Source organism: Shinella curvata, assembly GCF_022899935.1.
Classification (GTDB): domain Bacteria; phylum Pseudomonadota; class Alphaproteobacteria; order Rhizobiales; family Rhizobiaceae; genus Shinella; species Shinella curvata.
In genome coordinates this window covers 173,015-230,003 of sequence record NZ_JALJCJ010000008.1, presented here as the reverse complement: position 1 = coordinate 230,003, position 56,989 = coordinate 173,015, and the positions used below count along the sequence as shown (strand labels likewise).

General features: G+C 60.9%; 52 protein-coding genes and 2 pseudogenes (2 of these 54 cut by a window edge). 21 read left to right on the top strand and 33 right to left on the bottom strand.

All coding sequences use genetic code 11. The features are described from left to right. The 6 genes from MUU55_RS25975 to MUU55_RS25950 all read right to left on the bottom strand — a co-directional run. Positions 1–505, bottom strand: partial view of an ABC transporter permease gene (locus MUU55_RS25975; protein WP_244763680.1) — the 5' portion only. The gene continues 470 nt to the left of window position 1, outside the view; only the first 505 of its 975 coding nucleotides appear in the window; its start codon is at positions 503–505; the stop codon falls past the left edge of the window. Positions 506–508: 3 nt separating this feature from the next. Then, positions 509–1,558: an ABC transporter permease gene (locus MUU55_RS25970; RefSeq protein ID WP_244763728.1), complete on the bottom strand. Its 1,050-nt coding sequence runs from the start codon at positions 1,556–1,558 to the stop codon at positions 509–511. Between the two features lie 53 nt (positions 1,559–1,611). After that, entirely contained in the window at positions 1,612–3,153 is a 1,542-nt protein-coding gene (locus MUU55_RS25965; RefSeq protein ID WP_244763679.1) for an ABC transporter ATP-binding protein, read from the bottom strand. 59 nt (positions 3,154–3,212) lie between these two features. Beyond that, complete coding sequence (locus tag MUU55_RS25960) at positions 3,213–4,202, bottom strand: BMP family lipoprotein (protein WP_244763678.1); 990 nt, start codon at positions 4,200–4,202, stop codon at positions 3,213–3,215. A 348-nt stretch (positions 4,203–4,550) separates the two neighbouring features. Next, complete coding sequence (locus tag MUU55_RS25955; RefSeq protein WP_244763677.1) at positions 4,551–5,546, bottom strand: LacI family DNA-binding transcriptional regulator; 996 nt, start codon at positions 5,544–5,546, stop codon at positions 4,551–4,553. 375 nt (positions 5,547–5,921) lie between these two features. Next, entirely contained in the window at positions 5,922–6,671 is a 750-nt protein-coding gene (locus MUU55_RS25950) for an SDR family oxidoreductase (RefSeq protein WP_244763676.1), read from the bottom strand. A 160-nt stretch (positions 6,672–6,831) separates the two neighbouring features. Between MUU55_RS25950 and MUU55_RS25945 the strand changes: the two genes are divergently transcribed. Continuing rightward, the gene (locus MUU55_RS25945; protein WP_244763675.1) at positions 6,832–7,758 is read left to right on the top strand and encodes a LysR family transcriptional regulator; all 927 of its coding nucleotides are present in this window, start codon (positions 6,832–6,834) and stop codon (positions 7,756–7,758) included. A 160-nt stretch (positions 7,759–7,918) separates the two neighbouring features. Next, positions 7,919–8,118 (top strand): annotated as a pseudogene (locus tag MUU55_RS25940) (carboxymuconolactone decarboxylase family protein); the annotation flags it as partial. Between the two features lie 221 nt (positions 8,119–8,339). Here the strand turns inward: MUU55_RS25940 and MUU55_RS25935 are convergent. The 3 genes from MUU55_RS25935 to MUU55_RS25925 are packed head-to-tail and all read right to left on the bottom strand — an operon-like array spanning position 8,340 to position 11,149. Further along, positions 8,340–9,314 carry a zinc-binding dehydrogenase gene (locus tag MUU55_RS25935; RefSeq protein WP_244763674.1) on the bottom strand — a complete coding sequence of 325 codons (975 nt, stop codon included), beginning with the start codon at positions 9,312–9,314 and terminating at the stop codon, positions 8,340–8,342. Positions 9,315–9,326: 12 nt separating this feature from the next. Beyond that, positions 9,327–10,022, bottom strand: a complete 696-nt coding sequence (locus MUU55_RS25930) for an SDR family NAD(P)-dependent oxidoreductase (protein WP_244763673.1) — start codon at positions 10,020–10,022, stop codon at positions 9,327–9,329. Beyond that, positions 10,019–11,149 (bottom strand): iron-containing alcohol dehydrogenase, encoded by a 1,131-nt coding sequence (locus tag MUU55_RS25925; RefSeq protein ID WP_244763672.1) that lies wholly within the window; start codon positions 11,147–11,149, stop codon positions 10,019–10,021. The genes MUU55_RS25930 and MUU55_RS25925 overlap by 4 nt, the downstream gene beginning before the upstream one ends. A gap of 83 nt (positions 11,150–11,232) precedes the next feature. On the opposite strand from MUU55_RS25925, the gene MUU55_RS25920 reads away from it, so the two are divergent. Beyond that, positions 11,233–12,039 (top strand): shikimate dehydrogenase family protein, encoded by an 807-nt coding sequence (locus tag MUU55_RS25920; protein ID WP_244763671.1) that lies wholly within the window; start codon positions 11,233–11,235, stop codon positions 12,037–12,039. A gap of 15 nt (positions 12,040–12,054) precedes the next feature. On the opposite strand, the gene MUU55_RS25915 is transcribed toward MUU55_RS25920, so the two are convergent. The 5 genes from MUU55_RS25915 to MUU55_RS25895 form a co-directional block, all read right to left on the bottom strand. Then, complete coding sequence (locus tag MUU55_RS25915) at positions 12,055–13,041, bottom strand: ABC transporter permease (protein WP_244763670.1); 987 nt, start codon at positions 13,039–13,041, stop codon at positions 12,055–12,057. Positions 13,042–13,046: 5 nt separating this feature from the next. Continuing rightward, the gene (locus MUU55_RS25910; protein ID WP_244763669.1) at positions 13,047–14,534 is read right to left on the bottom strand and encodes a sugar ABC transporter ATP-binding protein; all 1,488 of its coding nucleotides are present in this window, start codon (positions 14,532–14,534) and stop codon (positions 13,047–13,049) included. Positions 14,535–14,587: 53 nt separating this feature from the next. Next, a complete protein-coding gene (locus MUU55_RS25905) occupies positions 14,588–15,826 on the bottom strand; it encodes a sugar ABC transporter substrate-binding protein (RefSeq protein WP_244763668.1) in 1,239 nt (412 codons plus the stop codon). Between the two features lie 104 nt (positions 15,827–15,930). Continuing rightward, positions 15,931–16,920, bottom strand: a complete 990-nt coding sequence (locus tag MUU55_RS25900; protein WP_244763667.1) for a transketolase family protein — start codon at positions 16,918–16,920, stop codon at positions 15,931–15,933. Between the two features lies 1 nt (position 16,921). Continuing rightward, positions 16,922–17,785, bottom strand: coding sequence for a transketolase (locus tag MUU55_RS25895; RefSeq protein ID WP_244763666.1), 864 nt, complete (start codon positions 17,783–17,785; stop codon positions 16,922–16,924). Positions 17,786–17,893: 108 nt separating this feature from the next. Here MUU55_RS25895 and MUU55_RS25890 point away from each other — a divergent pair, with 108 nt between their 5' ends. Together MUU55_RS25890 and MUU55_RS25885 are read left to right on the top strand one after the other, a co-directional pair. Further along, complete coding sequence (locus MUU55_RS25890) at positions 17,894–19,390, top strand: aldehyde dehydrogenase (protein WP_244763665.1); 1,497 nt, start codon at positions 17,894–17,896, stop codon at positions 19,388–19,390. A 50-nt stretch (positions 19,391–19,440) separates the two neighbouring features. Continuing rightward, complete coding sequence (locus MUU55_RS25885; RefSeq protein ID WP_244763664.1) at positions 19,441–20,619, top strand: iron-containing alcohol dehydrogenase family protein; 1,179 nt, start codon at positions 19,441–19,443, stop codon at positions 20,617–20,619. 15 nt (positions 20,620–20,634) lie between these two features. On the opposite strand, the gene MUU55_RS25880 is transcribed toward MUU55_RS25885, so the two are convergent. The 10 genes from MUU55_RS25880 to MUU55_RS25835 form a co-directional block, all read right to left on the bottom strand. Next, positions 20,635–21,306, bottom strand: a complete 672-nt coding sequence (locus MUU55_RS25880) for a GntR family transcriptional regulator (RefSeq protein ID WP_244763663.1) — start codon at positions 21,304–21,306, stop codon at positions 20,635–20,637. 26 nt (positions 21,307–21,332) lie between these two features. Further along, entirely contained in the window at positions 21,333–22,925 is a 1,593-nt protein-coding gene (locus MUU55_RS25875; protein WP_280519132.1) for a GMC family oxidoreductase, read from the bottom strand. A gap of 63 nt (positions 22,926–22,988) precedes the next feature. Then, positions 22,989–24,440, bottom strand: coding sequence for an NADP-dependent succinate-semialdehyde dehydrogenase (gene gabD, locus MUU55_RS25870; RefSeq protein WP_244763661.1), 1,452 nt, complete (start codon positions 24,438–24,440; stop codon positions 22,989–22,991). A gap of 649 nt (positions 24,441–25,089) precedes the next feature. Further along, the gene (locus tag MUU55_RS25865) at positions 25,090–25,893 is read right to left on the bottom strand and encodes an SDR family NAD(P)-dependent oxidoreductase (RefSeq protein WP_342346075.1); all 804 of its coding nucleotides are present in this window, start codon (positions 25,891–25,893) and stop codon (positions 25,090–25,092) included. 12 nt (positions 25,894–25,905) lie between these two features. After that, positions 25,906–26,766, bottom strand: a complete 861-nt coding sequence (locus MUU55_RS25860) for an NAD-dependent epimerase/dehydratase family protein (protein ID WP_244763659.1) — start codon at positions 26,764–26,766, stop codon at positions 25,906–25,908. Beyond that, positions 26,763–27,863, bottom strand: coding sequence for a Gfo/Idh/MocA family protein (locus MUU55_RS25855; RefSeq protein ID WP_244763658.1), 1,101 nt, complete (start codon positions 27,861–27,863; stop codon positions 26,763–26,765). The genes MUU55_RS25860 and MUU55_RS25855 overlap by 4 nt, the downstream gene beginning before the upstream one ends. A gap of 22 nt (positions 27,864–27,885) precedes the next feature. Further along, positions 27,886–28,794, bottom strand: coding sequence for a carbohydrate ABC transporter permease (locus tag MUU55_RS25850; protein WP_244763657.1), 909 nt, complete (start codon positions 28,792–28,794; stop codon positions 27,886–27,888). Then, entirely contained in the window at positions 28,794–29,699 is a 906-nt protein-coding gene (locus MUU55_RS25845) for a carbohydrate ABC transporter permease (protein WP_244763656.1), read from the bottom strand. Before MUU55_RS25845 ends, MUU55_RS25850 begins: the two co-directional genes overlap by 1 nt. A gap of 11 nt (positions 29,700–29,710) precedes the next feature. Continuing rightward, on the bottom strand, positions 29,711–30,634 hold the full coding sequence (locus tag MUU55_RS25840; RefSeq protein WP_244763655.1) for a sugar phosphate isomerase/epimerase family protein: 924 nt from the start codon (positions 30,632–30,634) through the stop codon (positions 29,711–29,713). A 114-nt stretch (positions 30,635–30,748) separates the two neighbouring features. Beyond that, positions 30,749–32,113 (bottom strand): extracellular solute-binding protein, encoded by a 1,365-nt coding sequence (locus tag MUU55_RS25835; protein ID WP_244763654.1) that lies wholly within the window; start codon positions 32,111–32,113, stop codon positions 30,749–30,751. Positions 32,114–32,387: 274 nt separating this feature from the next. Between MUU55_RS25835 and MUU55_RS25830 the strand changes: the two genes are divergently transcribed. From MUU55_RS25830 to MUU55_RS25820, 3 genes are all read left to right on the top strand, one after another. After that, entirely contained in the window at positions 32,388–33,029 is a 642-nt protein-coding gene (locus MUU55_RS25830; RefSeq protein WP_244763653.1) for a cysteine hydrolase family protein, read from the top strand. Between the two features lie 16 nt (positions 33,030–33,045). After that, positions 33,046–33,588 (top strand): MarR family winged helix-turn-helix transcriptional regulator, encoded by a 543-nt coding sequence (locus MUU55_RS25825; protein ID WP_244763652.1) that lies wholly within the window; start codon positions 33,046–33,048, stop codon positions 33,586–33,588. Positions 33,589–33,660: 72 nt separating this feature from the next. Then, a complete protein-coding gene (locus tag MUU55_RS25820) occupies positions 33,661–34,851 on the top strand; it encodes an amidohydrolase family protein (protein WP_244763651.1) in 1,191 nt (396 codons plus the stop codon). 75 nt (positions 34,852–34,926) lie between these two features. Here the strand turns inward: MUU55_RS25820 and MUU55_RS25815 are convergent, their stop codons facing one another. Both MUU55_RS25815 and MUU55_RS25810 read right to left on the bottom strand, forming a co-directional pair. Next, positions 34,927–35,523 carry an amino acid synthesis family protein gene (locus MUU55_RS25815; protein ID WP_244763650.1) on the bottom strand — a complete coding sequence of 199 codons (597 nt, stop codon included), beginning with the start codon at positions 35,521–35,523 and terminating at the stop codon, positions 34,927–34,929. Next, the gene (locus MUU55_RS25810; RefSeq protein WP_117372149.1) at positions 35,520–36,104 is read right to left on the bottom strand and encodes an amino acid synthesis family protein; all 585 of its coding nucleotides are present in this window, start codon (positions 36,102–36,104) and stop codon (positions 35,520–35,522) included. The genes MUU55_RS25815 and MUU55_RS25810 overlap by 4 nt, the downstream gene beginning before the upstream one ends. A 273-nt stretch (positions 36,105–36,377) precedes the next feature. On the opposite strand from MUU55_RS25810, the gene MUU55_RS25805 reads away from it, so the two are divergent. From MUU55_RS25805 to lhgO, 8 genes are all read left to right on the top strand, one after another. Beyond that, positions 36,378–37,379, top strand: a complete 1,002-nt coding sequence (locus MUU55_RS25805) for a BMP family lipoprotein (protein ID WP_244763649.1) — start codon at positions 36,378–36,380, stop codon at positions 37,377–37,379. Between the two features lie 132 nt (positions 37,380–37,511). Next, a complete protein-coding gene (locus MUU55_RS25800) occupies positions 37,512–39,041 on the top strand; it encodes an ABC transporter ATP-binding protein (protein WP_244763648.1) in 1,530 nt (509 codons plus the stop codon). Next, positions 39,038–40,093 (top strand): ABC transporter permease, encoded by a 1,056-nt coding sequence (locus MUU55_RS25795; protein WP_244763647.1) that lies wholly within the window; start codon positions 39,038–39,040, stop codon positions 40,091–40,093. Before MUU55_RS25800 ends, MUU55_RS25795 begins: the two co-directional genes overlap by 4 nt. Next, positions 40,081–41,076 carry an ABC transporter permease gene (locus tag MUU55_RS25790; protein WP_244763646.1) on the top strand — a complete coding sequence of 332 codons (996 nt, stop codon included), beginning with the start codon at positions 40,081–40,083 and terminating at the stop codon, positions 41,074–41,076. The genes MUU55_RS25795 and MUU55_RS25790 overlap by 13 nt, the downstream gene beginning before the upstream one ends. 25 nt (positions 41,077–41,101) lie before the next feature. Further along, entirely contained in the window at positions 41,102–42,121 is a 1,020-nt protein-coding gene (locus tag MUU55_RS25785) for a nucleoside hydrolase (RefSeq protein ID WP_244763645.1), read from the top strand. 12 nt (positions 42,122–42,133) lie between these two features. Beyond that, positions 42,134–43,057, top strand: a complete 924-nt coding sequence (locus MUU55_RS25780) for a nucleoside hydrolase (RefSeq protein ID WP_244763644.1) — start codon at positions 42,134–42,136, stop codon at positions 43,055–43,057. Positions 43,058–43,089: 32 nt separating this feature from the next. Next, complete coding sequence (locus MUU55_RS25775) at positions 43,090–44,187, top strand: ABC transporter ATP-binding protein (RefSeq protein ID WP_244763643.1); 1,098 nt, start codon at positions 43,090–43,092, stop codon at positions 44,185–44,187. A 78-nt stretch (positions 44,188–44,265) separates the two neighbouring features. Further along, positions 44,266–45,453: an L-2-hydroxyglutarate oxidase gene (gene lhgO, locus MUU55_RS25770; RefSeq protein ID WP_244763727.1), complete on the top strand. Its 1,188-nt coding sequence runs from the start codon at positions 44,266–44,268 to the stop codon at positions 45,451–45,453. 308 nt (positions 45,454–45,761) lie between these two features. On the opposite strand, the gene MUU55_RS25765 is transcribed toward lhgO, so the two are convergent. Beyond that, entirely contained in the window at positions 45,762–46,526 is a 765-nt protein-coding gene (locus MUU55_RS25765) for an SDR family oxidoreductase (RefSeq protein ID WP_244763642.1), read from the bottom strand. 72 nt (positions 46,527–46,598) lie between these two features. Further along, positions 46,599–47,552: an alpha/beta hydrolase family protein gene (locus tag MUU55_RS25760; RefSeq protein WP_244763641.1), complete on the bottom strand. Its 954-nt coding sequence runs from the start codon at positions 47,550–47,552 to the stop codon at positions 46,599–46,601. Positions 47,553–47,612: 60 nt separating this feature from the next. Between MUU55_RS25760 and MUU55_RS25755 the strand changes: the two genes are divergently transcribed. The 4 genes from MUU55_RS25755 to MUU55_RS25740 all read left to right on the top strand — a co-directional run bounded on the left by MUU55_RS25755 (position 47,613) and on the right by MUU55_RS25740 (position 52,012). Next, positions 47,613–48,221, top strand: coding sequence for a TetR/AcrR family transcriptional regulator (locus MUU55_RS25755; RefSeq protein WP_244763640.1), 609 nt, complete (start codon positions 47,613–47,615; stop codon positions 48,219–48,221). Between the two features lie 336 nt (positions 48,222–48,557). Beyond that, positions 48,558–49,667: a PspA/IM30 family protein gene (locus tag MUU55_RS25750; protein ID WP_244763639.1), complete on the top strand. Its 1,110-nt coding sequence runs from the start codon at positions 48,558–48,560 to the stop codon at positions 49,665–49,667. After that, entirely contained in the window at positions 49,664–50,323 is a 660-nt protein-coding gene (locus MUU55_RS25745; RefSeq protein ID WP_244763638.1) for an OB-fold-containig protein, read from the top strand. Before MUU55_RS25750 ends, MUU55_RS25745 begins: the two co-directional genes overlap by 4 nt. Positions 50,324–50,329: 6 nt before the next feature. Further along, positions 50,330–52,012 carry a flotillin family protein gene (locus MUU55_RS25740; RefSeq protein WP_244763637.1) on the top strand — a complete coding sequence of 561 codons (1,683 nt, stop codon included), beginning with the start codon at positions 50,330–50,332 and terminating at the stop codon, positions 52,010–52,012. A 240-nt stretch (positions 52,013–52,252) separates the two neighbouring features. Here MUU55_RS25740 and MUU55_RS25735 read toward each other — a convergent pair. The 3 genes and pseudogenes from MUU55_RS25735 to MUU55_RS25725 all read right to left on the bottom strand — a co-directional run. Continuing rightward, positions 52,253–52,410, bottom strand: a pseudogene (locus tag MUU55_RS25735) (bifunctional methylenetetrahydrofolate dehydrogenase/methenyltetrahydrofolate cyclohydrolase); the annotation flags it as partial. Between the two features lie 25 nt (positions 52,411–52,435). Then, positions 52,436–53,905 carry an EAL domain-containing protein gene (locus MUU55_RS25730; RefSeq protein WP_244763636.1) on the bottom strand — a complete coding sequence of 490 codons (1,470 nt, stop codon included), beginning with the start codon at positions 53,903–53,905 and terminating at the stop codon, positions 52,436–52,438. A gap of 266 nt (positions 53,906–54,171) precedes the next feature. Beyond that, a complete protein-coding gene (locus MUU55_RS25725; RefSeq protein ID WP_244763635.1) occupies positions 54,172–55,278 on the bottom strand; it encodes a Fic family protein in 1,107 nt (368 codons plus the stop codon). A gap of 359 nt (positions 55,279–55,637) precedes the next feature. On the opposite strand from MUU55_RS25725, the gene MUU55_RS25720 reads away from it, so the two are divergent. Continuing rightward, positions 55,638–56,264, top strand: a complete 627-nt coding sequence (locus MUU55_RS25720) for a hypothetical protein (RefSeq protein ID WP_244763634.1) — start codon at positions 55,638–55,640, stop codon at positions 56,262–56,264. Between the two features lie 378 nt (positions 56,265–56,642). On the opposite strand, the gene MUU55_RS25715 is transcribed toward MUU55_RS25720, so the two are convergent. Together MUU55_RS25715 and MUU55_RS25710 are read right to left on the bottom strand one after the other, a co-directional pair. Continuing rightward, complete coding sequence (locus MUU55_RS25715) at positions 56,643–56,789, bottom strand: hypothetical protein (protein WP_244763633.1); 147 nt, start codon at positions 56,787–56,789, stop codon at positions 56,643–56,645. Between the two features lie 84 nt (positions 56,790–56,873). Beyond that, positions 56,874–56,989, bottom strand: partial view of a transcriptional regulator gene (locus MUU55_RS25710; protein WP_244763632.1) — the 3' end only. It continues 673 nt past the right edge of the window; 116 of the gene's 789 nt are visible here — the last part of the coding sequence; its start codon lies off the right edge, out of view; it ends in the stop codon at positions 56,874–56,876.

The following is a 56,989-nucleotide window of genomic DNA, read 5'->3' as shown; positions in this document are numbered from 1 at the left end:
CGGCCGCGAAGGCGACATAGACGAGGATATTGTAGCCTGAGATCAGGTCGGCATAGATCGCGCCGACGACGGGGACCGAGCGCATCTCCTCGGCAAAGGGCAGCACCACGGTGGGAAAGCGCGCCGCCGGCTGGAGTTGCGGCGTCCTGCCGCCGAGCGCAAACCAACCTACCGCAAGGAGAACCGTCAAGCCGGACGAGATGAAGTTGATTGCCACACCTGAGATGATCTGATTGCCCTGGTGCGTCACCGACGCGAAGCCATGGACGAGGCTGAGAAGGACGGCGACGAGGATCGCAAAGACTAGGCCGATCCAGGCGGAATCGAACTGATAGGCGGCTGCCGCCGCAGCGAAGGCTGCAAACAGCATCTTGCCCTCGAGCCCGATATCCCAAACGCCCGAACGTTCGGAAAAGAGACCAGCCAGTCCGCACAGGACAAGGGGCACCGACAGGCGGAGCGTCGAGCTCAGGAGAAGAACAATGGTGGTGAGGAATTCCTGCATCGCTCAGGCCTCCCGTTTCGAAAAGCGGAAGAGATCGACCAGTGAATAGACCGAGCTTCGGAACATCAGGCTCAACGCACCGGCAAAGAGAATGACCAGCCCCTGGATCAGCATGATCAGTTCCCGCGTGACGTTGGGCATCCAGAAGGAGATTTCGGCGCCGCCCTGATAGAGGACGCCGAAAAGGACTGAGGCGACGGCGATGCCGACTGGATGGCCGCGCCCCATGAGAGCGACCGCAACGCCAACCAGACCGATGCCGGCGGGAAAATCGAGCTGCAACTTGCCGAGGTCTCCCATCAGTATGTTCACGCCGGCAAGGCCTGCTAGCGCGCCTGAGATCAACATGCAGACGATGGTGATCTTGACATAACTGATGCCAGCATTGCGCGCCGCCGCCGGGTTGGCGCCGGTCGCGCGGATCTCGAAGCCGAGCTTGGTCTTCCAGATGAGGACCCAGACGAAGATAGCGGCCATGATGGCGATGAACAGGCTTACATTGAGCGGCGCGGTGCCGATATTGACGGGCAGTATCTCACCCAGCTTCGGCACGAGGCCGCCGGCATCGAAAAGGCGCGTCTGCGGCGCCATGCTGCCCGGTTCCTTGATCAGGTTGACCAGTACATAGATCATGACCGACGAGGCGATGAAGTTGAACATGATCGTCGTGATGACGAGATGGCTGCCGCGCCTTGCCTGCAGATAGGCCGGGATGAAGGCCCAGGCCGCGCCGAACAGCATACCGGCTGCCGCTGCAGGCACGAGCGTCACGTACCAGGGAACGAATTTGTCGAGTGCCAGGCATACCAGCGCGATGCCGAGCCCGCCGAGATAGGCCTGCCCTTCCGCGCCGATCGTGAAGAGGCCTGCATGGGAGGCTACCGCGACTGCCAGCCCTGTGAACATGAAGCTGGTGGCGAAGTAGAGCGTAAAGCCGATCCCCTCGCCCGAGCCCAGCGCCCCGCTGACGAGATAGCCCACTGCCTCCAGCGGGTTCTGACCGACGAAGAGAACCACAAGCCCCGAAATAAGCAGTGCGACGGCGACATTCATGAGCGGCAGGATCGCGAAATCGACGATCTGCCTTATGTTGAGAAAGCTGGGCACTAGCCTCTCCCTTGATCTTCTTGGGTGACACCGGCCATGAGCAGACCAAGCTCACGTTCCGAGGCATCCGGGCTCGCCTCGCCAACGATCGCACCGTCAAACATGACGAGGATGCGATCGGAGAGCGCCCTAATTTCGTCGAGTTCCACCGAAACGAGGAGGATCGCCTTGTTCTGGTCGCGCAGTTCGATCAGGCGTCGATGGATGAATTCGATGGCGCCGATATCGACGCCACGCGTCGGCTGGCCAACGAGCAGCATTTCAGGATCATGCTCGATCTCGCGTGCCAGCACGATCTTCTGCTGGTTGCCGCCCGAAAAGAGCGAGGTGCGCAGATCGGGATTGGGCGGACGGATGTCGTAGTCGGAAATATAGTCCTGCGCATAGTGCTGGAGCTGGGAGCGCTTCAGCAGAGGACTCGTGCCGAATTCCGGTCGGCGGTGATAGCCGAGGCTGGCGTTTTCCCGCAGTGGGAACGACAGGATGAGGCCGATTGCGTGCCGGTCCTCCGGCACATGGGCAACGCCCGCCGCCCGGCGCCTGAACGGATCGGCGGCGATCTCCTCGCCGTTGAGCAGAACCGTGCCGGATTCCGGCACACGGTTTCCGGCCAGCGCCTCGAGAAGCTCGGTCTGTCCATTGCCGGCCACGCCGGCGATGCCGACGATCTCGCCGGCGCGAACAGAAAGCGAGACGTCCTTGACCATGCGCACGCCGCGCTGGTCGCGCACGTTCAGCCCTTTTACGTCGAAGACGACCTCGCCTGGCGTCGACGGCGACTTGTCGACACGCAGCAGCACCCGGCGGCCGACCATCAGCTCGGCAAGGCTTTCCTTCGTCATCGATGCCGTCGGGGCGGTGGCGATCAGTTCGCCCCGCCGCATGACCGATACCGTGTCCGTCGCATCCATGATCTCACGCAGCTTGTGTGTGATGAGGATGACGCTCTTGCCCTCGTCGCGCAGGCGCCTGAGAATGCGGAACAGGTGATCGGCCTCACTCGGCGTCAGCACGCCCGTTGGCTCATCGAGGATGAGGATGCGCGCCTGACGATAGAGCGCCTTGAGGATTTCCACGCGCTGCTGGACGCCGACCGGCAGGTCTTCCGTGACCGCTTCCAAATCGACCTGCAGTTCGTACTCCTTCGCAAGTCGCTGAAGCTCAAGCCGCGCCTTGCGCCGGCTGGAGGAGAGAAATGCGCCCTCTTCCGCGCCGAGGATGATGTTTTCCAGAACGGTGAAGTTTTCGACCAGCTTGAAGTGCTGATGAACCATGCCGATGCCATGGGCGATCGCAGCACGGCTGTCGGGAATGCCGACCTCCTTGCCGTCGACGCGGATCGAGCCGGAATCGGCCTGATAGAAACCATAGAGAATGGACATCAGGGTCGATTTTCCGGCGCCGTTCTCTCCCACGATCCCGTGGATGCTGCCGGCCTTTACGGAGAGGTTTACATCCTTGTTGGCGACGACGGGGCCAAAACTCTTATTGATGCCGGAAAGCTCCAGCACTAGCCGCACGGAACCGATTTCTGCTTCCATGGCCTCCTCCAGACTATGCTTTGGATGGGCAGACGCAGAAACGCCTGCCCAACCATTTCTCAGAGAGGGCACTTGTCGTCCGACATGTAGTCGTGGACCTTGAGGGTGCCGGCGGCGATCTCGTCCTTCGCTTTCTTGGCGGCCGCCTCGACTTCCGGCGTGATCAGGCTGCGGTTATGCTCGTCCAACGCCCAATCGACGCCGTTTTCAGCAAGACCGAGCGATTGCACGCCGCCGGTGAACTGGCCTTCCTTGGCATCCTTCAATGCATTGTAGACGGCAACGTCGACGCGCTTGACCATCGAGGTCAGCATGACGCCGGGGTGCATATAGTTCTGGTTGGAATCGACCCCGATCGCAAATTTACCGGAATCGGCAACCTTCTGGAGAACGCCGATGCCCGTACCGCCGGCAGCGGCGAAGATGACGTCCGCGCCCTGCCCCATCTGGGACGCAGCAATCTCACCACCCTTGACCGGGTCGTTGAAGGCAGCGTTCGTCGTACCGGTCATGTTGCGGATGATATTGGTTGCACCGCCGGCCGACGCGCCCTGCGCATAGCCGCAACCGAACTTGCGGATAATCGGGATATCCATGCCGCCGATGAAGCCAACGGCCTTGCTCTTGGAGGAGAGGGCCGCGATCAGGCCAACCACGTAGGAGCCCTGTTCTTCCTTGAATGTAACCGACCGGACATTGGGAAGGTCGACCACGTCATCGAGCATCACGAAGTCGATATCGGGAAATTCCTTGGCAACTTTGGCGAGCTGGTCCTTGTAACCGAAATTCGTGACGATAACCGGGCTGAAGCCTCGGCTTGCAAAGTTGCGAATGCCTTGTTCCGCCTGGGAATCGGCCTGCGCCTCGAAGTCTCGGTAGCTGGAACCGGTATCCGCCTTGAATTTTTCCGCGCCGGTATAGGCCATCTCGTTGAACGACTTGTCGAACTTACCGCTCGTTCCATAGACGATTGCCGGGTTGAAATCGGCAGCAGCCGCGCCCGCCGTCATCGCCGCCAAGGCAACCGTCACCATAAGATGTTTCAGCATTGTCATTTCCCTCCCTGGAAGCCGAAGCGTGTCGCCCGGCGAGACCGATCCTAATGTCTATACAAATTACAGCTGGACTGTTCGCTGTCAAGAGCAATCCCGCCGATTTGAGGTCAGTTAAACGTGTACCTAAACGCAGGTAAACGTGTACTTTGGCGACACCAAAGGCGTCAAGGTCTCTCGTAGCGTGAGCTAAAATAACGTCGACGTCATGAGGAATCCGGCCCATTTCAGCGGAAGCGAAATAAGTTGAGCCAGCACAAGAACTAGCGTCCGCCGGGAGTGATCGACGCACCTGAATAGGAAGGTGCCATATGCAGGCCGGCACGGCCTGAATATCGATCGCTCCTAAGTCGTGGTGCGGCTGACGACCGTGGGCATGATCGTGATGGCTTCGACCTTGCGGTTCGGATCATCGAGGAAATCGATGAGGGCAGTCGTCGCGACACGGGCCGAATGAGCAATGCGCCGGTCCACGGTCGAGAGCGGATGCTCCAGCAGCGGAGAAAGATAGATATTGTCGAAGCCGATAACGGCACAGTCTTCCGGCACGCGCCGGCCACGCTCGCGCAGGGCCACCATCGCGCCGATCGCCAGCATGTCGTTCATGCAGCAGATTGCCGTGAAATCGGTTCGCTTCAGCAGGTCCAGCGTCGCCTGATGACCGAACCGGTGCTGGAACTCCTTGCAACGGATCAGCTCGGGATCGAAGGCAATGCCGGCTTGCGCGAGTGCATCCTTATATCCCGAAAGGCGGATTTGCGTATTCGACCGGTGCGGCGCACCGCTAAGGAAGGCAATGCGGGTGTGGCCCTTTTCGATCAGGTGGCGGGTCGCCTGAAACGCGCCGCTGCGATAATCCGTATCGACCGTCGTAACGAGCCGCGCCACCGGCCCGATCTCCCGATCCATGCAGACGACGGGTATACACAAGGCGTCCAGAAGCTCCGTATCGGGTATGACGTCACTGGCCGCGAGCAGGATGCCATCGACGCGGTGTCCCCCGAAGGAGGCCAGATGCGCCGTCTCGATCTCCGCTATGCCCTCGGAATTACAGACGAGCGTCGTATAGCCACGCAGGCGCGCCGCATCGTCGCACGCCCGCACCAGCTCGGTGAAATAGGGATTGAGGATATCGGGAACGATGATGCCGATGACATGCGACTTACGCGTCACAAGCGAGCGGGCCAGCGAATTCGGCGTATAGTTCAACTCGCGGGCCAGCGACAGGACCTTCTGACGCGTCTCCTCCCCAATCACCGAATCCTTCCGGTTCAGCACCTTCGACACTGTCGCAGTCGAGACCCCGGCGAGCCTTGCAATGTCTTTGATCGTTACCGCCACTATTCCCACCGCCGCAAACCGAGCCAAATATCGGCCGATCCAGAGATTCGTCTATCTCGCCAGCAGATAGAATGTCCATACATTGACCACCAAGTCTCTTTGCGTAGTGCTCCGCGCGCGGATTGGCAGGTCATCAGCCAGCTGCAAATCCGGCGCGCGCCTCTCGCCACGAGGAGGGTAATGTAGGGCGACCAACGTGATCCGCGCTTCACAAGTCACGACATCTACCGGAGGTTATGGCTTGAGAGGCTGTTAAGCTCTTGATAGGATGTGAGCCCGCGTATAGCGGAATGGAACAGCTGGAAAGCTTTGATGATGAGCGCGAGAAGCCCAGAAAGGCGTTCACCAGGCTTCCAGATTCGCGTGCCAAACCAATCAAAGCGTACCCATACCACCGTCGATCTGCAACTCGGCGCCGACGGTGAAACTTGCTTCATCGGACGCTAGGAAAACCACTGCCTTGGCGACTTCAGAGGGGGCACCGAAACGGGCGGCGGGGACCTGTGCCAACACACCGGCAGCCATCGCATTGAGCCCTTCTTCCGAAAGGCCGAGCTTGCCGTAAAGCGGCGTGGCTATCGGGCCGGGGCTGACGGCATTGACGCGGATACCACGGCCGATCAACTCGCCGGAGAGTGTGCGTGCCATTGAGAGCAGTGCTGCCTTGCTGGCACCATAGACGCTCGAGGTCGGCATGCCGACATGGGCATTGACTGAAGTGTTCAGCACGATCGAGGCCGGGTTACTGAGGATCGGCAGCAGCGCCTGGACGAGGAAGAACGGCCCCTTGACGTTGATATCGAAGGTGCGGTCGAAACCGGCTTCGTCCCAGTTTTCGATGGGCCGGAGATCGGCAACACCGGCGTTGATGAAGACGATATCAAGCTTGCCGAAGGTCGTTTCTATCTCGGCGGCGACCGTGTTCTGTGCGTTCACGTCACTGGCATCGGCACGGATGATCATGACATCGTTACCCAGTTCCGCGCGAGCGGCCTCGATGGTTTTGGGGTTGGTGCCGGTGATGGCAACGCGGGCGCCTTCAGCCAGGAACTGTTTGGCGGTTTCGAGGCCAATGCCGCTGGTGCCACCGGTAATCAGGGCGGTTTTGTTTGCGAGACGCATCATGGCGGTAATCCTTTTCAGATCAATGAGTTATTTGGTAGGGCAAGACCGGTCGGCGTATCTTCTGTCTTCGTCAGGCCGTTTGCTTGAAGGAAACATGGTTTTTTTCTCGCGTTCTGATTAGCTTGCAGATATCGGTTTTATTTTCCGGAATTTCCGAACGATGATGAAACTTGAAGGCATTGCCGCATTCGTTGCCATCAGCGAAGCGGGCTCGATCAGCGAGGCCGCACGGCGGCTGCGGCAGTCAAAATCCGTCGTAAGTGAAAGGCTGGCAGAGCTGGAGCGGGCGCTTGACGCAAAGCTGGTTCACCGGACGACACGACGGCTGACGCTCACAGAAGATGGCGGTGCGTTTCTGGAGCGCGCCCGGCGAATTATCGGCGATGTGGAGAGTGCTGCAGCAGATATGGCCGAACGGCGCGGCGCCATGGTTGGCCCCTTACGTATCTCCGCGCCGGTAACCTTCGGGCGGATGCATCTGGGACCGGCACTCTATCCGTTTCTGGCCGCGCATCCGCATATCGAATTGACACTCGATCTTGACGACCGCCGGGTGGATGCAAGCTCGGGCGGGTTCGATGCCGTCATCCGCAATGGCCCTCTCATCGACTCGAGGCTGATGGCCTGGAAGCTGGCGCCCAGTCGCCGCGTTCTATGCGCCTCACCCGACTACATTGCCGAGCATGGCGCGCCGCGTTCGATCGATGAGCTTGCCGGCCACAAGGGCATTTTCTATACCAATCGCGGCGTTGCCGACTGGCGCTTTCCACGAACCGCCGTAGGCAGTCCAGGATCGGATGCCATCGTTGTGCATGGGCGGTTGGGACTAGGGCTCAACAATGGCGACATGATCCGCGACGCGGCAATTGCCGGTCTCGGTATTGCCCTGCTGCCGATGTTCATCGCCGGACCGGCGATAAAGGATGGCAATCTTTTGCCCATCGAAATCGGCATGCACCCCGAAGATGAGTTCATCTACATGGCACACCCCGAAGGCCGAAATCCTTCGGCCAAATTGCGGGCACTGGCCGATCACCTGCGCACTGCTTTCGGCAGTCCGCCTTATTGGGATCTTTCGGAACGATAACACTCGAATGTAGCACGGGGCCTAGTCTTTGGCTCTTGAACAGATACGAATGCGCAGGAGCGACAACGAGCATCACCGGCACATTGATCAGGAAGACCGAGCCCCAGCAGAAATGCTCGAGCAATACGCCCCCGATCATCGGACCGACGGCAGCATCCACGAGATCATCGCTCTGGCTGTGGCGGTCACCACCGTTGCAACGGCTGCATCGCCGTCCACGCAAAGAAGGCCGTTGAACTCGGTGCGACTGAAGGCGAGATCGCGGAGGCGCTGGGTGTCGCCGTTGCGCTGAACGAAGGAGCGGCATTGAGGTACTCGGCTCGTCTCTTCGATGCGATCGCGAGCCGTCCGCAGAAATGATGAAGATTATGAGCGCGCCTGTTAGGTAGGCGCGCTCATAAACGAGCTAAATTATCTGTTGAAGGGAATCGGATTGTTGGCGCCCATCATCAATTTATGTGGAGCATCACCTTTCCAGTGTTCTTCTATACCTCCGCCTGGATGGTGCATAGATCCAATCTCGCGTTGATAGACCTGCAATAGATCCCGATTTATAGCAGGGGTAGCAATCTCACGCGTCGCTATACGACGACAACCCGATTGCCGGGATTGGGCCCTGTTTTCAGCCGGTCGAGCGCTTCCGGCAACGCCTGGAAGGCGGCGGCCTCGATGATCTGCGGATCGAATCGACCATCGACAATGTCCTTGGCGATGGCAGCACCGGCAGCGACGAGATTGCCCCATTGCCGGTCATCCGCATGGCTGTGCATGGCGTTGAGACCGACCTCGTGCAGCGAGATCGTCGTCGTGAAGGCCGGTAGTGGCGCCTGTTCCTGCCGGTCCTGGATGCAGACGAGATGGCCATTTGCCGTCAACAGCGGCGCAAGCGACGTGGCGTGAGTGCCACTCACCATATCGAAGACCGCCTGCAGTGGCTGGACACGCGTCTTTTCCTGGATTTCCTCACGCCAGGCCGAACGGTTATAATCCGTCGCGGTCGCGGCACCGAGGCGCCGCACTCTCTCAGCTTGTGCTGCGGATGAGACGGCATGGACGATCCAGCCGCGAGCGCGGGCAAGCTGCAGCAGCGCGCCGCCGACAGCACCGGAGGCCCCGGTCACCAGGACATGCGCGCCGGGGCCGAGCGGAACCTTGGAGATCGCCTGGAAGGCCGTTAGCGCCGGGCACGGGATGGTGGCCGCAGCGACGAAGGGCAGTGCTGCCGGCAGCGGAATCAACGCTCGCGCCGGCACGACTGTATATTCGGCAAAGGAACCGGGCCGCACGAGATCGTTGTGATAGGCGACCCGAGCACCGGACGCGATATGCTGCACTCCCTCGCCCAGCTCCTCCACCTCACCGGCGCCGTCGACGCCCGGAATGTGCGGCCATTCCCAGGCCGGATGACCCCACTCGATGAACTTCCAGTCGACAGGATTGAGGCCAATGGCGCGGTTGCGCACCAGCGCCTCTCCTTTGCCTGGCTTTGGCCGCGGTCGCTCTTCCAGCCGCAGAACGCCAGGCGCGCCGGTTTCGTGATGGACCCAAGCTTTCATTGCATTCTCCTTTCAGCAAACAGAATAGCCGCCATCGATCGGCAGCATGGTGCCCGTGACATAGGCTGCATCAGGCGACAGCAAGAAGCGGATGACCGAGGCGACCTCGGACGGCTGCGCCCAGCGACCCATCGGGATGCGGCCGTTGATGCGCTGGGCGCGCTCGCTGTCCGATCGCGCCCGCGCCGACATGCGAGTCTCCACCCAACCCGGCGCCACGGAATTCACCCGGATCCCCTTCGGTGCCCAGGCAACGGCCATCGAGCGCGCAAGAGCGGCGACCGCGCCTTTGCTCGCCGTATAGGCCGGCGCACCGGCGGAGCCGAATATCGCCCACATCGAGGCGAGCATGACGATCGCGCCACCCACTGTTTCCAGCCGCGGCAGGAGGGCATTTGCGAGCGCAAAGCCGGCGCTGACATTGACCTGCATCACCGCATCGAAATCGGCGGTCTGCCATTCCCGCTCATGACGCAGAATACCCGCGCAATGGACAAAGCCGTGCAAATCCGTCTCACCGGCCAGCGCGGGAAGGATGGCGGCCGTATCGGTGACATCGGCCCGATGAAAGCGGATAGCCGGCGGCAGATCGTCGTCGCAGTCTAAACCGACGGCAATGACCCTCCAACCTTCCGAAAGGAGACGTTCGGCCGTAGCGCGGCCGATACCGGTGCCACCACCGGTGATGAGCGCAAGCGGGGCGGTCATGCGCAGGCACTCCGCGCCGGGGCCTTCTCTTCCACACGGAGGATGGCGTCGATCAGTGCTTCGGCATCGAGGATTAACGGCAGATTTTTGATGTGCCGTACGGCGAGCGTCGCCTCGGCGACGGCCGCGAGTTGCGCACGCGACGGCACAGCGACACCCATTTCCTGCAACGACAGCGGCAGGCCGACGACGTTGTAGAGGCGTACCAGCTCTGGCGGCGGCTCGAAACCCAGCGCCTCGAAATGCACGATCAGTGCCCAGGCCACCTGGATGCCGTGCAACACGTCGCCGCCACCGGGCAGAAGCGGAATGCCGCGCGTCAGCGCATGGGGCAGCGAGAGGCCGCCACTTTCGAAGCCAAGCCCGGCCATAAGGATCATTGCCTCCACGGCTGCATCGAAATCCTCGGTGACGTTTCCCGTTCCGACCACCGCCCAGGCGCCGGCGCCGTGGCGCATCAGCGTCTCGTAGCAGGTGTCTGCGATTTGATGGGCAAGGCGCGTCGAACGCGCCAGGAACATCGTTCCCCCACCGCTGTTGAAGCACGCTTCCGCCTCGAATTTCTTGGCGAGCGCATCGCCCATTCCAGCGCGGAACAGTGCCTTGGGCGCCTTGGAAAGGATATCAGTATCGACGATGACGAAATCCGGGTTGCGCATGAGATGGCGCACTTCGAGCATCCGGTGCCCATCCTCGTAGAGCACAAAGTTCTTCGAGGTCGGCGCGTCGTTGGAAGCGACTGTCGGCAGGGTAATGAGACCGGAGCCGAGTTGTTCGGCCAGCGCCTTGCCAGCATCGATCGCCCGGCCACCACCGGCCGCGAGCACCGCAGCGACCGCGCCGTCGAGCTGCGCCTGCAATTCCGCGCCGGTGGCCGCGCCGAGATGTCCGGCAAAGGACAGGATTTGAAGCTCGACACCGGCGGCTGCACAGCTTTCCTCCAGCTGCCCGGCCAACATGTCGCGGATCGTCGCGTCGATGACGAGCACGGCGCGCGCGCCGAGCGTCGCGGCGCAATCCCCCACCAATCGCCAGGCGCCCTGGCCCTGGATATAACGTCCCGGTGCACCGAAGACGGTGACGCCCGTATCGAACATCTCCATGATGGGTTTGTGTTGCAACGGCATTTGGTTCCCTCCGCGTATTCAAGTTTACATGATATATGATATATTTTAAGACAGATGCTGCACTCACTCGGAGGAGATCATCAATGGATCGACGTATTACCGGCACGACCCGCGTCATCGTGCACCTCGCCTACCCGTCCCACCACCTGCGCACCCCGAAGCATTTCAATGCGTATTGCGCGCAAACCGGCCTCGACGCGGTTCTCGTGCCCTGGCAGGTCGCGCCGGAAAACCTCAGCGCAGCCTTCGACGGATTGCGCCGTATCGAAAGCCTTGCGGGCGTCATCGTCACCATCCCGCACAAGACAAGCGTCGCCGGCCTCTGCGACAGCCTTTCCGAAACGGCCGGTTTTCTCGGCGTCGCCAATGTCGCGCGGCGATTGCCGGATGGCCGCTTCCACGGCGAGATGTTCGACGGTGCCGGGTTCGTTCAGGGCCTTATGCGTGAAGGCCACGTCATTCAGGGTCGCAAGGCCTTGCTGGTCGGTGCCGGCGGCGCGGCGACCGGCATTGCCGAGGCGCTGGTGCGCGGCGGCGTCACCCGCCTTGCCATCGCAAACCGATCCGCTGAAAAAGCAGAAGAACTCGCGATGCGACTGCGCGGCGCCTTTGCCGGTCGCGACATCATTACCGCGCCCGCCGATGCCACCGGTTTCGATCTCATCGTCAACGGCACATCGCTCGGCATGAAGCCGGGCGACGCCATGCCGGTCCCTGCCGAAACGCTGGAGGCCGGCGCGCTGGTCGCCGAGGTCGTGATGGAACCCGACGTCACGCCCCTGTTGCGGCTGGCGGCGGAGCGGGGATGCGTGGCCCATAAGGGTGTGCATATGATCACCGGTCAGATCGAGTTGCTGGCAAGATTTCTGCTGGAAGAGCCGGGCGCCTGAGCGCCCGGCAACGCTTCAGGTTCGTTTCGCTTCGCCGCTGACGTTCTGCAGCAGAACCGCGAAGACGATGATGACGCCCTTGATGATCTGCTGCGGATAGGCCGGCACCGACAGAAGGTTCATGATGTTGCCGATGAGGCCGAGGATGAGCACGCCGATCATCGTGTTGACCACCGAGCCCTTGCCGCCCGACAGCAAGGCTCCGCCGATGACACAGGCCGCAATCGCATCGAGTTCCAGACCGAAGCCGGTATTGGCTGTGCCGACCGCCGTGCGCGCCGTCGCCACCACGCCGGCAAGCGCCGACAGTCCGCCAGCGATGACGTAGACGAGGAACTTGTAGCGGGCGACGGGAATGCCGGCGAGGCGCACGGCAACCTCGTTCGAGCCCGTGGCGATGGCGAGACGACCGAACTTGCTCTGCGCCATCAGCGTTACGAAAAGCACCACGAAGACCAGCGCGACAAGAACTGGCCAAGGCATGCCGATGCCGGGCACCGCGCTGCTGCCAAAAGCACGCATGAGATCCGCCGCCCCTGTGTCACGCGGGAAGCGTACCGGCTGGCCGTTCGACATCATGAAAGCGATTCCGCGTGCAACCGTCATCATGGCAAGCGACGCGATGAACGGCGCCATGCGGAAGACGGAGACGAGCACGCCCGTAACCGCACCCAGCAGGGCGCCGGCGGCAATCGCAGCGACGATGCCGGTCAGCAGACCGACCGCTGCCTGATCCGGCAGGTACGGCAGCAGCATGGCAATGACCATGGCGCCGATCGCTGCGAGAGCGCCGACCGACAGGTCGATGCCGCCTGTCAGGATCACGAGCAGCATGCCGATGGAAACCAGTGCCAGCGGCACCAGCTGACGCAGCAGGTTCCACAGGTTCTGCGGCGTCAGGAAGACATCCGACAGAAGCGTGGAGGCAACCACGAGCAGCGCCAGCATGAGGAAGATATTGTAGCGGATCAAAAACGTGGCGACGCCGGTTTTCTTCTGCATGAGGGTCACGCCTCCGTTCCCATGGCGAGGTCGATGATGGCCTCCTCGCTGATCTGATGTTTCTGAAGTTCGCCGGCGATCTGCCCCTGGCGCATGACGATGACCCGGTCGGACATGCCGATGACCTCCAGCATGTCCGAGGAAACCATGATGACTGCGGCGCCCGCCTCGGCGAGTTCGTTCATGACGCGGTAGATCTCGATCTTGGCACCGACGTCGACGCCGCGCGTCGGCTCGTCGAAAATGAGCACGCGGCACTTGGCGGCGATCCACTTCATGATCGCCACCTTCTGCTGGTTGCCGCCCGAAAGCGTTCCGGCGGAAATGTCGATGCCGGCGGATTTCAGCCGGAGCCCTCTCGCGATCTCCTCGACAGCGGCGATTTCCTCGCGATTGCGGATGAAGCCCAGGGCGGAGATAAAGGGATTGGCCGGCGTCATCATGGCGTTGACGCGGATCGGCAGGTCGAGCAGCACACCCTGATGCTTGCGATCTTCAGGCAACATGCCGATGCCATTGGCGACCGCCTGGCCCGGCGATCCGTTGACGATCTCTCGGCCCGCAAGCCGGATGCGGCCGAATTGAACCGGATCGGCACCGAAGATGGCGCGCATCGTTTCCGTGCGCCCGGCCCCGACAAGACCGCTGACACCAAGCACTTCGCCGGCCCGAACGGAAAACGAGATATCGCGCACCATCGGCCCGGCATTCAGCCCGTCCACCTCCAGCAAGGCGTCGCCGATCACGGCGTCTCTGCGAGGAAAGAGGTCGGAGAGTTCCCGGCCGATCATGTGGCGGACGAGGCTTTTCTGGTCGATCGCATCGATCGGCCAGCTGCCGACCGTCTGGCCGTCCTTCAGAACCGTAACACGGTCGCACAGCGTGAAGATTTCCTCCAGCCGGTGCGAAATATAGAGAATGCACACCCCGCGTTCGCGCAGCATGCGGATGAGGCGGAAAAGCTTTTCGGACTCGTGGTGGGTGAGCACGGCGGTCGGCTCGTCGAAAACGAGGATCGTGCTTTCGCGCGACAGCGCCTTGCAGATTTCCACCACCTGCTGGTAGGCGACCGGCAGTTCGCCGGCAGGCTGCATCGGGTCGATGTCCTCGAAGCCCATATCGGCGAGCAGCGTGCGAGTGCGACGCACCATGTCGGCCCATTGGACCCGGACACCCGGCTTTCCCAGTTCCTCGATCAACACGTTCTCGGCGACGGACAGGTGTCCGGCCAGGGAAAATTCCTGGTAGATGACCGATATGCCCTTGGCGATCGCATCATGCGGCGAAGTGATGTCGGCCGGCTTGCCGTCGAGATGGATTTCACCGGAATCCCGCCGATAGGCGCCGGCAAGCACTTTCATCAGGGTGGATTTTCCCGCCCCGTTCTCTCCCATGAGGCCATGAACCTCACCGCCGAACGCTTCGATGCTTGCGCCCTGCAGCGCCGCGACGCCGCCGAAGGCCTTGTCGATCTGCAACATTGAAAGATGCATCTGCTTCTCCTCCCGGAAGGCACCGCCGGTTGCCCGGCGATGCCTCATTCACATCAGCCGCGGATCTGCGAGATCGTACGGAAGGGCGGGACCTCGTACTTGAAGAACGGGTTCGCCTGGTCGGGATCGATGAGGCCCTCGACATTGTCCTTGGTGATGATCTCGGACGGGAAATAGGAGCCGAGCGGCAGGTCGTTGGCGTCGAAGCCGTTGCGGAAGATCTCGTTGATCAGCACCATCACGCCCTCGCCCGTGGCGCGGCCGCTGTTGGCGCCGGTCACGAGGAGATCGCCGTTCTTGACGAGGTCGAGCGCGACACGGAAGCCGTCGGCGGCGCAGGCGACAGGGATCTGCCCCTTCTTGCCGATGTTCTCGATTGCCGTCAGCGCACCGATACCCATGAAGTCGTTTTCGGCGAGCATCAAGTTGATACGGCTGCCATGGCCAGCGAGCAGGTCTTCCGCGCCCTTCAGGCCACCTTCCTCGGTCCAGCCGCCCGGCTGGATACCGACGACCTCGAACTGGCCTTCCGTCCAGTTGAACGAGCCGCCGGTCTTCAGTTCCTGAAACAGGTTAAAGCCCTTCAGCATCGCGTCCTCGCGGCTGAGGCCAAGATTGAACTGGTTCGAACGTTCGAAGACGATGCCGGAGAGCAAGCCGGTGATACGGCTTTCGGACGTGGAATTGCCGAGCGTACCGATGGTCACGCCCGACACGATGGAGACATCCTTGCCGACATTCTTGGCGGCATAGATGCCGGCCTCGAAACCATTGCCGAAGGGGTTGGCGAGTACAGTCGTGATGAACGGGCCGGACGCATCCGGCACCGTGCCCAGCGCAATAACCGGAATGCCCGCATCGACAGCACGCTGGGCGTCCGTCGCCGCACCCACCACGTCGGTCGGATCGACCACGATCACGTCGACGCCCTTGGTGATGAAGGAATCGAAATGCGCGGAGGTCTTCGACGGATCGCCATCCGCAACCTGAATGTCGATGGTATAGCCGCCATATTCTGCCGCCTTGCGCTTGGCCGCCTCGACCACTTCAACGAACCAGGCATTGCCCAGCGTGATCTCCGTCCAGCCGATCACGATGTTCTTCGGGTCCTTGGGCGTCTTCGGCAGCGCCTTGGCGATGTCGGCACGATCCGCCATCTGCGGATCGATCACGCCCGACAGCGCGGTGTTCGGCATGTGCGAATAGAGCTCATGCTTGTCTGCGGCCAGAACCGGCCCGGACAGCGCCGTGAACAACAGCGCCGCGGCGACGAATTTTCCGTAGGTCTTCATATGCACTCCTCCTCCTGAATGGGTTGCGACACTCCCTCGCAACCTCCTTTGAAATACATGATATATCTTTTGCGTCAGCAAAATGATGCCTGCACATTCCTCCGTCAGCCGATCGCCTTCAGCACCAGCTCCTCGATGCCCTTCTCGTCGAGCTTGTAGTGGGCATAGAGATGGGTCGGGGGCGCGATCAGCGCATATTCGTCACGGATGCCGTGCCGGATGAGCCGCTTGCCGACACCTTCATCGGCCAGCACCTCCGCAACAGCGGCACCCAGTCCGCCGAGGATATTGTGCTCCTCGATCGTCATGAGCAGCTTGGAACGGGACGCCGCTTCCAGCACCGCGTCGCGGTCGATCGGCTTGACCGTCGCCATGTCGATGACGCCGACCGAGCGGCCGGCCGCATTGAGACGCTTGGCGACCTGGACGGCGGGATGCACCGGCAGGCCGCAGGCGATGATCGTCAGCTCCTCGCCGCGCGCATGTTCGATCGCCTTGCCGAAAACGAAATCGGCTTTCGGATCATACAGATCGGGCTCGCGCCCGCGGCCGGTGCGGAAATAGATCGGCCGGTCATGATCAACGCTGGCGCGGATCGCCGCTTCCAGCTGCGGGCCATCGGCCGGAGAAACGATCGTCAGGTCGGCGATCGAGCGCATCGTTCCGATATCTTCCGTCGCGTGATGCGAGGTGCCGTAGAAGCCCATGGAAATGCCGGTGTGGTGCCCGATGAGGCGAACCGGCAAGGCGCAATAGGCGACGTCCATGCGGATCTGCTCGCAGGTGAGCAGGCCGAGGAACGAGGCGAAGGTGGCGACATAGGGCATCATGCCTGTCGTCGCGATGCCGGCCGCTGCCGAGACCATGTTCTGCTCTGAAATGCCGAAGCCGATATAACGATCCGGATAACGCGCGGCGAAACGGTTGAGACCGTTGGAATATTGCAGGTCGGCCGAGCCCGCCATGATGGGATGCCCCGCTTCCACCAGCGAGATGAGACCGTTCGAAAGATGATCGAGACCCGGATTCTTCTGGTTCAGTTCGCGGTAGTGCCAGGAATTAGGCGACTGGGGACGTTGAAGCGCATGGCTCATATCAGATGACCTTCGAGAGGATTTCAGCACGGGCGGCTTCGGCGTCGCTCGGATCGAGATAGCCGAGATGCCAGCCGGGTTCGGTTTCCATGTAGCCGACCCCCTTGCCCTTGACGGTGCGGGCGATGATGCAGCATGGCCGCGTGCGGCTCTCGTCCGCCTTCGCGCGGCGCAGTGCCGCCGTCAGCTCACCGATGTCGTGGCCATCGACGACATGCACGTCCCAACCAAAGGCGCGCCATTTCTCGTCGAGAGGCTCGATGCCCATGACATCGTCCACCGCGCCATCGAGCTGATAACCATTGCGATCGATTATCGCGACCAGACGGGACAGCTTGTGATGGGCAGCCCCCAGCGCCGCTTCCCAAACCTGCCCTTCCTGCATCTCGCCATCGCCGAGCATGACGAAGGTCGTGAAGGAACGGCCCTGCATGCGGCCCGCAAGCGCCATGCCGAGACCGTTCGACAAGGCATGACCAATCGAGCCGGAGGAGAAATCGACACCGGCGACCTTGCGCATGTCGGGGTGATCGCCAAGCGGGTTGCCGAGACGCGTATAGCCATTGAGCAGGTCGGCCGAGAGATAGCCGAGATCGGCGAGGATCGGGAAAAGCCCGACGGCGGCATGACCCTTGCCCATCAGGAAGCGGTCGCGGTCGGCCCATTTCGGGTCATCGCTAAGGCGCATCACATCATAGTAGAGCGCCGCGAAGATCTCGGCCGCCGAAAAGACCGACGTATAGTGGCCGACCTTGGCGATCTCGATCAGACGGATCGTCTCCAGCCGCACGAACTGCGCCCGATCGCGAAGCCGCGCGATGGTCGCCTCGTCCGGGCGGTAATCATTTCTCAGTGCCGAATTCAACCTGCATCCTCCCTGCCATTGCCGCTAAACGGGCAGCAACATCCACTTGCCGGATGCGATTTAACATCATATATCATATATGTCACGCACAAATTTAGGGAGGAGAGCATGACCCTTCAACTGTCGAAATCCGATATTCTTGGTATTCGCAGCCGCCTGGCCATCAAAGGCCAGGCCTTCATCGACGGCCGCTTCGTGGATGCGGCCTCCGGCGAAACCTTCGACAACATTTCCCCGCGCGATGGACAGGTGATCGCGAAGGTGGCGGCCTGCGACACCGCCGATGTCGATCGTGCGGTTACGGCGGCCCGGCGCGCCTTCGAAGCCGGCGCCTGGCGCGATCGCTCGCCGAAGGAGCGCAAGAAGGTGCTCCAGCGCTTTGCAGCCCTGTTCGAAAAGCACATGGACGAGTTGGCGGTGCTGGAAACGCTCGACATGGGCAAGCCGATCAGCGAAAGCCGCACCATCGACGTCAACGTCGTGCTCGATACGCTGCAGTGGTATGCCGAGTGCCCCGACAAGCTTTATGACGAGATCGCGCCGACCGGCCCCAACCAGCTCGCAACGATCACCCGTGAACCTGTCGGCGTCGTCGGAGCCGTCGTGCCGTGGAATTTCCCGATGCTGATGGCGTCATGGAAGCTCGCACCAGCGCTCGCCATGGGCAATTCCGTCATCCTCAAGCCGGCAGAACAATCGCCGCTCACGGCAATCCGTATGGCCGAACTGGCGGCGGAGGCGGGCATTCCCGATGGCGTCTTCAACGTCGTGCCGGGCTTCGGTCCGACAGCCGGCAAGGCGATGGGCCTGCATATGGACATCGATTGCCTCGCCTTCACCGGCTCGGGCGAAGTGGGCAAGCTGTTCCTGCAATATGCCGGCCAGTCGAACATGAAGCGTGTCTTCCTGGAATGCGGCGGCAAGTCGCCGAACATCATTCTCGACGACGTGCCGGAGCTGCGTGTCGCGGCCGAGCGTGCCGCGACAGCCATCTGCTTCAACCAGGGTGAAGTCTGCGTCGCACCGTCGCGGCTCATCCTGTCGGAACGTATCCAGGACCAGTTCCTTGACATCGTCGTCGACACGGCCCGGTCGATCCGGCCGGGCGATCCGCTCGATCCGGAAACAAAACTCGGTGCCCTCGTCGAGGATGGGCATCGTTCTCGGGTCGAGAGCTACATCGCCAAGGGTCAGGAGGAAGGCGCCCGCCTCGTGCTGGGCGGCGACCGGCCGGACACCAATCTCGGCGGCTATTACGTCAATCCTACCATTTTCGCCGACGTCAAGAACTCGATGACGATCGCTCGCGAAGAGATCTTCGGACCAGTGCTGTCGACTATTACCGTCAAGGATGATGAAGAGGCTGTGCGGGTCGCAAACGACACCAGCTACGGCCTTGCCGCCGCAGTCTGGACGCGTGACCTCTCCCGCGCCCACAGGATTTCGCGCAAGCTGCGGGCCGGCAGCGTGTGGGTCAATTGCTACGACCACGGCGATGTCACGGTGCCCTTCGGCGGCTTCAAGCAATCCGGTAACGGGCGTGACAAGTCGCTTCATGCGCTCGACAAATATACCGAGCTGAAGACGACCTGGATCGAGCTCTGAGCCATCAGGAAGGCGGCCCCGGCCGCCTTCTCCTCTTCGGACAGGACCCTATGAACACTCAAGACACCTATCAGATCACCCTGCCGACGCGCGTGCATTTCGGCCGTGGCTCCATCGAAGCCCTGCCGCAGGAAGCAGCGAAGCTTGGCCGCCGGGCCTTTCTCCTTGTCGATCCCTTTCTGAAGGGCTCGCCTCTCGAAGGCAGGATCGTCGATGGACTTGCCGCGGCCGGCATCGAAACCCGTCTCTGGCATGACATCGTGCCCAATCCACGCGCGGCGACCTGTGACGTTGCCGCAGCGGAGGCACGCGATTGGCAGGCCGATGTCATCATCGCGGTCGGCGGTGGCTCGACGATCGATGCTGCCAAAGCCGTTTCGCTCGCAGTAACGAATGGCGGCGCCTCCTGGGACTTCACCGCCCGCACCAACGCCGACGTCCGCCAGCCGGAAAAACGCGGACTGCCGCTGATCGCCGTGCCGACCAATGCCGGAACAGGCGCCGAAATCACACCCTTCGCCGTGCTCTCCAATCCCGATCTCAAGTTGAAGGCGACGATCATCCACCCCTTTTGCCACCCGGACGTGGCGCTGATCGACCCCGGCCTGCATCTTACCAAGCCGCCGCGGCTCACCGCATCGACGGGCATCGACACCTTCCTGCATGCCTTCGAGGGCTATATCGGCACCCGGCCGAACGGCTGGACGGATGTGTTCTCGATCCGCGCCATGGAACTCGTCGCCGCGCACCTGCCGATCGCCTGCGCCGATCCGTCGAACATCGAGGCGCGCATCCGCATGGCCGAAGCGTGCTACATGGCCGGCGTGACGCTCGGCAATATCGGCGTCGGCATACCCCATGCCCTCGGCCAGGCGCTCGGTGCGCTCAAGGACACGCCGCATGGCGAGAGCTGCGCCACCTTCCTCCTGTCGACGGTGCAATGGACGCTTCCCCATGCCGGGGACCGGTTGGCGCGCGTGGCTACGATCTTCCAACCAGACCTCATCGGATTGCCGGAGACCGAACAGGCCAAAGCGCTCCCGGAAGCTCTCCGAGGCTTCTGCGCGTCCGTCGGCCTTTCCGCTGGACTTGGCACGCTGGGCCTAAAGCGAGATCAAACAGACACGCTGGTCGAGATCGCGATGACGAACTACGGCCAGGACGTCGCCTGCTCGCGACGACCTGCCGACCGGGACGACCTGCGCTCGATCGTGCTTGCCAGCTTCTGAAACGGTGACGGGCGGTCAAACCGCCCGTTTCTTTTCCAGCCATTCGATGAGCACCTTGCCCCAGACGATATCCTCCTGCATCGCGGCTCTGGCACCCGCAGCGTCGCGTTTGCTCAGCGCCCGCAGCAGGTCGTAGTGCTTGTGCGCGCCGCTTGTCAGGTCCCTCACCGGGACAGTGATGTGGAACGTCCGCAAAAGCGGCCCCATCAGCGTCCACATATTTTCGACGGTCGCGAAAACGAGCGGCATGCCGGCGGCCGCGACGACGGCGAAGTGGAACTGCCGGTTGATCAGCGACGCCTCCTGCGGATCCTCCCCAGCTGCCACGCGGAAAGCCTCCTGGAGGCTTTCCAGATTGGCGAGCTCCTTGGGCGTGATGCGCTCGGCCGCAAGTGCTGCCGCCTCGCTTTCGAGATGGTAGCGAATGAACTGGATTTCGCGCAGCTCATCCGGCGCCAGATTGCGCACGTGGATGGCGGTCGCCGCCTTCATTTCCAGAGCATGCTCGCTGACGAGGCGAAAGATCGCCTCGCGCACCGGCGTGATGGAAACCCCGAGTTCTTCGGCTAGACTGTTGATACGAAGCCGTTCGCCCGGCTCGTAGCGGCCATCCATCAGAGTTCCGCGGATCGCCGTATAAACCTGTTCGGAGAGGTTGCCGCGGTCCAGTTTGTTCAAGCTCGTCATAGGGCACCTCCGTTCGGGCCGCCGTGTCAGGCATTGCTTGGCGGCAGCGGGTCGATGCCGCGGATCAAGTCCGACGCCTTTTCACCGATCATAATCGCCGGCGCGTTGGTATTGCCCGAAATCAATGTGGGCATGATGGAATTGTCCACAATTCTGAGATTTCTCAAGCCCCGAACGCGCAATTTTGGGTCGACAACCGCCATATCGTCCGTTCCCATACGGCAGGTCCCCACCGGATGGTAGACCGTCTTGCCCTTGGAGCGGATATAGGACTGCAAGGTCGCCTCATCCTCGACATCGGAACCCGGAAACGCTTCCGTCTTCTCGACGAAGGGGGCAAAGGCTGATTGCGCGAGGATTTCGCGCGCGAGCTTGAGGCCTTTCACCGACAGCCGCATATCTTCGGGATGGCTTAGATAACGCGGGTCAATCACCGGATGGTCGGCCGGGTTCGTTGAGCGCAGCCGGATTTCGCCACGGCTCAGCGGTCGTAGCACGCATGGATTGATCGTTGCCCCTGCCCGCTTGATCTGCTCCTGATCGCTATCCTGGAATACGATCGGCACGAAATGCAGCTGCACGTTCGGCTCCTCCTCCATGTCGTCGACATTGACGAAGGCGCAGGCCTCCGTGACATTCGACATGACCGGTCCCGACTTGAAGAGCAGATACTGGACCCCGTTGCGCACCGAGCGTAGGAACGTGTCCTCGCCGAAATATCCGTAGCGCCCGGTACAATAGCGGATCGCCGGAAACTCGAGGTGATCCTGCAGGTTCTGGCCGACACCCTCGAGCCGATGATGCACAGCGATGCCGTGGCGCTGCAATTCGCTCTCCGGCCCGACGCCCGAGAGCATCAGCAGTTTCGGCGTCTGGACCGCACCGGCAGACAGGATGACCTCCTTCTCCGCCCGGATCGTTCGAAGCGCACCGTCCTGCTGATATTCGACGCCGATGGCGCGGTCCCCTTCGAAGAGGATGCGGGTGACGAAGCAGCCGGTCCGGATGTCGAGATTTCCACTTTCGAGTGCCGGCCGCAAATAGGCGACGGCGGCGCTGCAACGCCGGGCGTTGCGCGTTGTGGTCTGGTTATAGCCGACGCCGCGTTGGCGGCGACCGTTGAAATCAGGCGTGAAGGGAATGCCCGCTTCCTGGGCGCTGCGCACGAATGCCCGGGTCAGTTCGTTGACCTGCCGGAGATCGGAAACACCCAGCGGCCCATTCGTACCATGATAGGCATCGGAAAAGCGGTCGTTGTCCTCGGCGCGCCGGAAATAGGGTAGCACCTCCGAGTAGGACCATCCGTCGGCACCAAGCGACGACCAGGCATCATAGTCGCCGCGCTGTCCGCGAATGTAGATAGTCGCATTGACCGATCCGCCGCCACCAAGCACCGCACCCTGCGGCATAATCGGCGCACGCCCGCCAAGACCAGCCTGCTGCTCCGTCTTGTAGTGGAACAGAAGCTTCGAATCGAGCAGCTTCACGAAGCCTGCGGGAATGTGGATCAGCGGATGGCGGTCACGCGGCCCTCCCTCAAGCACTGTCACCTTTCCTGCATTCGACATGGCCAGCCGTCCCGCAAGAGCGCTACCAGCCGATCCCCCACCGACAATCAAGAAATCCGTCAAAACATCCCTCCCTGAGATTTACTTTCCCCGTCTGAAATGGCTATTGCCAACTCAGGCAATACCGCCGAGGCAGACATATTTGATCTCGGTGAACTCCTCGATGCCGTAGCGCGAGCCCTCGCGGCCGAGGCCGGAGAGCTTGACACCGCCGAATGGCGCTTCCGCCGTGGAGATCAGACCCGTGTTGACACCCACCATGCCGTATTCCAGCGCCTCGGCCACGCGGAACACCCGCGACAGTTCCTTGGCATAGAAATACGAGGCAAGCCCGAACTCCGTGTCGTTCGCCTGCGCGATCACATCGTCCTCGTCCTTGAACCGGAACAGCGGCGCGACCGGGCCGAAGGTCTCTTCCTTTGCGACGGCCATGTCCGGCGTCACATCGGCAATGACGGTTGCCTCGTAGAACGTGCCACCCAGCGCATGACGCTTGCCGCCCTGCACCACACGGCCGCCCCTCTTCACCGCATCCGCCACATGCTCCTCGACCTTCTCAAGCGCGGCATTGTCGATCAGCGGGCCGAGGATGACACCCTCGTCGAAACCGTTGCCGGTCTTCAGCTTGCCGACGGCCGCCGCGAGCTTTGCCGAGAAGGCGTCATAGACACCCTCCTGCACATAGAGGCGGTTGGCGCAGACGCAGGTCTGGCCGTTGTTGCGGAACTTGGCGATCAAGGCACCTTCCACCGCCGCATCGAGATCGGCATCGTCGAACACGATGAAGGGCGCATTGCCGCCAAGCTCCAGGCCGAGCTTCTTGATGGTCGGCGCGCACTGCTTGTAGAGCTCCGCACCGATCTCCGTCGAACCGGTGAAGGTCAGCTTGCGCACGGTGGGGTTCGCCGTCATCTCCGCGCCGATCTCGCGGGCAGAGCCGGTGATGACCGAGAACAGGCCGGCGGGCAGACCGGCGCGTTCGGCCAGCACGGCAATCGCAATGGCCGAGAACGGCGTCTGCGAGGCGGGCTTCAGCACCATGGCGCAGCCGGCGGCGAAGGCAGGGCCGGCCTTGCGGGTGATCATGGCGTTCGGGAAGTTCCACGGCGTGATCGCCGCGACCACACCGATCGGCTGCTTCATCACGAGGATGCGCTTGTCCTTCTGGTGGCCGGGCACGATATCGCCATAGAGACGGCGGGCTTCCTCGGCGAACCATTCGACGAAGCTTGCGCCATAGACGATCTCGCCGGTGGCTTCCGCCAGCGGCTTGCCCTGTTCCATGGTCAGGATACGGCCAAGATCGTCCTTGTTGTCGATCATCAGCTCGAACCACTTGCGCAGGATGCCCGAGCGTTCCTTGGCGGTACGCGCCGCCCAGCCCTTCTGGGCGACGGCGGCGGCATCGATGGCCTCCTTCGTCTCCGCAGCACCGAGCTTCGGAACGTAGCCCACCAACTCGCCCGTCGCCGGGTTCTTCACCGCGATGCCGCTACCATCCGCTTCGATCCAGCGCGTGCCAACCAACGCAGCCTGCCGCAAAAGGCTCGGGTCTACGAAACGCATCATATATCTCCTCAATTGAATCAGCAATATATATGATATATCTTGATAGCAAAGAGGTTTTTTCGCTTAGAGGTCAGCAAATTCAGCTCACGAAGAGGGCGACTGAGCGGCGTTGAGCTCTCGAACGGGATCAACCGACCCGCCAGCCGCACACACTATCTACTCTCAGCATCATCTCGCAGGAGACAGCAACCGTTTTTCAGTCGACCGGGTCTGAGCCTGTGACCCGCTGTATTTTTCGTGAAGTTACTGATTTTTGCAGATTGCGTAGCATGGCGAATTACGCAACCTCATTGGGTATGTTCATGGGCCGAACACCCTTGGGCGTAGAAGTCCGAAAAATATCCTAAATTACCGTCCGAGCATTTCACGAAGAGGCCGTGTCAACCTCCATCGAAAGCTGATGCAGAATGCGTGCTCCCGATGACACACCCCGGACGCTCAGCACGGCGTTCTCCGATGCGGCTGCCACGTCTCGGATAGATTTTCTGCTGGGGCACTTCAATCAAACGAGATTTCGGCCACACGCAACTTCTCCGCGAACCTTCGGGGCGCAACCGTGACCTGAATCGACGGCACGAACGCGACAACTGGTGCTCAGCCCAGAAGCTCGCCAATAGCTAATTCACCCAAGAAGTCCGGCAAATCCTCAGACAAAGCGCGGGAAACGATCGCTGTCGGGCGAATTCGCCCAGCTTTGTAGCGTCTGGCCACCGTCGATCAGCCAGTCGACGCCCGTCACATGCTTCGCGTCGTCGGACGCAAGGAAGGCAACTGCGGCGGCAACATCCTCCGGCTGACCGATCCGGCGCAATGGAATGCGGTGGGCAAAGCGCTCGATGCCCGCGGAGTAGGCCGCTTCGTCCTCTGCCGGAACGCCCAAGCGGGTTTCGATGACACCAGGGCAGATGGCATTGATGCGGATGCCATAGGGAGCTGCATCAAGCGCCGCGATACGCGTGATACCGACGACACCGTGTTTGGTTGCGGCGTAACCGACCCCACCGGACAAGACATCCCAGCCCGCCATCGACGAGCCCATGTTGACGATGGCGCCCTGTCTCTTGCCAGCGATCATGGCAGCGAGGGTCGCGCGCAAAACGTAGAAGATACCGTTGAGATTGATGCCGACGATCCGCTGCCAGTCTTCAATCGAGAGCTCGTGCACGGGCGCAACCGTCCCCGAGATACCGGCGTTGTTGAACAGGACGTCAATACCGCCGAAATGACAGGTAACGGCGTTGATCATGGCGTCGACTGCGGCTGGATCGCCGACATCAACAGCAAATGCCTTGGCACGATCGCCGAATTCAGCCGCAACCTCTTCCGCCTTAGCGCCGTTGAGATCGGCTATCGCGACGCGGGCACCTTCCGAAATGAAACGGCGCACGGCAGCAGAGCCGATAACGCCGGCGGCACCGGTCACCAGCACGGTCTTGTTTTCGAAACGCATCGTCATTCCTTCTCAAATCGTTGCCGGCGCCAACGGGTAGTCGCGCCAGGAATAGCGTGGAACAAATCCGAGGGCATCGCGCGCAACGCCGGTATCGATGAGCGACGCGCATCCGACAAGCGGCCGATGATGGGCGACACCTGGATAAGCCGCCTCGGCCAGCCCGGCCGATGGCTGGTCCATGTAGCTGTCCGCCGCGCTCAGGAACGCACGAAGGTGTCCCTCCAGCGGTTGCTCAAGGGCAGACACGAAAGCGGAAGCGGCATCGCGCGCGTCGAGATACGCCCAGAGGTCGCGTGCTGCCTCGGCCTGCGCGCGCCGCGGACCGATCTGCGCATGAAAGCTTTCCGGGGTCTGGATCCAGGGCATCCGCAGGCTGACGGCCGAAAACACCCCGCGTCGGACCGATGCATCCACCATTTCTTCGCCAAGCCATTTCGAAATGGCATAAATATCCTGGGCTCCGACGGGATGCCCCTCATCGACTGGCAGATATGGCGGCACGACGGGTTTTTCGAAGAAAGGATAGCCCAGCACGCTGAAGGACGAGGCATAGACAAACCGTGTTATGCCCGCGATACGCGCAGCCTCGGTCGCCGCATACATGGCACTCATATTGACACGGAAGACGTCAGCGGCAGCGCGACCCGTCGGTCTCGGGATCGCGGCGATATGCACCAGCGCGTCCTTGCCGACCGCCACTTCGGCAAGGACGCCGAGATCACCGGCGTCCGCGGTGACATGTGTCCAGCCTGAACCCGGCGGCGGGGCCATCATATCGAGGCCGGTTACAACGTGTCCTGCATCCAGCAATGCCGCAGCAACGTGCCGGCCGAGCAAGCCACTCGATCCGGTAACGAGGATATGCCTCATGCCTGCCCTCCCCCCGGCTTGACCGGCAATGCCTTGATGATGCGCTCGGCGAGCTCGAGATCATCCAGGCCTCCCTGAAGCGGCGTCAGAGGTGCGGCCTTTCCTTCGACGCAGGCGATGAAATGCTGCCACTGCCGGCGGAATGCGGTTTCCGGCGTGCCCGGCAAAATACGTTCGCTCGCCCCCTCGCCGGCAGCCTCCCGCACACGCACCGTCGCGGCGGCATTACGCACATACGGATTCTGGAAATCGATGCGCACTTCGTCCTTCTCGCCGTGAACGGTCATCCATTCGTCCCACCATTCATACTGCGCACCGAACGCCACTTCCAGCAGCGCCGGAACACGATCGGGGAAACCGAGCACGGCCATGATATGTGTCGGCCCTACGGCCTGCGCATAGTCGACGCGCTCCGCGACACCGAAAGCACCGCGCAGAACCGCAAGATCGTGGCTGCCGAGCATCAGGAGCGTCATGTAGAGGTCGGCATAGCCAGCATGCGCCTGTCCGAGCCCCGTGGCCACGCGCGCGGCAACATCGGCCTGGGTCGCCTTGATAAGCTCCATATCGACATCCTTGCCGCGGACCTGCGTGTAAAGCTGCTGGTATCGATCGAAACGGCCTGCGAAATCATGCACCTGGATCATTTTCGGCCGACCGATCTGGCCGATCTTTTCAAGTCCGAGACGATAGCCGGGATCATAAAGCTTCATGTAACCGACGATGCCGACCAGCCCGCTCTCGTTCGCCGCCTTCACAAGCGGCCGCGCCTCCTCGGAGGTGAAGGCCAGCGGCTTTTCGACGATGAAATGTTTGCCGGCCTTGATGGCAGCCTCGACAACCGGACCATGATCAAACGTGCAGATGACGACGGCATCGACGGCCGGATCGTCAAGCAGCGCCTGGTACTCCTGATAGCAGGCGGTGACGCCATATTGCGCGCCTAGTGTATCCAGAACCGTGCGGGACAGATCGCAAAGCGCTGCCAGCCGCAACTCCGGAAGCTCGTGAATAACAGGAAGATGCATCAGCTGCGCGATCTCGCCGCAACCGATCACGCCAACGCCGATCGGCGTCTTGGGGTTGGAAGCCGTCATTATGAACTCCTTGTCATTCCGGTCATGACTTGACCGCGCCGGCGGTCAATCCGGCGATAAATTGTTTCTGCATGAGCACGAACACGATGATGACCGGCAGGGTCGTCATCGCCAGCGCAGCGAAATAGAGGTTCCACATCGATCCATACTGCTGGAAGAACGCGACGAGGCCGAGCGGTATCGTCTGCAGGGCCGGATCGCGCAGCAACAGGAAGGCCAGGAAGAAATCGTTCCAGATTTCGATGAAGCCGAAGATCGTCACCAGAGCGAGCCCGGGCCGGATCAGCGGCAGCATGACCTTGCCGAGGATCTGAAGCCGGCTGGCACCGTCGATCCGCGCGGCATCCTCCAGCTCTGCGGGCAAGGACAGGAAGAAGCTGCGCAGAATGAAGATGGACAGCGGAAGATTGGAAGCCGCATGGATGATGGCGATGCCGATACGGCTGTTGACCAGACCGAGATCACGCACCGTCATGAAGAGCGGGATCGCCATGACCTGCGGCGGGATCAGCATCGCCGCCACGACCAGCGCAAGGATGACATTGCGACCACGAAACCTGAGGCGCGACAAGGCATAGGCGGCCGGGGTTGCAACCAGCAACAGCAGCGCAAGGGCCGTTGCCGTCACGACGACGCTGTTGAGGATGCGCGCGCCGATGCCGGCAACCCGCCATGCCTCGGTGTAATTCTGCCAGGCGAAGCCGGCCGGCAATCCCCAGACATTGGCGATGACCTCTTCCTTCGTCTTCAGGGATCCCGAAAGCACCCAGAAGAGCGGATAGAGCGTTTCGACGAGCACGATCGCCAACAGACCGTAGACAAGAACCAGCTCACCGACGGAACGGCCTGCGAACAGGCCCTTCCAGAAGAGGCGGCTTGCGAATGGTGGCTGGGCACGAGAGGGGCGAATGGAGCTGTGGTGTTCCATCATTACATCTCCACCTTGCTGCGCCGCATGAGGCCCAGGAGCAGGACGCAGGACAGCGCAACGATGAGGAACAGCGCGTAACCCATGGCGCTGGCATAGCCCATATTGCCGTCCTGGAAGGCAGTCTTGACCATGTAGGTCATCACGACTTCGGTGGCATGGTTCGGCCCGCCCTGTGTCAGCACCTGCACGATATCGAAGTTGCGGACGAAGGCACCGGAAAGGCCCAGAATGATGTTGATCAGAATGACCGGCATCATGAGTGGCAGGGTTATGTGCCTGAAACGTTTCACCGCGCCGGCACCATCGATACGGGCGGCCTCGTAAAGTTCATCCGGTATGGTCTGCAGGCCGGCGAGATAAATGACGGCGTGAAACCCCAGCCATTTCCAGACATCGACGACGATAATCGAATAGAGCGCGATGTCGGCATCGCCCAGCCACGACATCTTCAGTGCTGAAAGACCGAGCCCGTCGAGCGCGGCGTTGAGGAGGCCGAACACCGGATTGTAGATCCATGACCACAGGAGACCGGTGGCCGCAAAGGAAAGTGTGACCGGAATGAAAACCGCCGCCCGGATCGGGCCGCGCAGGAAAATCGCCCGATCCAGCAGAATGGCCAGCCCAAGGCCCAGCACGTTCTTCAGAAGCAGGATGAGGACAACGAAAATCAGATTGTTCTCGAGCGCGCCGAGAAACAGCTTGTCACCCAGAAGCTTCGCGTAGTTGGCAAAACCGATGAAAACCGGCGCCGAAAACCCGTCCCACCGCGTCAGGCTGATCCAGAGCCCGCGCAGGAACGGCCACAGAAAGAACAGCGAAAACAGGATGGCGGCAGGCGCGAGCATGAGAGCCGCGACCGTCGCGTCGTCGTCCCGCCGGATGATCCTCGTTATCCGCGTGAGCATCCCAGACCCCTTCAGCGCTTGTTGGGGTTCAGCACGAGTCCAAGCGTTTCAGTGAGATAGGCAACGCTTTCTCTTGCGCTCTGCTCTGCGGTCTTCTGCGAGGCATCGAGCTCCACGATCGCAAGACCGTCATACTCGGCGTCCAGGAGAACATCGACGAGCCCGGGCATATCGACCACGCCCGCACCGAGTTCGCTGAACGCGGCATAGCGCTCAGGGCCGACGAGGCTGTCGTCCACACGCGTATCCTTGAGATGCATGTATCGCACGGCGGACATGTAGGTGCGGAGTGCGTCAACCGGATCCGAATGGGTTTGCGCCAGATGGGCGGGATCGATGCAGAGCCCAGCATGGCGCGTATCCAGCTCATCCATCATCCGGTCGAGCTGTTCGCGCCGCTCGATGAAGGTATCGAGATGCGGGTGGTATACGGTGGCGATACCGAGATCGGCCGTACGACGGCCGATATCCTCAAGCGCGCGGCAGAAGGCCTTGTAGTCCTCCGGGAGGTGCTTGTTGCCCGAGGCTTCCGACGGACCGCCGCCGAGCACCAGAACCGGCGCATCGAAACCCTTCAGGATACGCGCAAGGGAAATGAGGCAGGCACGCTCCTGCTCCCACAGCACAGGATTGACGAAGGTCGCGTTCACATAGAGTGAGGACAGGCGGATGCCCAGATCGCTCTGTGCTTCCGAAAGCAGCGCATAGCGCCGCAGAATGTCGGTATCCGTCGTCACACCAGGCGGCGGCAGGTCGCCGAGCTGCATGTACTTGCGAGCGAACTGGTCGGACAGGCTGGTGAAGGCGAGAATTTCAAACCAGCCGAAACCTTCTCCAGCGAGAAAATCGAGCGCGGGGCGCAAGGGCTGCCCGGTCAGGTCCCAGCTGTTGAGGTGATAGCCGATGGAAAAGCGTTGGCGTGCAGAACGGGTCATGGCTTTGTCTTTCGAACGCATAGGTGATCCGGCGCTCTGCGGAGCGCACGGCAGTTGTCGGGAGAGAATTCCGGCGGCGCGCTGGAGAAGGGCGCGCCGCCGAGCGGCGCCGTCTTAGTCTTTCGGCGGCCAGTTACCTTCGTCGACAAGCGACTTGAACGTCGCCTGCACGCTCTGCGCGGCCTCTTCCGGTGTCGCGGTGCCACCAACAACCCCGGCGATGCCGGATGCCACGGCCGTCGTCACTTCGCTCGGCCAGATCCAGTCGAGGAACTTGATCGTATTGGGGAACGCGGTGGCGCGCAGATCCTTGGCGTATTGTTCATCGACGCCATCGACACCCTTGATGGAGGTGGCGATCGGCTGCTCCGCATCGAGATAGATCTTCGCCACCTCGGGCTTCGTCAGATAGGCGACGAAGTCGAGCGCCGGCTTGACCTTTTCCTCCGGAATGGAGGCCGAAAGGCACATGCCGTTGTCGGCGCCGCCGCCATGTTTCGCGTCACCCGGCGTCCCATCCATCTTGGGGAACGGGAAGACGCCCCAGGAGAAGCCTTTCACGTTTTCCTTCAGCGACGGAACCTCCCAGGTACCGCCGTAATACATGGCGCTCTTGCCGCTGGCGAAGGCGGCACGCATGCCCTCCATATCGACGGAGAGAGAATCCTTGGAAAGGATGCCGTCGTCGACCCACTGTTTGATCAGTCGGAACGCTTCGACGCTGGCAGCATTGTCGAACCCCTCCTTGCTTTCGAGCTGCGCCTGCGTAACCCCAACAGGGTCACCGCTTGCCTGCGAGAAGGTCTCGAAATACCACATCGGCCACATGACGCTGTTCGAGCCCTGATGCAGCAGCGGGATGACGCCCGCTTCCTGCAGCTTCGGCACCGCGGACTTGAGGTCGGCATAGGTCGGCGGCGTGGGAATACCGAGTTTCTTGAAAAGGTCGACATTGTAGAAGATCGTCGAGGTCGACAGCGACGTGATCGGCACGCCGTACACCTTGCCGTTCACATCGAAGGCACCGAGGCTGGCCGGATCGATATTTCCTGCGAAGGGCTGGATCTCATCCGTAATCGGCCGCAAGAGCCCGCGGCGCACATAAGCACCGTTGACCCAATAGGCCGAGCAGGCGATCAGATCCATCTCCTGGCCAGAAAGCTTAGCGGTCATCATGCGCTGGAGCGATCCCGACTGGGGACCCTGTGCATCCCATTCAACGGCAGAAACCTCGGGATGCTCCTTCAGGAAACCGGCAATGATTTCGTCCCGGATCTTCGTTTGCACCTCCGGCGTTTCACGCGGTGCGAGCACGTCGAGGGACGAACCGCCGAACACCTTCAGCGTGACGCCGTCGGCGCTTGCCGAGACCGGCATGAAAGCCGCCGAGAGGCTGAGAGCGACCGCGAGCACGCGCACGGCCGACCGGCCACGGGTATTTTTTGGAATACGGGCATGAACTGGCTGAGAAAACGGCATAGCGAACCCCTTGTATTGCTACGCTCGGCGCTTGTGCACCGTCGACCATATCGTTGATGGTCATACAAGTAAGGATCAGCTTTTTCGTCTTGTCAAGCGGCTATATGCATCAACTCACCCAACGATAAAACGCTGATATATCCGGGCAAACGGCACTTTTCAGCCAATTCTGCGGAAAATTTCTCAGAAAGCCCTTGACTTTAAATCGCAGGCCTTGATTGTTTGATTATCAAATAAAAGCCGCATTCAGCGAGCAACAAAGGGAACCTGATCGATGTCACTTGATGTCTTTTCCGCGCACCGCAACGAACAAGAGGTACGCCTGGACGCAACAAGGACAGCGGTCATCGTGGTCGACATGATCAACGAGTTCTGCAAACCGGGCGGGAAGATGGTTCTGCCCGGCTATGAAACGCTTGTCGGGCCGCAACTCGCCATTATCGAGGCGGCCCGGGCGAGCAATACACCCGTTATCTGGATTCACGACGCCCATCGCCCCGGCATGCGGCACGAGCGGGAATGGGCAAAACGCACGCCGCACTGCCTTGAAAACACCTGGGCCGTCGAGATCATCGAGGATCTCGGTGCGCGGCCGGACGAGATTCATGTGACGAAGCGTCGTTACTCGGCCTTCTTCCAGACGGACCTCGATCTCGTGCTGAAAGACATGAAGATCGACCAACTCGTCGTGTTCGGCGTCGTGACAAATATCTGCGTCCGCTCCACGGTCCACGACGCCTTCTTCAACGGCTACGAAGTCGTCGTGCCCGCAGATGCCTGCGCGGCAACAGGCCAGAGGGAGCAGGAAAGCTCGCTCTACGATATCGGCACCCATTTCGGCGTCGTCTCGGACTCCAAGGCTGTTGTTGCAGCCCTGAGCGGAGGCGCTACCATCGCCAATCAGATTGCGGCGTGAACAGGTGGGGCAGAACTTGAGCACTATCGAAACGATGGAAGACGAAACACACGTCGAGACGAACATCGAGCAGGGATCGGAGCCGCCTGAACTCGGGCGCGATGAAATCCTGGCCTATGTCGCCCGCACCGGTTACTCGCTGGAACACCATCCGGCACACATCATCCGTCGAGCACATCAGCGCGCAACCGCATGCTTTCAGGAAATCATCCCGGTCAACGACGTCACCCCAACGCAACTGGCCGCGCTGGTGACGTTGCTGAAGGCCGGCGAGCTTTCGCAGAACCATCTCGGGCGCATCAGCCAGATGGATCCGTCGACGATCAGCCTGGTGGTCAAAGCCCTCCTGAAACGGGGCCTCATCGCTCGCAAGCGCTCTGAAACCGACCAGCGCATGACGATGATCACCCTGACCAACCGCGGCGTGCACTACACCCTGCCCCTGCTGGACCAGAGCATGCAGGTCGCGCGTAAGCTTTTGGAACCGCTGACCCCTGCCGAGCAGGCTACGCTTCTCGATCTTCTCAACCGCGTCAGCGGACCGGATCCAACCGAGTAACCCGACGCAGCCTGCCATGCGCATGGTTGTCACCCGGTTTCTGACCATACCGACAGATTGTAAGGACAAACCATGTCGAATGCTCCCGATAAAGCCGACCGCCTCCTGATCCGAAACCTGGGCGCGGTGCTCACCGGGGAGCTTGCCGCCCCCCTCGCGGACGCGGATACGATCCTCATCGAGAATGGAAAGATCGCTGCCGTTGGCCGCGAAGCCGATATCGGCGCTGCGGGCATCAAGCGCGTCATCGATGCGAAAGGCTCTTCGATCATGCCGGGCATGATCGACAACCATTCCCACCCGGTCATGGGTGACTGGACGCCGCGCCAGAACCAGCTGGGATGGATCGATTCAACACTGCATGGCGGCGTGACGACACTGGTCTCCGCCGGCGAGGTGCACCTGCCGGGCCGCCCGCGGGATGTGATCGGCGTCAAGGCTCTGGCAATCACAGCACAACGCGCTTTCGCAAACTTCTCCCCGACAGGCATGAAGGTTCTGGCCGGTGCCCTCATCCTCGAGCACGGCCTCGAGGAGAAGGACTTTAGCGAACTTGCCGATGCCGGCGTGACACTCGTCGGCGAAGTGGGCCTCGGCACGGTGAAGGATGGACCGACGGGCCGCAAGATGATCGATTGGGCCCGTCAGTATGGCATGACGTCGATGACCCATACCGGCGGGCATTCGATTCCGGGATCCTCGCGGATCGGCGCTGACGTCGTGCTGGAAGTGGATGCCGATGTCGCGGCCCATATGAATGGCGGACCGACCTCTCTTCCCTTCTCCGAACTCGAACTGATCTGCAGGGAAAGCAAGCGTGGGCTCGAGATCATCCACAACGGCAACATGAAGGCCGGGCTCTTCGTGCTCGACGTTATCAAGGATGTCGGCGCCCTTGACCGGCTCGTGCTGGGTACGGACGGCCCCGCCGGATCCGGCGTTCAGCCACTTGGAATGCTGCGTCTCGTGACGATGCTTGCCTCGCTCGGCGGCGTCTCCCCCGAAGTCGCCGTCTGCTTTGCGACCGGCAATGTGGCGAAGCTGCGCGGCCTGAACGACCGCGGGCGTATCGCACCCGGCCTGGCCGCGGATCTCGTCTTTATCGATCAGGCAATGGGCGGTGGCGGCGATGGCGTGCTCGACAGCATGGCGCTCGGCAATCTGCCCGGCATCGGCATGATTCTCGTCGATGGGGTCCAGCGCACGGCACGCAGCCGCAACACGCCCCCCTCCATTCTTGTGCCGGAAACCCACGCGGCCTGATCCTCAAACCTCCCAGACGAAGAAGGCCCGCCTTTTTGGCGGGCCTTCTTCGTTTCATCCGAGCGGAAAGAACGATCAGACCAGGCCGTCCCTGCCGACAACCTTGTCCACCGTCAGGCCACCCACTCTCGGATGCGGGCGACCGGAGTCGGTGACAGCAATCGCGACGGCGATCTCGTTTGCCCGCGGTGCATCGGAAACACGCACCTCCATGCCGTCGAAATGGGTTCTGACCCGCGCCGCATCCTTGTGACCGAGCGGAATATCGAAGGGCGCGCCGGGCGCACCGCGCTTCTTCGATGACGGAATGAGGGCCGCTCCACCGCCCAGCACATCCCGAAACGGCGCGCCAAGCTCCGGGTGCAGCAGGGCGGCGGCGTGCTCAAGCTCGCCATCCTCGCCGACCAACGCCGCCTTGCCAAAGCTTTCAACCTTTTCGGAGGCTACGCCGAGAGCGGCAACCGCCCGCTCCGGCAGAATACGCCCCAGCGCGCGGCCAATCGCCATGAGCGGTGCAAGGTCCTCGACATACCGTCCAGAGAACGGGTTTTCGATAATGGCCACGGAGGCGGCGCGGCGGGTCGGCTTCTCCAACACCTTGCCGCCCTCCGAAAAGGTTTCTTCCACAACGGTCACGACGCGGCGAATACCCGAGGTCCCGATGTCGCTCATCGCAGGCCATCCTCCCCCTTGATGTCGCTGGCTTTCAGGCCACCCACACGCGCATGAATGCGCGGGCCAGTCGTCATGGCCAGAACGACCACCATTTCATTGGCACGCGGCGCGTCGTTGATACCAACCTCAATCGCATCGAAGTGGCTGCGAACGTAGGATGCGTTGACATGCGTGATCGGGATATCCAGGTGCGTTCCCAGTCCGCCGACTTTCTTCGTGGAGGGCACGATCGCCTTCGCGTCCCCAAGCAGCTCGCGCATCGCATAGCCGCCGGGATTGTGCCAGAGCGCGGCGTGTTCGAGTTCGCCCGCCGCACCGACGATCGCCCCCTTGCCATATCCCTCGACCACGCCCGGATCACCGCCGAGCGCATCGATGAGCCGCTTGGCCATATCAAGCCCGAGAGGACGCAGTGCATCCATGAAAGGCGCGATCTCCTCGACATAGCCTCCGGCGAAAGGATTTTCGATGACCGCGAGAACGGCTGCCCGCTTGAGCGGAACTGTCGCCGCCGGGCCTCCTTCGTGGAAAATCTCATCGACCGAAACGACAATCTTGCGTACTTTCACGTCCGCCATATCATGCTCCCAAAACTTGTTAGAGTGGAAACAATTCTATCCGTTCCGGGAAATGTCAAGCCGATGCCGGCAAAATCGCGCAACCTTGAGAAAAACCGCGAGTTATTGGGCATTACTCATCACCTCATCACAAATTTTTGGCCGACGCCCCATTCAAAAAACCATTGACAAGAAAAAATAGGATGCGCAATCTTTGTACGACCATCAATGAAATCGGCAACGAAGACCGATGCGATGGAATCGCCTATTGACCATCAGAGGGATTGAACCGTCATGAAGAATTTCACGCAGATTTTGGCAGCCGGCGTTGTGCTCGCTGCATCCGCAATGCCATCCTTCGCTGCCGAAAAGGTCAACGTCGCCGCCATCTCCGGCTACTTTGCCCAGGGCTTCGGCGTATCGATCGTCGAAGGCTTGAACAAGGCAAAGGCCGATTTCGGCATCGATCTGAAGCTCGTCGACACCGGCAACCGCGCGCTCGACTATGAAGAGCAGTTCAGCAACCTCGCCAAGACGGGCGAATATGACCTCATCTTCGTGATGGGCTGGGAACTGGTCGATGCGCTGCAGAAAGTCAGCGCCGCCTATCCGAACCAGCGCTTCGTTTTCATCGACGGCGTCCTCGATAGCGACAAGATCATCTACGCCAGCTTTGCCGAAGAACAGGGATCGTTCATTGCCGGCGCTCTTGCCGCACTGGTGGAAAATCTCGGCCCCGAATTCGATAAGATCGGTGACGGCAAGGCCATCGGCTTCGTCGGCGGTCGTGACATCCCCGTCATCCGCAACTTCCTTGGCGGCTACGAACAGGGCGCGAAATATGCGGTTCCCGATGTGAAGGTGAATTCCGTCTTTGCGGGCACCTTCGACGACCCGGCAAAGGGCAGCGAACTAGCCATGGCGCTCTACGGCCAGGGCACCGACATCGTCTACAATGTCGCCGGCCCGACCGGTGAAGGCGTGATGCAGGCCAGCGCCGCCGCCGACAAATACTCGCTTGGCGTCGATGTCGACATGTGCTCCAGCGCGCCGGGCAACGTTCTCGCCAGCATGTTGAAGCGCGGCGATATCGCAGTCTACTCGATCATCAAGGACGAGGTTGAGGGCAAGGCCGTAAAACCGGGCGTGCGCACGTTCGACCTCGCTTCGGGCGGTGTCGAGGTCAAGCTCTGCGAAGACGTTGCCGCCAAGCTGCCGGCAGAAATTCCGGCCAAGCTCGAAGAAATCCGCAAGGAAGTCGTCGACGGTAAAATCGCGATCACCAAGGCAAAATAACGCTTGAGCCGGCAGACGGGCGAGGTGAATCTCACCCGTCTGCCATTTTGAAGCCTGGCCCTATTCTGTCCATTGGAAAGGCCGCCGGTCGACGCATGTCCGGCTGCCATTCTTGATATGATCGCTTGAAACATGACTTTTGCTGTCGAACTCAAAGGCATCACCAAACGCTTCGGCGCCTTTACCGCCAATTCCGGCATCGACCTTGCTGTCCGGCAGGGCGAAATTCACGCCATCATCGGCGAAAATGGCGCGGGCAAGACAACGTTGATGAATGTGCTGTTCGGCCTGCTCCAGCCGGATGAGGGCACGATTTCCGTCAACGGCAAGCCTATGGCCATCGACAGCCCGGCTGTTGCGATCAACGAAGGCCTCGGCATGGTGCACCAACATTTCAAGCTGGTGCCGTCACTGACCGTCGCTGACAACATTTTTCTTGGCATGGAAATTCGCCGGAGAGGATTGATCGACCGCGCCGCGCAGGTCGAGCGAACGCGCGCCCTCTCCCAGAAATTCGGCCTGAAAGTCGACGCACAGGAGCGCGTCGCCGGCCTCTCGGTCGGGATCGAACAGCGCATCGAAATTCTCAAGGTTCTCGCCCGCAACGCGCGCACCATCATTCTCGACGAACCGACGGCTGTGCTGACGCCGCAGGAAAGCCGGGACCTTTTCCAGACGCTGCGCAGCTTCGTCGACGACGGCATGACCGTGATCTTCATTTCCCACCACCTCGAAGAGGTCATGGCCGTTTCTGACACAATCACCGTGCTGCGCGACGGGCGCGTGGTTGCGACCCGCCCCAAGCAGGAACTCACCAAGCGTGAGCTCGTGCGGCTGATGGTCGGCCGCGATGTCAGCTTCGATCGCCGTCCGCGCCACATCGTGCAGGGCGAGTCCGTGCTGGAAATCGAGGATCTCTGGGCGCGCGACGATCGTCGTCTGGCTGCGTTGAAATCCGCCACCTTTTCCGTTCGTGCAGGCGAAATCGTCGGCATTGCCGGTGTTGCCGGCAACGGTCAGACAGAGCTTGCGGAAGTGCTTTCCGGCCTGCGTGAGGCCAGCCATGGAAGCGCGAAACTTCATGGCAAGGAGCTTGTCGGGTGCACGCCCGCCGAAATCCGGGATCTGGGACTCGCGCATGTGCCAGGTGATCGTCTCGCCCGCGGGGTCGATCGCAATGCAGCGCTGTCGACGAACATCCTGATGGGCCGGCAGAAAAAAGCCCCCTTCGCGAAAAATGGCATCATCAACTGGACGGTCGTTCAAGATGAGATGCGGGCTCTGATCAAACGCTTCGATATTCGCGCCAGAGGCCCCAGGGATGTGGCGAGGAGCCTGTCCGGGGGCAATATTCAAAAGGTCGTGCTGGCCCGTGAATTCACCGCGGGCGGCGACATGTTGCTGATCGACCAGCCGAGCCGTGGCGTCGATATCGGCGCGCAGGAAGCCATCCATGACGAAATCATGCGGCAGCGTGCGGAAGGCCGCGCGATCTTGCTGATCTCGACCCAGCTCGATGAACTCAAGGCGCTCGCCGATCGCATCATCGTTATGTTCGAGGGGCGCATCATGGGTGTAGTCGACGGTAATACCATGGATGAAGACGCCATCGGCCTGATGATGGCAGGCGTGGATCCATCAGACGTGAAGGAAGACGAATGAAAACGGCCCTGCTGCCTGATGGCCTTATCCGCACTCTGGCGGGCCAGGCCCTTGCCTTCGTTGTTGCGCTGTCGCTGGGCGCCGTGATCATTCTCATGATCGACGAGAGCCCCATCGCGGTCTTCATGACGCTGATGCGAGGCGCCTTCGGCGACGCCGAGAAGATTGCGGGAACCTTGCTGCAGACGACGCCGATCCTGATCTGCGGCATCGCAGCTTGTATCGGGCTGCGCGGCGGCATGTTCAATGTCGGCATCGAGGGTCAGCTCTTCCTGGGCGGCTTCGCGGCCGCGTGGGTCGGCTTCGCCTTTGCACTGCCGCCGTTCGTGCATATCATTGTCGCCGTAGCCTGCGCTATTCTGGCGGGCGCTGCCTGGGTTGCAATTCCGGCGTATTTCCGCGTTCGATACGGCACCAACGAGGTGGTCTCGACCATCCTTGCCAACTACATCGCCGTTCTGCTGACATCCTACTTCACGATCTTCCTCTTCAAGCGCCCGGGCGGCTGGTCCGAAACGCCGCCGATCCTTCCGACCGCCTATCTACCCGAGCTTTTCAGCTTCTCGCGCCTGAACATCGGTCTGCTGATCGGCCTGTTCCTGGCGATCGCCACCGCCGCCTTCTTCCGGTGGGCTTCGGCCGGCTATGCAGCGACGATGGTTGGTTCGGCGCCAAAGTTCGCGGAATATGGCGGCATCAATGTCCGCAAGGTCGGCTTCAGCGTCCTCCTCGCCTCCGGCGCGGTCGGCGGCCTTGCCGGCGGCATCGAGACGCTCGGCGTGCATCACCGCTTCATGGAAGGCTTTGCTCCGGGTTTCGGCTTCGACGGCCTGATTGCGGCCCTTCTCGCCAATGGATCACCGATCGGCACGATTTTCACTGCGCTGTTCTTCGGGGCACTCAGAGCCGGATCCCTGCTGCTTGAAGTCGATACGACGGCCTCACGCGAGATCATCACCGTCATCCAGGCCCTGATCATCCTTGCGGTCTCTGCAGACCTCATGATGCGCCGACGCGGCGATCGCACGGGAGAGCGTCGATGGAAGTTCTAAGCACCATTTTCAACGTCGCGCTGATTGTCGCGACGATACGTACCACGGCGCCCATCCTGCTCGTGGCCCTCGGTGGCTCCTTCACCACAAAGGCCGGCATCTTCAATATCGGGCTGGAAGGCCAGATGCTGATCGCGGCATTCTTTGCCGTACTCGGCTCGATCTGGACCGGTTCCTCGCTCGGCGGAATGGTGATCGGCGTGGCAGCGGCGCTCGTCTTTGCTCTGGTCTTCGCCGTTCTGGTCATCAGCTTCCGCGCCAATGAGGTGGTGGTCGGTCTGGCGCTCAACATTCTCGCCGGCGGCATGACCATCTCGCTGATGAAGGCGATCTTCGGCACGCGCGGCTCGATCGTCGGCCGTGGCATCGTCGGCCTGCCGAAGGTGCAAATTCCGGGAGCACGCGATATCCTCGGCCCCTATACCCAGCTGATCTCCGGGTATACGCCGCTGATCTACGTGGCTTTCATCGCTGTGCCGGTGCTCATCCTCATCTACGGGCGCACGCGCCTCGGCCTTTATATCCGCGTGGTCGGCGAAAAGCCTGAGGCGGCTGAAGCGCTCGGTATTTCGATCGCCAAGGTCCGCTATACCGCCGCCCTGCTGTGCGGCCTGCTCGCCGGACTTGCGGGCGCGCATATGTCGCTCGGCTACATCACGATGTTCACCGAGAATATGTCTTCCGGCCGCGGCTTCATGGCTGTCGCGATCCTGATCTTCTCAGGTGGCGATCCCTGGCGCGTGCTGGCGGGCTGCCTGCTGTTCGGCTTTGCCGACGCGCTGTCGCTGCGCCTGCAGACCTTCGGCTTCCCGTCCTATCTGGTGCTGGCGGTGCCTTATACCGTGGCTCTCACGGCTTTGTTTGCGCTGTCCTGGAAGGCCCGGCCGAAACTCATCCGTGAAACGATAGAGACGATGCAGCGCGCGCTCTCCGTCCATCCGGCGAAATCCGAAACGCCGGACACCTCCTCCAACCGTTCCTGATCTCTACATCAATCGAAGGCTTGTCATGCAACGCATCATCCTCGACGTCGATTCCGCTGGCGATGATATTCTCGCCGTTCTCTTCGCCGCCGCCCACCCCGATATCAAGCTGGAGGGGGTAACGACAGTCACCGGTGCCGCCGGCCCGATCACGCAGGTCACCAATGTCGTGCTCAACACGCTTTCGCTGGCAGGTCGTGACGACATCCCCGTCCATGCCGGTGCGTGGCGTCCCATCGTCGGCAATTCCAAGGCCGACATGGAGGCTCCCGTCCATTTCGAAAAGCGGCTGACCGCACGTTTCGGCGATCGCCTCAAGACGTTCAATCCGCCCGCCCCCACGCAGAAGCGTACGGCCACGCCGGGCCACGCCGTCGACTTCATCATCGAGACCGCCAAGGCGCATCCGGGCGAACTGACCCTTGTTACGACAGGTCCGACGACCAATGCCGCCATGGCGATTCTCCAGGAGCCGGCGCTGCCATCCCTGCTTAAAAACATGCTGGTTCTGGGCGGCAATTTCTCCACGCCCGGCAACATGACGCCGCTGTCGGAATACAATATCTGGGCAGACCCGGAAGCGGCCCGCATCGTGCTCAATGCCGACTGCCCGAAGATTCTCGTGCCACTCGACATCTGCGAGGACAACCGCGTCGCCGATAGCATGCTGACCCGCGACGATCTCGCCGACATGGCCGCCGTCACGAAGGACAATACCGTCGTTGACATGATCCGCGAGGTGTTCCCGATTTATATCGATATCTGGCGCGAATTCTTCGGCCTTGTCGGCTTCCCGATGGACGACGTCATCACGGTGGCGCTCGCCATCGCTCCGGATCTCGTCACCACCACCGATAAGCTGTTTGCCGATGTCGTCATCGAAAAGGGCATCGCGCGTGGCCAGACTGTTGCCTATCGCGGGCACCAGATCCTCCCCGGCGGCGACGGCCCGAAAACCACCCGGATCGGCACCGACCTCGACGGCCGACGCTTCCTCGACATGTTCAAGACGACAATGGCGCGCTACGGGCGCCCTGCAGCCTGAAGGATCACATCCATGGCCACCCCTATTCTCTACGACTGCGATCCCGGTCACGACGACGCCATTGCGCTTGTCATGGCGCACCGCTCGCCAGCGATCGACCTTCTTGGCGTCACGACGACGTGCGGCAATGCAGAGCTTGAACGCACCACAGCGAACGCGATCCGCGTTCTCGATTTCCTCGGCGCCACGGATGTGCCGGTTGCCGCCGGTTGCGCACGCCCGCTCGCCCGTCCCCTGGTGCTCGGCACGGCCGATGGTCCCAGCGGCATGGACGGCTCGCCTTATCTGCCGGAGCCCAAACGCGGTCCGATCGCCCAGCATGCTGTCGATTTCCTTGCTGAGAAACTGGCCGCTGCGGCCGAGCCGATGACCGTCGTCGCCACCGGTCCCCTCACCAATATCGGCCTGCTCGTGTTGAAGCATCCCGAAGTCCTGTCCAAGATCAAGGAGTTGATCTGGATGGGCGGCGTGTTTTATCGCAAGAGCGAGATCATCACGCCGACGGAATTTAACGCTTTCTGCGATCCGGAATCGCTGAAGATCGTACTCGACAGCGGTGTGCCGATTACGATGGTCGGCCTGGATGTCACCATGCAGGTGCTGATCGAAGCCGATCAGTATGAGGAACTCGGCAGGATCGACACCCAGCTCGGCAAGCTGGTGATGGATTGGCTGCGCTTCTACGAGAAACTGCATCGCAACTCGATGGGTGTCGGCGGCGCCATGCACGATCCGCTCGCCCTGGCGCTCGTGATCGATCCGACGCTCGTGCGCACCAGACCCGTCCACATCGGCGTCGATCTCAACGGTACTTATACGTTCGGTGCGACCGTTGCCGATTTCTGGAAGGAACGCGGCGAGCCGGACAATGCCCGTATTGCCTATGAGGTGGACGCAGACCGCTTCTTCAAGCTGATGTTCGACCTCCTGCGGTAACGCCGGCACGGATATCGAAAGGAGATGGAAACATGACAGGGCTGGTTCTCAAGGATATCCGCAAATCCTACGGCGCGGTGGATGTGATCCACGGCATCGATCTCGATATCAAGCAGGGCGAGTTCATCGTCTTCGTCGGCCCGTCCGGCTGCGGGAAGTCGACGCTGCTGCGCATGATCGCCGGCCTGGAGGAGATCACCGGTGGCGACATGACGATCGATGGCGAGCGCGTCAACGACGTGCCGCCTTCGAAGCGCGGCATCGCCATGGTGTTCCAGTCCTACGCGCTCTACCCCCACATGACCGTCTACGACAACATGGCCTTCGGCATGCGGATCGCCGGCGAGAGCAAGGAAGAGATCGACCGCCGGGTGCGCTCGGCGGGCGAAATCCTCCAGCTCACGAAGTATCTCGACCGCCTGCCCAAGGCGCTCTCGGGCGGCCAGCGCCAGCGCGTCGCCATTGGCCGCGCCATCTGCCGCAATCCCAAGGTCTTCCTGTTCGACGAGCCCTTGTCTAACCTCGACGCGGCGCTGCGCGTGGCGACCCGCATCGAGATCGCCAAGCTCAACGAGCAGATGGCCGATACCACCATGATCTACGTGACGCACGACCAGGTGGAGGCGATGACGCTCGCCGACCGCATCGTCGTGCTCTCGGCCGGCCATATCGAGCAAGTCGGCCCGCCGCTGGAACTCTATGAGCGACCAGCCAATCTCTTCGTCGCCCGCTTCATCGGCTCGCCGGCCATGAACATCATCCCGGCGAAGGTGACTGCGGCCGGTGCCGCAACCTCGGTCGAGCTGACGGGCGGTCGCGTCTCCAGCGTCGATATCCCGACGGCGGCTTCTGAAGTCGGCAAGACGGCGAGCTTCGGTGTGCGGCCGGAAGACCTGCAGATCACGACGGGGGAGGATTTCCTCTTCGAGGGCACGGTGTCCATCGTCGAGGCGCTTGGCGAGGTGACGCTGCTCTATATCGATGGTCTCGTTGCCAACGAGCCGATCATCGCCAAGATCCCAGGCATTCTCGATATCAAGCGGGGCGAGAAGGTGCGCTTCACGGCCGACAAGACCAAGCTGTACCTGTTCAATGCGGCCGGGCAGAGCTATCGCCAGCGACCTATTTGAGACAGGATACCGGCGGAAGCAAGCACCATTGCAAGAGGATGAGGCGCAGGATTTGAACATTCAAGAGCGCACGACATGATCTTCGACTACTGCGTCATCGGGGGCGGCATCGTCGGTCTCGCAACGGCCATGCGACTTCTCGAGACAATGCCGGGCATCAGCCTCGTCCTGCTTGAAAAGGAAAATCGGCTTGCGCAACATCAGACCGGTCACAACAGCGGGGTCATCCATGCCGGCATCTACTATCCGCCAGGCAGTCTGAAGGCAGAACTTTGCCGCAAGGGCGCTGCTGCGACAAAGGTCTTTTGCGCCGAAAATAACGTTCATTTCGACGTTTGCGGCAAACTGCTTGTTGCGACATCTGCCGCCGAAATGGCGCGGATGGAGGCCCTCCACGAACGTTCCAGGCAGAACGGCATCGAGGCCTGCAGGATCGACGCCGAAGAACTGAAGGAGCGGGAGCCGAACATCAATGGTCTCGGCGCGCTCTTTGTCCCGTCGACTGGCATCGTCGATTACTCCGATATCTGCCGCGCGATGGGGCGACGCGTCGAAGCACTTGGCGGTGAAATCCACCTCTCGACCCGAGTATCCGGTATCCGCGAGACAACGGTCGCCGTGGATATAGACACCGAAGGCCGGAGTTGGCGTGCGAAGAAGCTGATTGCATGTGGCGGACTGCAATCGGATCGACTCGCAATGCTCGCGGGTCTTTCGATCGAACACCGCATCGTTCCCTTCCGGGGTGAGTACTATCGTCTACCGCCTCACAAGAACGCCATTGTCCGTCACCTCATATACCCGATCCCCGACCCGGCATTGCCCTTCCTGGGTATCCATCTTACACGCATGATCGACGGCGGCGTGACCGTTGGACCAAACGCGGTCATTGGTTTTGCTCGCGAGGGCTATCCACGCCTATCGGTCAATCTTTCCGACACCGCCGATATCGTCCGCTTTCCCGGTTTCTGGAAGACGATATTTGCGCATCGGAAATCCGCCGTTGAGGAGTTCCGAAACTCCTTCTGGAAAGCGGGTTACCTGAAGGAATGTCAGAAATATTGCCCAAGCCTTGGCCTTGACGACCTTCTTCCCTGCGAGGCAGGGATCCGTGCACAAGCAGTGCGCAAGGACGGCACGCTTATCCACGATTTCCTCTTTGCCGAAACCGAGCGAATGCTGCACGTCTGCAACGCTCCATCCCCCGCCGCAACGTCAGCACTTCCAATCGCAGACATGATCATCGGCCATATGGCGATAAAATAAGCTGGTTCGTGGAGAAGGCACCAACTGCGTGGAAATGCTCGGGGCTCTTGAAATGGTCAGAACCGGCCACCCCACCCCTAGAATGAACGAGCATGTTGTAGTTCCCAAGCGGAGATATATGTCTGTCTGGCGCGGAACCACTGGTAAAGCGCCGATAGCGGTCTGACTGCATCTGCAATCCAGGAGACGAAACCAGCCAGACCCAAGCGGTTCGCGAGGGTCTGCTATCGGCTCAAACCGGTCATAGCAGTTAGCAAGCGGACGCGCCGGAGGAGCGGCGTTGATTTCGCTTCATCTACGCTGTCAGCCTACAGGCCGCCACCGACCCTTAAAACGCTGCCGGCGACATAGGTTGCTTCCGTAGAGAGCAGCCAAAGGACTGCCGCTGCAATCTCGTTGGCGTCTGCCGCTCGGCCAAGCGGTATTTTAGATGCCACGCGAAACGGTCGATCCGGATCCCCTCCGTCTGCATGGATGTCGGTGTGCGTTGTGCCGGGAGCAACCGCATTAACGCGAATTCCTAGTGGAGCAACTTCTTTGCCGAGACCGATTGTGAGGGCTTCGATTGCCGCCTTGCTCGCTGCGTAGTGCACATACTCACCCGGCGCGCCGAGTGTCGATGCGATTGAGGAGATATTGACGATCCGGCCCTTGATGGCGTTGCTCTCCCAATAGCGAATAGCGCATTGGCACAAGAGAATCGTACCCATCACGTTGACGTCGAGTGTCCGACGCAGCGCGGGCAGCGGAAGATTGGCAAAGCGGCCAATCTGCCCGGTGATACCAGCGTTGTTAACAAGCGCGACCGGAGCACCAAGGACGTCGCTGGCTTCCGCGAAGAACGAAGCTGGAAAATCAGGATCCCCCAAGTCACCCTTGACGGCGTGCAGTTGCGGCCCGGCACCGGAAAGCGACTCGACGAGGGCAGCCGCCGAGGCTGCGTTCTCGCGGTAGCTGAAGCAAACGTCATACCCGTCTAGAACCGCACGTCGCACAATTGCCGCTCCGATGCCCCGCGATCCCCCGGAGACCAGAAGGGTTTCCCTGGGCTTTGTCGTGCTGCTTGTCGTCATCTCATAGCTCCTGAACTCTTCGCCAGATCACGCGGTCTTTTCTTTGAGGGCGCAGATGCTCGACGTCCGCCTCTACAAACTCTTCGGATTCAGGCTCATCGTTCGATCTGGCCAGGGATTTTGTCCGTCGCGTAACCACAACAGGGTATCGAGCCAAAAGCCTGTCGCGTGACTATCGTGGAAAAGGTCGAAATGGCCGATCTTGGCGCGCCCATAGTCCTCAGGGCGTAGAGAAACAATTATGCGATCGGCGGTGGTGTAGTAACCAAGCCCCCGTCGCACCGCGGTAACCGTTCCCAGTTCATCATCCGATACGGTTATGGCGAGGATCGGCGCCATAACCGCCTGCATCCGCGCAAGTACCGTTCTGCGTGCCTCAATGCTGTAGCTCGATTCGAACCGCGGGCCGCGGAACGCCCATTCGTGGGCGACCCCGGCCGGCAGATCCTCGAGCCGGCCTATCCGCTTGCCTGGAAAATACCCGCACAGGAATGTCAGCATTGGCATTGCGAGATGCCATTTGAGAAAAAGGCCCAGGCGCCGTTCGCGCGCATAGTCTCCCCACCAGGCGTACTGCGCGCCCACGGTGAGGATTCTGTCGACGTCCTTCCCCGCCTCGGCGAGGCCTGGAAGAAAACCGCCGATACTATGGCCAATGACGAGAAGCGGACTGCGCCTTGAGCGTGAGCTGCTGTTTGAGTTCTGCATAAAGCGTACTGCCGCTTCAAAATCCAGTTCTCCCCAATCCCGCCAGCGAAAACCGCAACCACGCAGCGTCTCTGGCCGAGAACGGCCAATGCCACGGTAGTCATACGTAAGGACTGAAAACCCGCGCTCGGCGAGGAAGCGGGCATATCGGTGGTAGTAGCGCGCCGCTACGCCGGTTGCCGGATTGATGATGACCCGTCCATGTCCGAAACTGTTCGAACCTTCCCACAAGTCTCCCAAAAGCTGCACGCCGTCGCCTGCCGAAAGGGTCACAGGGGTGGAGAAGGAGGTGCATGAGGTGCAAGTTCGACTGTCCATATCGAAAGGCTATCCCCAGTCAGATATTGTGTATATTCACTGGTCGGTATACTCAACAGAATGACCTCTGAGATATCCACGAAAGACCGCATCCTCGCGGCAGCAAGCAGGCTCTTTCACGACGAGGGCATCCGTGCCGTCAGCATGGATGCTGTCGCCGAGAAGACCGGTGTCACCAAGCGCACCCTTTATTACCATTTCCGTAGCAAGGACGATCTGATAGCCTCTCATCTCGAGGCTCGCGATCAGCCCAACCTCGCGCTTTTCCAAAAATGGTTTGCCGAGACCGACGGTGACGTCGCCGAAAAAATCAAGGGGATCTTCGACGAGTTGGCGCGCTCCGCTGGGCATCCGAAGTGGAAAGGCTGCGGCTTCCTGCGTACGTCTGTCGAACTCGTCAACCTCCCGGGCCATCCAGCGATCGTGGCCGGCCGCCGACACAAGAAGCGCGTTGAAGAGTGGCTAGGCTCCGTCCTTGTAGAGGTCGTTTCCTCCGAACAGGCGAATTTAGCGGCACGACAGATCATTCTTCTGCTGGATGGCGCATTCTCCGTCGTACTGCTCCACAGCGATCCCAGCTACTTGCTGAGTGCTGGCGAGGCCGCGGCAGTTTTGATCCGATCTGCTATCGATCAGCCAGTCGGCGGGCCATCAGCAGCCCTGACTTAGAACATTTGAACTGTCCACACGCGCGACTTCCAGCAGGGAAGAGCTCGCTTCGGCGTGCAGAACTCAGCGGCAAGCCGTTTAATCTATGCCGCAGCTTGGACAAGCTCCTGCGAGCGTCAATGAGAAAGCTCTTGAGGGGATACGACCCTACGGCCCGTTTAGCAAATCATGTCCAAGGTGCCAGTGGATAGCCAGTTTGTGGCCGAGAACAGTCGTTTTCCGCTAATCTCCTACGTTTCGCCAACACCGCCGTCAGAGCCTTTGCGGCCATGCACCTCGCGGTCATAATTCGGCTCAGAGCTTGAAAGCACCAAAGAAGTGCTTTATATTTTATGCATGGCAGCAAGGTTCACATCCAGTCTCCGGCTTGACCTTCAGCCCACGCCGGACACGCGGCGGGCGCTCGAAGAAACGCTCGCCGCCTACCAGCAGGCGATGGCGATCCTCGACTTGACGCAAGGCGCCAATATCGTGGCGCTGCATCAGGCGGCCTATGAGGAAATCCGGGCGACGACGGGTCTTCCCTCTCGCCTTGCAACGCTTGCTTTGCGCGATCACGGCCGCCGCAAACCCGGTGAGATCATCGCCGATATCCCGCTCGACTCAAAGCTGTTTGCAGTCAAGGGGCCGGACAGCGTGAGCATCGCGACGCTATCCGGCCGGATTATACTGCCCTATGCGTCCAGCGGCTATCGCGAGGGCTGGGCCGATTTTGCCGAGGCAAGGCTCGTCTTTGCCGGATCATCCATCTGTCTCTACGCTGGCATCCAGGCCGGCGTTCACCCGAAGAAGGAGGCCTCCATGTCCAACGAAGGTATTCTCGCCCGCCTCGGGCGCGTCATCGCCGGTGTCGTCAACAATGCGGTCGATGCCGCAGAGGCATCGAACCCGGTTGCGGTGGCGCAGCAGGCCGTCCGTGAAATCGGCACGATTGCCGAGGAGGCGCGTGCAGCGCTCGGCGTCGCCATGGCGGCCGGCCACAGGCTGAAGGCCAAGGCAGAGGACCTCGACGCGGAAATCCGCGACCTTGACGAGAAGATCAAGGTCGGCCTGGAAAGCGGCCGTGAAGACCTTGCCCGCGCGGCCACCGGCGTTCAGATCGATCTGGAGGCCCAGCGCGGCGCGCTGTCGAAGGCCATTGTGGAAAATGCCACCGAGATTGCCGAAGCGGAAGCCACGCTTCGCAGCATCGCGTCCGCGCGCGCCGATGCGACGAAGCGGCTGGAAGATGCCAAACGCGCCGAGCGCACCGTGCCGCAGGCCGCAACACCCTCCCAACGCAACGACCAGCGCCTGGCCGACGCCCTCAAGGCCGTCGAGCGTGTCACCGGGGTTCCGTCGAAACCCGCTATGGAAGGTACAGCGGAGGTCGAAGAACTTGGCCGTCTGCAACGTCAAAAGGCAATAGAGGCGCGTCTCAATGCCTTCAAACAGGGTGAGCGATGATGGATTCGATCGTCCAGCCGGGCACAGCCCCCTTCTGGATCGCACTTTTGACGGTCGCAGGCCTCGGCCTTGTCGAACTCGTTTCTGTCCTGATGGGCGCATCTGCCTCCGGACTGCTCGACGAGGGGCTTGATTTCAACGGGCCGGGCGACGCGGAATCCGGGCTGCTCGGTGGATGGATGTCCTGGCTGAACGCCGGTGGCGTACCGATCCTCGTGCTCGCCGTCATCCTGCTCTCGGCGTTTTCCGCCGCCGGTTTCGCGATCCAGGCCTTCATCGGCCAGTTCCGCGAACCGTTGCCACTTTATGCCGCAACCACCGGTGCGCTTGCCCTCGCAATCCCCGTCACCCGCTGGTCGAGCCGCGGGCTTGCACACATCATTCCGCGCGACGAGACCAGCGTGCAGGAACAGGCCGATTTCATCGGGCTCACCGGAACCGTGACGCTCGGCCCGCTCGACCAGGGCCATCCTGGCACGGTGCGAATCAAGGATCGCTACGACAATATCCATACGCTGCGTGCCCAGGCTGCGCCGGGGCACATCATCGAGACGGGTGCCCTCGCGCTGATCGTCGACGGGGCGAACGGCCTTTTCCAGGCCATCCCCGCACCGACCGCTTTCACCGACGAGCACCATTCCAACAACGGAGGCTAAACGACCATGGATTTCCTCTCTGTAGGACTTATTGCCGGGGTCATCGTGACGGCGATCGTCGTCATCGGCATCATCATGACCTCGCTCTATACGCGCGCCACACGCGACAAGGCCTATGTGCGCACCGGTCTCGGTGGCAAGAAGGTCGTGCTTGATGGCGGCTCGATCATCCTGCCGATCTTCCACTCCTATTCCTGGGTGTCGCTGAGCACACTCCGGCTTGAGGTGAAGCGCGCAGAAAACGAGTCTCTGATCACCAAGGACCGCATGCGCGCCGATATTACAGCGGAGTTCTATGTCCGTGTGAAGCCGGATGCGGAAAACATCGCACTGGCCGCCCAGACGCTCGGCGACCGCACGAACGATGCGGATGCGCTGAAGGCGCTTGTCGAGGCAAAATTCGTCGACGGCCTGCGCTCGGTCGCCGCGACCATGTCGCTGCGCGACCTGCAGGAGCAGCGCGCCGAGTTCGTCAAGTCGGTGCAGGCAGCCGTCGCGCACGACCTGCAATCGAACGGCCTAGAGCTGGAATCGGTGTCGCTGACCCGCCTCGACCAGACGGACATCAAACATTTCAACCCGAACAATACCTTTGACGCAGAGGGCCTGACGGCGCTCACCAAGATCACTGAGGAGCGTAAGCGCGAGCGCAACCAGATTGTCCGCGACAACGAGGTCGAGATCGCGACCAAGGATCGCGAAGCCTCGCTGCGCCGGCTGACTATCGAACGCGAACAGCGCGACGCCGAACTGTCGCAGGAACGCGATATCGCCAACAAGACGGCCGAGACTCGCGCGGAAGCGGCGAAGGCCGAACAGTTGGCACGTCTCAGCGAGGAAACCGCGCGCCTCGACACTGAAAAGGGCATCGCCGAGCGGGACTCCCAGGCACGTCAGGCGAAGGAAACCGCGCGCATCGACGCCGAACGCGGGATTGCCGAGCGGGAAGCCGAAGCGCGTCGGGTCACCGAATCCGCCCGCATTGATGCCGCGATCGCGGTCGCAGAGAAGAGCGAGCAGGAACAGGCGGCGCGCGCCAAAGCTGACGAAGCCAAGGCCGCAGCCACAACCGCCGAGGAACAGGTCATCACGGCGAGGGAAGTCGAGATCGCCGAGCGCGCCAAGCGCATCGCCGTGCTCGATGCCCGCAAGGACGCCGAACAGGCGGCCACCGCCATCACCGTGAAGGCGGAAGCGGAGCGCCAGGCCGCGGAAAACCTTGCTGCAGCGATCAAGATCCAGGCCGAGGCAGACGCGGCGGCCGCCAAGATCAAAGCGACCGGCGTCATCGAACTTGGCGAGGCAGAGGCGAAGGCGGAGCGGGCGCTCAACGAAGCCCGCAACGCACTTTCGGCCAGCATCATCGAATTCGAGCTTGCACGCGCGCGCGTTGCGATCATTCCGCAAGCACTCGAGCAGGCGATGAAGCCGATCGAGAAGATTTCCGATATCCGCATCTTTAGTGCGGGCGGGTTAGCCGGCGCCCTGGCAGGCAACGGGGGCGGTGGCAGTGCTGCGGGCAACACGGTCGGAGACCTCAGCAGCCAACTCCTGAACTTCACCGCCCAGAAACCCATCCTGGATGAAATCCTCGCGCAAGCAGGCTTCAAGGGCGCCGATCCGACGCAGGCCCTGCTCGCTGCCTCCATCGGAAATGCTACCAACAGGACGCAGGGCGACGACGTCTAAGCTGGAACCGATGATGCCGACTGAGCATCCGAAAACGTCGAGACCGCCGGTTCAAACCGGCGGTCTCGACGTTTTCGGGTCGCTTTAGCTGTTTTGTCCGGACCACCAGAGTCAGATACCTCACCTGAAAGCCGGCCGTCGCTTATCCACCGATCGCGCCCGTGGATCATAGACTTCAAAACGGCAGCATTCGGCTCCCGCGGAACAGCGTAAAAAGGGTGTGAAGCAGCCAAGGCCTCAATCCTGACCGAATAGTCGCTTGGCGCCCGCCTGCGTGCAGAAAATCAGACCGCTTGCCAGATCTCCGGTCGCAGCTTGCCGGCATTGACGACATGCAGGCCATCGACATCCTTTTCCGTCTCGATCGAATGGATGATTGCATCGGCGTGGAGATGCTTCCGAGCGTCTGCCAGATGAATAAGTTTACTTTGACGTTGGGGCAACATGTGCGGCGATGAAGTCTGCAAACGGGACCGGCCGCCCAAACAGATATCCCTGCATGTATTCGACACCACGCTTTTCCAAATACGCACGCTGCATGGCATTCTCCACACCTTCAGCGACAACGAACAGGTCCAGCCTGGAAGCGAGATCCACGATGATGTCCAGAATATGGGTGGAGAGCGCATCCGAATCTGCCTTGGCAACAAAGCTCTGATCAATTTTGAGCGCGTTGACGGTGAACCTCTGCAGGTACTCAAGACTGGAGTTTCCCGTTCCGAAGTCGTCCAACGCGACTTGAACGCCGATGTTGTCAAGTTGCTTGAAAAGCTCATCGGTCAGGGGTGTTGCCTGAATTATCTCCCGCTCGGTAAGCTCGAGGAAGAGAACGATAGAAGCCGGCGGAAAGGGCTTCAGAAAATCCCGGCATCGCTCCAGCAACTCCATACTCCTGCAATGCGCCGCCGAGATATTGAACCCGATATGGAACCTCTCCGGCAGGTTCTTAACCTGTCCAAGCAGGTCCGCCTGGACCTTGTCCATCAACTGATTGGTCATCTTGACGATAAGGCCCGAGCTTTCAGCAAGCGGAATGAATTGATTAGGGGGAATGAGGCCTTCGACCGGATGCATCCACCGAACGAGAACCTCAGCACCGGCCAGTTCACCGGATCCTCCTTGAACAACGGGCTGATAAAAAGGCACGAATTCGCCGGCCTCAACCGCACGATGCAGCTCAGTCGTCAAAGAGTTGCGCCGGGACAGAACTCGGTGCCCCCCATAAGCCATCAACAGGCCGAGTAAGGTCAGAAGCAACCAGGACGGCCAATAGGCCGATATAAGGTGCCTGCAAACAAGGCTCTGTCTGTAAGCCACGCCGACTGTGAATGGATAGGTTACCGAGGAGGCAAGGTTGACGGTGGCGCTATCGGGCCAGTGGGCGGCGGCGGTTACAGTGCCGTCCTTATCGACCCAATTTTCGCCTACCCTGACTTGCGCGACGAATTCTTCTGCGCCCAGTCTAAGGACATCAAAAACATGCTGCCCGTCGATGCCCACCAGTACCGCGCCAGTCTTCGTTGCTTGCCGATAGACAAGCAACGCCCGGTTCGGTGTGACAAGGTTTCCGAACATCAGCTGTAGGCGGCCATTCGCATAGGCCGAGCTGTCCTCGGCATAGTCCACAGCTCCCTCCAGGGTGGAGCAGTAGATCCTGCCGTTTTCGGCTAGGTTCAAAGAACGGACGAAAGGATGCGCTGTTACTCCCCGCCTAAGATCCAGCCCGGCCGAAACGCATGGGCTGCCGACAAGGTCCAGCACATCTGCCGTCGCATCGCCCGCATGGCCAAGGATGGCTTCGATCCGCGCGAGGACGAATTGCTGAATCGCCGTCGCCTCGTCATCAAGGGATTGTCGGGCTTGCAGAGCCAGAAAAGGCAGCCCCAATAGCAAGGGCAATATCCCGAGCAACATGACGACCCAATGTTGACGCGCTCTTCTATCCCGTGGCAACCTTATTCCCGTTGCCTTTACGTGTCGTTCTCCCGGTCCCTTGTCCACGTCTTCAGAGCCCTTTTGTCTCTCGTGGTAGTCGCGCGCTATAGCAACCCTAGCTGCTGAAGGTTGACCTAATATTGCATCAAAAGTTCAATTACGGAGTATCGCGTTTGGGCGTCGGTTCCAGCCGAGGAATGAAGCTCATTGGATTGGCAGCAGATTTATTTCTGCAATGACAGCGAATAGCGGGTATGGCGACGTTCACCCTTCCGCGTGAGTGCACCGATCTCCACGAGCTGCTGAAGGTCTCGTGTCGCTGTAGCGCGGGATGTGTTTGTGATCGAGATGTAGTTCTCTGCACTTAGGCCGCCCTTGAAGCCTGCTGTGCCTTCCCTGAAGATGCGCGCGACCACCTTTTCCTGCCGCTCGTTCAGGCGGTCTCGAAACCGGTCGTAGAATTTTGCTTTCTGGATGAAGAAGTCTATGCGCTCAAGCGTTGCCCGTTGAGCATCCAGGATCATCTCTGAGAAGAAAATAATCCAATCGGTGATATCAAGCGTGCGTTGATGTCGCTCAAGCTCTGAATAATAGGCCTTTCGGCTCTTCTCTATCGTGAAGGCAAGCGAAATGAGGCTTGGTTGCCCAATGTTTTGCGCCAGGGATTTCTCGGCGAGCGCGCGCCCAATTCGACCATTACCATCCTCAAATGGATGAATGCTTTCAAAGTAAAGATGGCCTACTGATGCGCGCGCTAAAGCTTGAAGCGGCGTTTGGCCACCTGGCCCGGATTGATTAAACCATGCGATGAAGGTCTCCATCTCAGCTTTAACCTGACGAGATGGGGGAGCCTCAAAATGAATTGTCGGCTTATCCAAGCGACCTGACACGATCTGCATTGCGTCTTCATGCTGGCGGTAGTCACCAATCGTCTCAATGTGTCGATTTCCGGCCATTAGCATTGAATGCCAATGGAACAATCCTTCAGGATACAGCGGCGCATGCCAATTTCGATAGACATCCGCCATCACTTCCGCGATCCCGCGCTCTTGGGGACGGATCTGCCTATCGTCAGTGTTGAGACCGAATTGCCGGCGGAGTGAGGATTGAACACTCGCGCGATCCAGAAACTCCCCCTCGATCTCTGAGGTCTTGACCGCTTCGTCGCTCAGCAATTCAATGCGAAGTTGGTTGCTGTCATCCTCGTTGAAATGCCGAACGGCACCAATGATCTCGCCGGCGGACTGCAGGAATTTCTGCTCCAACGGCATGACGCTCGATGCGTCGTACCTGAAATTTGGCCAGTCGACATTCTGCCAGTTCCATTTCATGAGCGATAGCCGGCCTTTCTATAGCTCATAAATACCCCAAAAATGAGCTATTGCAAGCCCATCTATCGCTCAGCACGACATCTGTAACTCTCGACCCAAGCGCGATGGTTGATTGCCACCGAGACCTGGTCGGGGTCAGTTCCCATTGCAAATCAACTGTTTCGGCTGCTGGCGCTTACGCGCCGCACGGCGTTCTACACTTTGAGGCAACCGACCGGAACACCATCATGAGGCCATTATCCTGGCACGGACAATCCAGGCTTGCTAAGCCCGTAATCAAAGGGCCGAAACACAACTACCTGCTGAGTTCTGCAGAAAGGTCCATTGATCACCCGTGACAACCGCACCATGTAGCTCCCATGCCGAAATCCGAGAAGAACACTAGCGAGTTGCTCAAGATCTGGACCCTGACAGCAGATGCCACCATGGGATCATCGGTGCGCGCCAAGGGTATCCTCCAGGAAATCCAGGCACGACTGCCGAAGGCGTCCAAAAAAGCGGTTTCTGTCGAAGGTGTCGATCTGGTTCTCGTAATGCCGATTCATGATCGCGCTGCCTTCAACGCCGCGGTTTCGGTCGTCTCGAAGGCAATCGCAGACGCACCGGCCCTGCCCGTCATTCCGCGCGAGATACAGGACATCCTCGGCATGAAGGCCAGCGAGCGTCATCGTTGGCTTGCTGACGGTCGCCTACCGAGCGCCGGGACGAGAACGGTCAGGCTGGCAGGAAGGGCCAGGAAGATTACCTTTCATGTATTCGATCCCAAGGTCGTTGAAGATCTCCTCAATCGCGGAGCTGCCGATGAATGGAGGGTCGAGGAAGCTGAGGCGAAAGCAGAGAAGAAACGGAATGCCACCCTGCGGGCGAAGCTTGTGCGGTTGGCGAAAAGGAAGAAGTCATCGCCTAACACGGTTGACGCTTGCGACGAAGCCGCATCCAGGCTTCGAGGCTGGGGGGATTTCGACGTCGATGGACTGCTCCGCTGATCACAATCCGAATTTCCCAGGTTTTGATTCCTCACGGCCGCAGGTCACCTGCCATAATCTCTTTGGCGCGGACGGTGCCATCGCATCAAGGATTAAGCGCTTGAAAGGATATGGACCCGTGACCCGCAGATATCCCAAACGCTCATCGCGCTGAATACTGAGCTAGAGCAGCCCGGTCTCGGCATCGCGACGCTCGCCGATTTAGCTCTTCTGCGTCGCCATGCCGGCAACGGTCGGCCAACCGTAAGCATCGTAGCTCACCTGCTCGGTTACGGCCGCCGCACTGTTGGTCACCGCCCGCACCGAAGCCTGGTTGTCGCGGTGCAGGTAGTATTCAGCGCTACCGACGATCTTTAGGTCGGGATGCGGATAGCGCGTTTACACGTCCGTTGCCGGGTCACGCTTGACCGAGGCATCCGGATAGAGCGTCGTGACCACCATGGAGGCCTTCTTCACACGGCTGCCGTCCGGACCATAAGTGAAGCTTACTGCCAGATCGGCCGCCGTGCCGTTGAGCATCGTCACCTTGAGAGCGGGTTGGCCGCGTTCCAGGTGAACATGCGCGATCGGCCACTCGAATGCACGATAGTCGGTTTTACCGCGATCGGGTCAGTATTCCGTCGGCACGGTCAACAGCTCTGCGGGAGGGCCGTCGAGGAAGCTCCGCACCGTTGGTGGCAACTGTCGCGCGTTAAGCGGCAGAACGCCACAGCGCGACAACGTCG

Excerpts from the sequence above, each read along its gene's own strand:
- MUU55_RS25970 (WP_244763728.1), bottom strand. The coding sequence starts at position 1,558 with ATGAATGTCGCCGTCGCACTGCTTATTTCGGGGCTTGTGGTTCTCTTC.
- MUU55_RS25965 (WP_244763679.1), bottom strand. The coding sequence starts at position 3,153 with ATGGAAGCAGAAATCGGTTCCGTGCGGCTAGTGCTGGAGCTTTCCGGC.
- MUU55_RS25960 (WP_244763678.1), bottom strand. The coding sequence starts at position 4,202 with ATGCTGAAACATCTTATGGTGACGGTTGCCTTGGCGGCGATGACGGCG.
- MUU55_RS25950 (WP_244763676.1), bottom strand. The coding sequence starts at position 6,671 with ATGATGCGTCTCGCAAACAAAACCGCCCTGATTACCGGTGGCACCAGC.
- MUU55_RS25945 (WP_244763675.1), top strand. The coding sequence starts at position 6,832 with ATGATGAAACTTGAAGGCATTGCCGCATTCGTTGCCATCAGCGAAGCG.
- MUU55_RS25935 (WP_244763674.1), bottom strand. The coding sequence starts at position 9,314 with ATGAAAGCTTGGGTCCATCACGAAACCGGCGCGCCTGGCGTTCTGCGG.
- MUU55_RS25930 (WP_244763673.1), bottom strand. The coding sequence starts at position 10,022 with ATGACCGCCCCGCTTGCGCTCATCACCGGTGGTGGCACCGGTATCGGC.
- MUU55_RS25925 (WP_244763672.1), bottom strand. The coding sequence starts at position 11,149 with ATGCCGTTGCAACACAAACCCATCATGGAGATGTTCGATACGGGCGTC.
- MUU55_RS25920 (WP_244763671.1), top strand. The coding sequence starts at position 11,233 with ATGGATCGACGTATTACCGGCACGACCCGCGTCATCGTGCACCTCGCC.
- MUU55_RS25915 (WP_244763670.1), bottom strand. The coding sequence starts at position 13,041 with ATGCAGAAGAAAACCGGCGTCGCCACGTTTTTGATCCGCTACAATATC.
- MUU55_RS25910 (WP_244763669.1), bottom strand. The coding sequence starts at position 14,534 with ATGCATCTTTCAATGTTGCAGATCGACAAGGCCTTCGGCGGCGTCGCG.
- MUU55_RS25905 (WP_244763668.1), bottom strand. The coding sequence starts at position 15,826 with ATGAAGACCTACGGAAAATTCGTCGCCGCGGCGCTGTTGTTCACGGCG.
- MUU55_RS25900 (WP_244763667.1), bottom strand. The coding sequence starts at position 16,920 with ATGAGCCATGCGCTTCAACGTCCCCAGTCGCCTAATTCCTGGCACTAC.
- MUU55_RS25890 (WP_244763665.1), top strand. The coding sequence starts at position 17,894 with ATGACCCTTCAACTGTCGAAATCCGATATTCTTGGTATTCGCAGCCGC.
- MUU55_RS25885 (WP_244763664.1), top strand. The coding sequence starts at position 19,441 with ATGAACACTCAAGACACCTATCAGATCACCCTGCCGACGCGCGTGCAT.
- MUU55_RS25880 (WP_244763663.1), bottom strand. The coding sequence starts at position 21,306 with ATGACGAGCTTGAACAAACTGGACCGCGGCAACCTCTCCGAACAGGTT.
- gabD (WP_244763661.1), bottom strand. The coding sequence starts at position 24,440 with ATGCGTTTCGTAGACCCGAGCCTTTTGCGGCAGGCTGCGTTGGTTGGC.
- MUU55_RS25865 (WP_342346075.1), bottom strand. The coding sequence starts at position 25,893 with ATGCGTTTCGAAAACAAGACCGTGCTGGTGACCGGTGCCGCCGGCGTT.
- MUU55_RS25860 (WP_244763659.1), bottom strand. The coding sequence starts at position 26,766 with ATGAGGCATATCCTCGTTACCGGATCGAGTGGCTTGCTCGGCCGGCAC.
- MUU55_RS25855 (WP_244763658.1), bottom strand. The coding sequence starts at position 27,863 with ATGACGGCTTCCAACCCCAAGACGCCGATCGGCGTTGGCGTGATCGGT.
- MUU55_RS25850 (WP_244763657.1), bottom strand. The coding sequence starts at position 28,794 with ATGATGGAACACCACAGCTCCATTCGCCCCTCTCGTGCCCAGCCACCA.
- MUU55_RS25845 (WP_244763656.1), bottom strand. The coding sequence starts at position 29,699 with ATGCTCACGCGGATAACGAGGATCATCCGGCGGGACGACGACGCGACG.
- MUU55_RS25840 (WP_244763655.1), bottom strand. The coding sequence starts at position 30,634 with ATGACCCGTTCTGCACGCCAACGCTTTTCCATCGGCTATCACCTCAAC.
- MUU55_RS25835 (WP_244763654.1), bottom strand. The coding sequence starts at position 32,113 with ATGCCGTTTTCTCAGCCAGTTCATGCCCGTATTCCAAAAAATACCCGT.
- MUU55_RS25830 (WP_244763653.1), top strand. The coding sequence starts at position 32,388 with ATGTCACTTGATGTCTTTTCCGCGCACCGCAACGAACAAGAGGTACGC.
- MUU55_RS25820 (WP_244763651.1), top strand. The coding sequence starts at position 33,661 with ATGTCGAATGCTCCCGATAAAGCCGACCGCCTCCTGATCCGAAACCTG.
- MUU55_RS25815 (WP_244763650.1), bottom strand. The coding sequence starts at position 35,523 with ATGAGCGACATCGGGACCTCGGGTATTCGCCGCGTCGTGACCGTTGTG.
- MUU55_RS25810 (WP_117372149.1), bottom strand. The coding sequence starts at position 36,104 with ATGGCGGACGTGAAAGTACGCAAGATTGTCGTTTCGGTCGATGAGATT.
- MUU55_RS25805 (WP_244763649.1), top strand. The coding sequence starts at position 36,378 with ATGAAGAATTTCACGCAGATTTTGGCAGCCGGCGTTGTGCTCGCTGCA.
- MUU55_RS25800 (WP_244763648.1), top strand. The coding sequence starts at position 37,512 with ATGACTTTTGCTGTCGAACTCAAAGGCATCACCAAACGCTTCGGCGCC.
- MUU55_RS25795 (WP_244763647.1), top strand. The coding sequence starts at position 39,038 with ATGAAAACGGCCCTGCTGCCTGATGGCCTTATCCGCACTCTGGCGGGC.
- MUU55_RS25790 (WP_244763646.1), top strand. The coding sequence starts at position 40,081 with ATGGAAGTTCTAAGCACCATTTTCAACGTCGCGCTGATTGTCGCGACG.
- MUU55_RS25785 (WP_244763645.1), top strand. The coding sequence starts at position 41,102 with ATGCAACGCATCATCCTCGACGTCGATTCCGCTGGCGATGATATTCTC.
- MUU55_RS25780 (WP_244763644.1), top strand. The coding sequence starts at position 42,134 with ATGGCCACCCCTATTCTCTACGACTGCGATCCCGGTCACGACGACGCC.
- MUU55_RS25775 (WP_244763643.1), top strand. The coding sequence starts at position 43,090 with ATGACAGGGCTGGTTCTCAAGGATATCCGCAAATCCTACGGCGCGGTG.
- MUU55_RS25765 (WP_244763642.1), bottom strand. The coding sequence starts at position 46,526 with ATGACGACAAGCAGCACGACAAAGCCCAGGGAAACCCTTCTGGTCTCC.
- MUU55_RS25760 (WP_244763641.1), bottom strand. The coding sequence starts at position 47,552 with ATGGACAGTCGAACTTGCACCTCATGCACCTCCTTCTCCACCCCTGTG.
- MUU55_RS25755 (WP_244763640.1), top strand. The coding sequence starts at position 47,613 with ATGACCTCTGAGATATCCACGAAAGACCGCATCCTCGCGGCAGCAAGC.
- MUU55_RS25750 (WP_244763639.1), top strand. The coding sequence starts at position 48,558 with ATGGCAGCAAGGTTCACATCCAGTCTCCGGCTTGACCTTCAGCCCACG.
- MUU55_RS25745 (WP_244763638.1), top strand. The coding sequence starts at position 49,664 with ATGATGGATTCGATCGTCCAGCCGGGCACAGCCCCCTTCTGGATCGCA.
- MUU55_RS25740 (WP_244763637.1), top strand. The coding sequence starts at position 50,330 with ATGGATTTCCTCTCTGTAGGACTTATTGCCGGGGTCATCGTGACGGCG.
- MUU55_RS25725 (WP_244763635.1), bottom strand. The coding sequence starts at position 55,278 with ATGAAATGGAACTGGCAGAATGTCGACTGGCCAAATTTCAGGTACGAC.
- MUU55_RS25720 (WP_244763634.1), top strand. The coding sequence starts at position 55,638 with ATGCCGAAATCCGAGAAGAACACTAGCGAGTTGCTCAAGATCTGGACC.